Origin of the sequence: Paenibacillus sp. JCM 10914 (assembly GCF_001315105.1) — a bacterium.
Lineage (GTDB): Bacteria > Bacillota > Bacilli > Paenibacillales > Paenibacillaceae > Paenibacillus_AQ.
Window position 1 is genome coordinate 1 of the sequence record NZ_BAZR01000039.1, and the last position, 43,008, is coordinate 43,008.

Sequence of the window (43,008 nt, forward strand, 5' to 3'; positions counted from 1 at the left end):
AACTGTGTCGATGACATCGTCGTTGCTGGGCACGATGGAGGCCGAAACACTTCCGGATCTGCGGACGGTAATCGTCGGCGGGGACGTCTGTACGGCGGAACTGGTGGAGCAGTGGGGAGAGGGACGAGGATTCTTCAATTGTTACGGACCGACGGAAGCGACGGTGTGCACGACGATGAAGCAGTGTGAATCAGACGGGAAAATGCCTAGTATCGGTCGCCCGATCGCTAATACGCAGGTGTACGTGCTAGATGGTGAGATGCAGCTGGTGACCCCGGGTGTATCAGGCGAATTATACATCGGCGGCGCCGGTTTGGCGCGTGGGTATTGGAATCGTTCGGAGTTGACGGCGGAGAAGTTCATCGTTCATCCGCAGTGGAACGAGCGCCTTTACCGGACGGGAGACTTGGTGCGCTGGCAGCAAGATGGGAACTTGGAATACTTGGGACGAATCGATGAGCAAGTGAAAGTCCGGGGCTACCGGATCGAGCTTGGGGAGATCGAGGCGGCGCTGCTTCGTCATCTGCCCGTACGGGAGTCGGCCGTGATCGTCCGTGACGATATGGCGTCGGACAAGACCATCGTGGCGTACGTTGTCACAAGTGGGGTCGTGGAGCAAGGTGAGCTGCGTGAACACCTGAAGGCGACACTTCCGGATTATATGGTGCCGTCGTACTTTATGACGTTGGGCTCGCTACCGCTGACGCCAAATGGGAAGCTGGACCGCAAGGCGTTGCCGGCACCAGAGGTAGTTGGCAGGGGAGAATACGTAGCTCCCCGGACGGAAGCGGAGCAAAAACTGGCGGAAATCTGGCGCCAAGTGCTGCGGGCAGAACAGGTCGGCATCTATGACAACTTCTTCGAGCTGGGTGGCGACTCGATCTTGAGCATACAGATCGTCTCGCGGGCGAATCAGGCGGGGCTGAAGCTGACACCGCGCCAAATGTTCGCGTTTCAGACGATCGCGGAGCTGGCCGAAGCGGCGGGCACGCAAGTGGTAGTAGAAGCCGAGCAGGGACAAGTGATGGGGGAAGTACCGTTGACGCCGATCCAGCAGTGGTTCTTCGAGCAACCGCTGGAGAACCGTAACCATTGGAACCAGTCACTGCTGTTGTCGGTGCGAGAACCGCTGAAGGAAGAAGCGCTGAAGGCAGCGCTGCATCACTTAGTAAATCATCATGACGCGTTACGTTTGCGTTTCCGGCAGGAAAAGGATGGTGTGTGGAAGCAGGATCATACTGAAATCAGAGATATACCTCTGTGGTGGGAGGACTTCTCATCCTTGCCGAGAGAGCATCAGCGGGCTGCGGTCGAAAGACAAGCGGAAAAGGCCCAGAGTAGCCTTAACGTGAACCATGGTTTGCTCTTGCGTGTGGTGTACTTTGATTTAGGGCGAGGCGAAGCAAGGTTGCTCCTTGTGATCCATCATCTAGCGGTAGATGGGGTATCTTGGCAAATTCTGCTGGAGGATCTCCAGACGGCATATGTGCAATGTTTGAACGAAATGGAGGTAAGGCTGCCCGTCAAGACCACATCATATAAGCAATGGGCCGAGCGTTTGGAACAATTTGCAGGGTCCGAAAAATCGTTGGAAGCCGAAATCAAATACTGGACTTCGTCTGATTATCAGGGTTCCTTCCCTGCTTTGCCACTAGATTATCAGGGGGGAGTAAACACCGAGGCCTCGACGGAACGGTTCACGGTTTCTATGAGTATGGAGGAATCCCATTCGTTATTGAACGAGGTGCCGCTTGTTTATCATACGCAGCCTTCCATTATATTAATGACAGCATTACTGTTAGCTTTTAATCGTTGGACGGGAGATAAGAGATTGGCATTCAGTTTGGAGGGACACGGGCGGGAGGACATCATTGAAGGTGTGGATATGTCTAGAACGGTGGGTTGGTTTACGAGCATGTACCCACTAATTCTAGTTAAGGAAGAAAACCAATCGTTGGATGGGATTATCAAACAAGTCAAAGAACAGGTGAATCGAGTACCTCGAAAAGGGATTGGTTACGGAATATTGCGATATCTAAACGGTATTGGAGATCAGTTACCATCGGGGCCCGACTCCAGACCGTCCGTCGGATTTAACTACATGGGCCATGTCGACCGAATGGTGGATGAAAACTCAATGTTTGCCGGAGCATCGGAATTTGGTGGGAATAATTTTGGTGAATCCAATCAAAGGTACCATTTGATTGATGTAAATCTCGTGGTTTTAGCAAAACAACTACACATCAATTGGAGCTATAGTAAAAACTGCCACAGAAGAGAAACAATTGAAGGGGTATCCCGGTATTACGCCGAGAGTCTACGTGATTTGATTGCCCAAATCCATTCGCCGGATGCAGGGGGATATACTCCTTCAGACTTCGAGGATTTCGGTTGGGATCAAGACGATTTGGATGAGTTCTTGGAAGCGTTCAGAACAACTGATGATTGATGGATTCAAGCGAACATAGGATTGGACTGATTCAATCCTATGTTCCTTGAATGATTTGAAGGATATCCGAAAAAACGAATCGTCTTATTAATAAGTATTGACGACCTGGAGGGAATCTCAAGTGGACCAGAGAACAATTGAAACTTTTTATCCTGTGTCTCCTTTGCAGCAAGGATTGATTTATCACAGCTTGTTGGAACCGGAATCGGGGGCTTATGTGCAGCAATTCGGTTGTACCATTGAAGGAACGCTTAACCCCGCTCTTTTTGAAGAGGCGTGGAATAGGATCATCGCAAGACATTCCGTGTTGAGGACAGCCTTCGTTGTAGACGGTGTAAAAGAATTTATTCAAGTCGTCAACAAGAAAGTTGTCATGCTGTTGGACTTCACGGATTTATCTACATACTCGGAATCCGAACAGGTCAAGTTGGTTAACAATTATTTAGAAAACGACCGTGTTCAAGGGTTTCAATTAACCAAAGCCCCTCTGATGCGCATGAAGCTGTTTCTTCTATCTCCAAACCTGTACAAGGTGATTTGGACCTGCCATCATGTTCTGCTTGACGGCTGGAGTATGCCAATCGTGTTCAGGGAATTTTCCCTATTCTATGAATCACTCTCCACAGGGAAGGAGCTCTTCCTTGCTAAAGCCCTTCCCTATAAAGACTACATCGTATGGATGAAGAAACAGGATTATAATGCTGCTGCTGTCTATTGGAAGGGAGTTCTAGGTTCATTTCAAGCTCCTACACCACTCGTTATTGATGTTACGGCAAAGTCTCAGGAAAGACGACTTCAGTATGATGAGGAGATACTCGTCTTAACAGAAACTTTATCGGAATCAGTTCAACAGTTTTCTAGGCAGAACCAAGTTACCGTTAATACGATGATACAAGGTGCATGGGCCTTCCTGTTGGGCGGATATAGTGGTGAAAAAGACGTGTTGTTCGGTGTTACCGTTTCAGGACGACCGACCGATTTGGACGGAGCCGAAGAGATGGTCGGAATGTTTATCAACACATTACCATTACGCGTCACGATGGAACCGCAATGTAAGGTCGTTGATTGGCTTCATGAAATTCAAAAGGCCAATTTGAGCATGCGGCAGTATGAATACTGTCCATTGGTTGATATTCAGGGATACAGCGGCGTTCCGCGTGGAATTTCGTTGTTCGAGAGTATTTTCGTATATGAAAATTTCCCATTAAACCACACATCAAATGAAAATCATCAGGAAGTTGAGGAAGGGTCATTAAGGATTGGAAGTGTATTTACGAAAGAGCAAACAAATTATCCTTTAACATTGGTTGCAGCTTCTGGTAGCCGCATGACATTGAGCCTGATGTATGATGCGAGTCGATTTGGAAAATGGATTATAGTAAATATGCTGAAACAACTCGAGATGTTGTTGGAAACCATGGTGAAAGCAAGGGAGTGCAAGTTATTCGATCTTCCTCTATGTACGGAGTCGGATGCTGAATTAGTATTGAAAATGTGGAATAATACCGGAGTATTATATCCGCCGGAAGATACTTTTGTATCGGTGTTTCAAAAACAAGCAGAAAGTCATCATGATGCGCTGGCCGTAGTCGACAGTAAAAGGTCGTTAACTTACCGCGAGTTAGATGTCAAAGCCAATCAACTGTCCAATCAATTGAACGAGAGCGGAGTGACATCGGGAGATATCATAGGAGTAATGATGAATCGTTCTTGTGAGGCCATAATTAGCATAATGGCCATTATGAAAGCTGGAGCGGCATACCTGCCGATTGATCCCCAATATCCTCCGAACCGAGTTAGCTATATGATCGAAAATAGTCGTGCTAAGTATGTCATTATTTCACCAGAAATCGAATACTCCGCACTACAACAGGCTTCCATATTGATATACAACGAGGAATCCCTACAGGAGTACGACATAACAAACAGTAGACTTAAATCAAGTCCCGAAGATGTGGCTTACCTGATATATACCTCAGGGACTACTGGTGAGCCAAAGGGTGTAATGGTAGAGCATCGGAACTTATTAAATATTGGTTTTGCATGGAAGCAGGAATACAAACTTGAAGAAATGCCTGTTAAAGTATTGCAATTAGCGAGCTTGTCTTTTGATGTATTTACGGGTGACCTTATCAGAGCATTAATGAACGGAGGACAATTAGTCATTTGTCCAGATGATGTGAGAATCGACATACCGGCGTTGTATGAGTGGATAAGTAATCATCAAATCACGCATATGGAATACACTCCATCGGTGTTGCTCCCACTTATGGAATATGTGTACACTCACGATTTGAATATAGCGCATTTGAAACTGCTAATTTTGGGCTCAGACAACTTGCAAATGAGTGATTATCGATTACTCTGGGAAAGGTTTTCAGAGAAAATGAGAATTATCAACAGTTACGGAGTTACCGAAGCTTGCATCGACTCCAGTTATTACGAACCGACGGAAGCTTGGGAAATGCCCGAGTCTGGAAAGACACCGATTGGTAAGCCTCTACCTAACGTAAAAATGTATATTCTGGACTCTGCACGTAAACTTCTTCCGCCGGGAATGAAGGGAGAACTGTTTATCGGCGGTTCCGGTGTCAGTCGAGGATATATCTATGACGAAGCTTTGACTAGTGCCAAGTTTGTCGACAATCCATTTGTTACTGGAGAAAAAATGTATCGAACTGGGGATTTGGCAAAATGGCTACCAGACGGTCAAATTGAGTTTCACGGACGTTCAGACTATCAGATCAAATTGCGTGGATTCCGTATCGAGTTGGGGGAAATTGAAGCGCAGTTTTTAGCTCACAAGGGGATCCGGCAAGTACTTGTAGATGCAAGACCGGATAATGATGGGAAAGCCGTGCTTGTTGCTTATGTTGTCCTTGAATCGGAGGTTAAACTTGGGGCACAGGAGATCAAACGTGTCCTCAAAAATAAATTACCTGACTACATGATACCGCAGTACATCATGTTTCTCGATAATTTCCCACTAACTCCAAACGGTAAAGTGGATCGTAAAGGGTTGGCTCCGCCTAATATCGCGCAAGAGCAGGACCTTGAGTTTTACATCGCGCCTAGAACACCGGAAGAAGAAATTGCTGCAAACATATGGGCTCAAGTTTTAGGATTGGACAAAGTCGGAGTTAGGGATCACTTTTTTGAGCTTGGGGGACATTCTCTGCTCGTATCACAAGCTGTCTCCCGTATGAATGACACTTTTAAGAAACAAATTCCATTACGTGCACTTTTCGAGAACCCTTTGTTGGAGGAATGGGTAAGTCAATACACTTCCGATGATGATGATGTTGTCATAGAAATCATACCTAAGATGAGGCCGGATCGAATTCCTTTGTCGATCGCTCAGCGGAGGCTGTGGTTCTTAGAAAAATACTCGCCGGGTAGCGGTGTGTATAATGTACCCGATGTTTATAGTCTCGAAGGCAATTGGCAAATCGATCGCTTGGAAAATAGTTTGCGTGAAATCGTGAAGAGGCATGAGATATTGCGAACAAGTTTCGATGAAGATCAATATGAACCAGCGCAACTGATTAGGAGCCTTGAGCCGGTACTCATTACCCATGACTTGAGGGAACTCCCTCAGGAAGATAAGCATAATCAATTGCTGCTCCTGATGCTGCAAGAAATCGAAAAACCGATAGAATTAATGGAGGCACCTCTTTTCCGCATGCACCTTTATCAAACGGAAGAGAATAATTATGTGCTCCTTCTATTATTTCACCACATTATCTACGATGGTTGGTCATCCGGGGTTTTGCTTCGGGAATTGCTGCATTTATATCAGTCGTACGATCAAACTGAAGTCATTGCGCTTCCATCACTCGCTTTACAATATGCCGACTACGCGATTTGGCAGCAAGAGTGGCTGTCAGAAGAGCGCATTCAAGAACAATTGGCTTATTGGAAGCAGCATTTAGAGGGGGCTGCTCCCTTGTTGCAACTACCTACGGATCGCCCCCGTCCTTCAGTGCAAACTTACAACGGATCTTTTCTGACGTTCTCATTGCCCTCTGGAATTCAGGAAGAGTTGGCTCGTTTAAGTCGGCAGGAAGGAACTACATTGTTTATGACTTTGTTAGCGGCATATTATTTATTGTTATACCGCTATACCCAGCAAGAGGACATAGTAGTTGGGACCCCTATTTCAGGAAGAAATCATCAAAAATTTGAGCAAATGATCGGATTTTTCGTAAACACGATCGTCTTTCGCGTTGATTTATCCAAGAATCCAACATATAAACAACTTTTGAAGCAAGTCAAGGAAGTCGCACTTGGGGCTTATTCCAATCAGGATGTTCCTTTCGAGAGAGTTGTGGAAGAGCTCCAACCTGAACGAAGTGTAAGTTACTCTCCTGTTTTTCAGACTATGTTCATCCTACAGAACAACGTTAAGGAAACGATTGAACTGGATGGTTCGCGTTTGTATCCTTATCCCCTCAGCAATATAGAAGGACGGTTTGCCAAATTTGATTTAACTTTGACGGTTGTCGAAGGGGAAAACGGCCTGGGAGCCACCTTCGAGTATAATACTGATTTATTTGATAAGCTTTCGATTCAACGAATGGCAGAACACTTTAAGTTCATCCTGTCATCCATTAGTCATAATCCTAAATGTACAGCGACAGATCTTCCGCTTATAAAAGAAGAAATCGAATGGATGGAGCGGTGGAATGAAACTGCAGTTGAATATCCCAGAAACAAAGCTATCCATGATCTTTTTGAAATGCAGGTTGTGCGAATGGGTGAGAAGACTGCGATCGTTCATGGAGCACAAACGGTTACGTATGCCGAATTGAATCGCAAAGCCAATCGAATCGCGAATTATTTGTGTAAGAATGGTATCAAGCAGCAAGAACTGGTCGGAATCTACATGGAAAAATCGATAGATACCATTGCAGCTATATTAGGAGTGTGGAAAGCGGGAGCGGCGTATGTGCCTTTGGATCCCGAGTACCCAATGGAGAGGCTTACATATATCCTCCAAGATACGGATGTGCGAGTTGTTCTCACCATGAAGCACTTGGCCTGGCAGATGCCATTGGAAGGAAAAGCGTTTTGTTTGGATCAAGTCGTGGAACTGATCCTTGATGAAGATGAGCGGAATCCGTCAGTTGCAGTCGCTGCAGATCATTTGGCCTATGTCATGTATACTTCCGGATCCACAGGATCTCCCAAGGGGGTTATGGTGGAACATACGGGCGTGGTTAATCTAGCAATCGCTCAATCACGTCAATTTGGAGTAGACACGAGCAGTAAGGTTCTGCAATTTGCCTCCCTCAATTTCGATGCTTCCGTATCTGAAATCGTAATGACGTTACTTTCGGGTGCTCAACTATGTTTGCCGCCCCGTGAGCGTTCGCTTTCCGGAAGTTTGCTTATTAACTATATGAACGAGCAGGAAATCACCACAGTCACATTGCCTTCCGTTCTTCTCAATACGATGGATGGTGAGTCACTGCCATATTTGAAATCATTAATTGTGGCAGGTGATGTTTGTACTGCCTCGATCGTTAACCGCTGGACTGAGGGGAGGGTTATCCACAATGCTTATGGACCAACGGAGGCAACTGTTTGTGCAACGATCCATCTTTGTGAAAGCAATGGAATAAATCCTCCCATTGGAAAACCTATGGCCAATACTCAAATCTATATTTTAGATCGAACTCTCAAGCGGGTTCCTGTTGGAGCTATTGGTGAAATTTTTATCGGGGGTGTGGGGGTTTGCAAGGGGTTATTTAAATCAGGATGAATTAACTAGTGAACGTTTCATTGCCAATCCTTACGGAAAAAAACCGAGTGGACGACTCTATAGAACTGGCGACTTAGGGCGATTTCTTAAGGATGGAACCATCCAGTTTGTCGGTCGAAGCGATTATCAGGTCAAAATCAGAGGATACCGTATCGAGCTCGGAGAAATTGAAGCTGTTCTGCAGAATGAACCAAGTGTCAAAGATGCAGCAGTCATCGTAAGAGATGACATTACGGGCGAGAAGCAAATCGTCGGATATTACGTTTCTGTGCCTGATGGAACCATGTCACAAGAGCAAATGAAAACGATTTTGAAACGACAACTTCCTAATCATATGATCCCTTCTCATCTTATTAACTTGGATGTAATGCCCCTAACTTCCAATGGGAAATTAGATCGTAAAGCATTGGCGGAAATCCCTGTGAGGCGGATGGAGACAGAGCGTGGGTATGAACAACCACGAACAACAAATGAAATTCTGTTGAAACAAATATGGGAGCAAGTATTGGGAGTTGAAGATATAGGCACCCACGACAATTTTTTTGAACTTGGCGGGGACTCGATATTGAGCATCCAGATTGTTTCCAGAGCGAACCAAGCTGGTGTGCTTATTACCCCCAAACAATTGTTTGAAAATCAAACGATTGCTGAGTTGTCGTCAGTTGCTGGTCAAAAAGAAACCATTGCAGAACAGGGCTTGGTTGCAGGAGTAATGCCGCTGATCCCTATTCAGAAATGGTTTTTCGAACAAAAGCTTAACAGACCCCATCACTGGAACCAATCCGTTTTATTGAATTTTATAGATCGTCCCGATCCGTCACAGGTCCACGCGGCTGTATGTGAGCTGCTCCGTCACCATGACAACTTAAGGGTTATTTTCAACTTAATCGGAGAAGAACGTCAAGCTGTAATTCGAAATGAGGTGGCTGATCAATCGTTTGAATATGAGGATTGGAGCGGGATTTCTGATTCTTTGATTGATGAGCGACTGAAGGAGGCAACCAATCAGGCCCAACAAAGGCTTGATTATGAGAATGGTCCTGTTATGAAACTCTACTATTTTGACTTGGGAGAACGGCGCGACTCTAAACTTTATTGGGTTATTCACCATTTGGCGGTCGATGGTGTTTCTTGGCGGATCCTGATGGAAGATTTCCAAACTCTGCTTTCCCAATCCCAGAAAGGTCAAACCCTTCAACTTCCAAAGAAGACCACCTCTTACTTAGAGTGGGCCAAACAGGTATCGGATTATGCCGGACGGATGACGCTTTCCGAGGAGCAGGCTTATTGGCTTCGGGAAGATTGGAAAGAGGTCCCCAACCTGCCTGTGGACTTCCCAGGGGGAGATAATACGGAGAGATCCGTATGTCACGTTACCTTATCTTTATCCTCCGACGAAACCCGGCAGTTGATCAAGAAGACACCAGCGGTATATCGGACACACACGAACGATTTGTTGTTAGCTGCGCTGGCCAGGACTATTCGCGAGTGGACAGGATTTAATCGAGTAGCCGTACAAATGGAAGGCCACGGCCGTGAATTCATACATGATCAGTTGGATGTGTCTCGAACTGTCGGTTGGTTTACAACCTTGTACCCTGTCTTATTGAATAGTGATCCAAGTTTAACAGATGGTGAACTTATCAAATCTATAAAAGAAGATTTGCGGTCAATTCCCTTAAATGGTTTCGGGTATGGACTTTTGAGATATATGCGGACCGAAGGTGAAAGTCTACGACAACTTCCATCCCCTGGCATTATTTTTAACCATTTGGGACAGATTGATGGCGCCATCGAACAAAATCCTATGTATCAGACTGCTAAGGAACAAACTGCTTCTAACACTAATGCAGATGAAGTTAGACCGTATCCACTTGAAATTAGTATGCTGGTGGCAGGTGGACAACTCCATGTGACATGGTCATACAGTGGTGGTATTTACAAACGTTCAACGATAGATCGATTAGCATTGGAGTATATGGATCATCTTCACGGACTTATCGCTCACTGTCTTTCCGAAGAAGCGGGGGGGTATACTCCATCCGATTTCCCTCTGGCAACTGTAAACCAGTTTCAGTTAGATCGTATCCATGCTCAAGATCGCTACGTCGACGAATTGTATCCTCTGACTCCCATGCAGCAAGGAATGGTCTACCATTCCTTGTACGATAAATATAAAGGAGATTACGTGGTTCAATTCGATTGGGCTTTCAAAGGCGGATTAAACATCCAGGCTTTTGAAGAAGCTTGGAGAATGGTGGTTGAGAGATTTGACACCTTTAGGTCATATGTTCTCGCTGATGGTTTGGTTCAAATCCATCAGGCAATTCGTAAGCAGGTTGAAGTTCATATCCGTTTAAAAGACTTGAGAGGGAAAACTTCAGAGGAACGGGAGGCCGCAATCGAATCTTACAGGAGAGATGACCGTGCAGAAGGATTCGATCTATCCGAGCCTCCATTAATGCGCTGGGCGCTGTTTCAAACCAACGAGGAAGACTTCCATTTTGTGTGGAGCCATCATCATATTTTATTGGATGGATGGAGTTTGCCGATTGTCATGAAGGATTTGTTTACATTTTATGAATCGGCAATTCGGAATCAAGAAATCGCAATAGCGACAAGCCCTCCCTTTTCGAATTATATTCGTTGGTTGAAGAATCAGGATCGGAGGGCGGCTGAAATTTTTTGGCGCGCTGAACTTGAGGGTTTCCGATATCCTACCCCGATCCGGATAAAAAGTGGCATTCCTTCAAGCGAACGTGGACATCTGTATGAGGAGCGCAGATTATTCATCACGAAAGATATGACCGAGCGTCTGAATGAATTTGTGCGCAACAACCAACTGACGATGAATACGTTGCTGCAAGGTGCATGGGCATTGTTGCTCAGCCGGTATTCCGACGAGGACGATGTGTTGTTCGGTGCTACGGTATCCGGTCGGCCAGCTGATCTCGCGGATGTCGAACAAATGGTAGGTCCTTTTATCAATACTTTGCCAGTTAGGGTCTGCTTAACTAACCAATTCACTGTTTTGGACTGGTTAAAGCAACTTCAAACGAAACAAAACAATCTACGGCAATTTGAGTACTGTTCTATTCTCGATATTCAAGGGTGGAGCGAAGTCCCGAGGGGTGTCCCTTTGTTCGAAAGCTTGTTCGTGTTCGAGAACTATCCGGTTGATCCGACGGCAATTGAAAAGATGGAGAATAACAAAGAGATGATCATTGAATCTTTTCAGGGAAAGGAACAAACCGGATATCCACTGTCATTCGTCGCCGCACCGGGTTCCCAATTATCGTTAGGGCTTATGTACGACGCTGGCATTTACGATTCGAAAATGGCTGAAGGCATATTGCAGCATTATGTGAAAGGGTTGGAAGAGGTGTTAGACAGACCTCAGGGTTTGTTATCAGAAATAGATATCTTACCAGAGGCTGAAAGAGAAAAGCTTGATCAATGGAATGGAACTGAAATACCAATTCCAGATCTATCGATATACGAAATGTTCGAAAGACAAGCCGAATTCTATCCGAACTCTATCGCTCTAGTTCATGGTGAAGAGGAAATGTCTTACGGAGAATTAAAGCGTAGATCCACAATTCTAGCAGGCATGCTGTTGGCGGAAGGCGCGCGCATGGAAGATTTGATTGGCATAAGTATGAATCGTTCGATTGACGCTATCGTCTCTATACTAGGGGTACTGAAAGCAGGATGTGCTTATGTGCCAATAGATCCAACATACCCTAAGCATCGAATTGGATATATCCTTCAAGACACAAAGTTAGGGATTATTCTGACACAGAAGCACTTAAGCGAAAGTTTCACTGACCAAGGGTTATGCGTGATTTGTACCGACGAGATTGAATATGAACTGGACGATAGTTGCTATGCAATATCATGGAAAAAAGCTAACCCAGATCAATTGGCGTACGTCATTTACACATCAGGTTCTACTGGACTTCCCAAGGGAGTTAAGATCGAGCATCGTGGTGTAGTGAACATGGCTTTAGCCCAAATCGAGCGATTTGGAGTTACAGCGGAAAGCCGCGTGTTGCAGTTCGCATCCATGAACTTTGATGCATCCGTATCGGAAATGGTTATGGCATTGTTCTCGGGTGCCAGGTTGTATTTAGCCGATCAGGAAACACTGTCTTCACCGAAGATGCTCCTTGATTTGTTACGGCAACAAGCTATTACGACGATAACGTTACCTTCGGCATATCTCTTTCACCTAGAACCTTCAGATCTACCGTCTTTGCAAACGTTAATCGTTGCGGGAGATGTATGTCAGGCGGAGTTAGTAACTCTTTGGGGTCAAGACAGGGCATTCTTTAATGCTTATGGCCCGACGGAAGCAAGCGTATGTGCAACGATTTACCGTTGCTCGGATGCCCGAGATCCGTTACCGATCGGGATACCTATTTGGAACACCAAGTTATTTGTTCTGGATAAGTGGGGACGACGGACTCCGATTGGAGTACCCGGAGAATTGTTCATATCTGGCCCGGGTTTGGCAAGAGGTTATCTAAATCTCGAGGAAGCTACAGACGATAAGTTTTTACCCTCTCCGTTCAAGGATGGTGGAAGACTTTACCGGACCGGGGATCAGGTGTGTTATCTAGATGACGGCAACATGGTGTTTCTTGGGAGAATGGACAGTCAAGTTAAAATCAGAGGCTTCCGCGTGGAACTTAACGAAGTGGAAGACATGATTAGGTTGATACCGGGCATAGAAGAGGCCACCGTTATAGTAACGGACTATGGCAACGCTGATAAACGTATTATCGCTTTTTATACTTCTCAAGCGAAAGTAAATTTAAGTCCTGACGAACTAAGGATCCAACTGCAAAACCGACTTCCTCATTATATGATCCCTTCGTTGTATCTGAGGCTTGATCAAATGCCTTTAAACGAAAGTGGTAAGATAGACAAGAAAAGTCTGGCCCAAACGGAGATGGAAGAATGGAATGACACTGTACCTTATCAGGAACCCCAAACGCCGTTGGAGAAAGATATGGCCGAAATTTGGTCGGAGATTTTAAAGGTGGGGCCTATCGGATTAAGGAGCCAATTTTTTGATCTGGGGGGGCATTCATTGCATGCCTTGTCTGTTATTTCCCAGGTAAGGGAAAAATATTCTTTGGACGTACCGATTAAGTCTTTGTTTGATTACCCTGTTTTGGAAGAATGGGCCAATTATCTGGAAAGTGTTCTGGAGAATGGGTTATCGCAAAGATTGCCGTCCATTATGAAAGCCGAGGGACATGAGGAAGCACCGTTGTCATTTTCTCAGCAACGGATGTGGTTTATCGATCAGCTACTACCGGCAAGTTCTCTCTACAACGCACCTCTGGGTCTCGTTTTGGAAGGTGAATTGGATATCGGAGCACTACAAAGATCAATCGACGGGTTGATTAAGAGACATGAATCGCTCAGAACCGTCTTTGTAAACAAAAGCGGACATCCCCTACAAAGGGTCACGGAGCCGTTTTCGCTACCTATTCGAAGCGTCAATCTAAACATAGCGGGGAATGGGGAAACAGACCAAGAATGGGAACGGACTTGTGTAGAACTATGTTCTACACCGTTCAACCTAAGTGAAGGACCGCTTATTCGCGCGGGTCTTTGCCGGATTACCGAAGATCGGCATGTTCTGCTATTGATTATGCACCATATTGTATCTGACGGATGGTCTGTAGGTGTATTGATAAGAGATCTGTTGGTCATGTATAGGGCTAATAGCAGCAGGGGAAATCTGGAACTTCCAGAACTTCCGATTCAATATGCGGATTATGCGATTTGGCAACGGAAGTGGTTGGAGAAGGACTTGTTGAAGAATCAGTTGAAGTATTGGCTGGAGCAGTTGCATGACGCTGCACCAATGCTTCAGTTGCCTACCGACCGGCCTAGACCGGTTGTTCAATCCAATCGAGGAGATATCGTGACGTCCCTTGTTCCCGAACGGGTAACACAGAAGTTGAAAGAGCTTTGTCATACCGAGGGTACAACCTTATATATGACCTTACTCACGGTATTTAATGTTTTGTTGTACCGATATACAGGTCAAGAAGACATTCTAATCGGCAGTCCGGTAGCGGGGAGAAAGGATAGTAAGCTGGAAAATCTAATCGGGCTGTTTGTGAACACGTTGGTATTGAGAACGAATGTGTCAGGGGACAGTACTTTCAGGGAATTGTTATCTCGTGTCAAGAAAGTGACGTTGGATGCGTTCACCCATCAGGATTTACCTTTTGAGAAAATAGTAGATGACTTGCAATTAGAACGAAGTCTACAGTACTCCCCGCTGTTTCAAGTTATGTTTGTTCTCCAAAATACCGAATTAAGCATGAATGAAGAAGTACCGGGATTGCAGGTTTATCCAATGGATGTGGATTTGCCGGATTCTAAGGGAGCGAAATATGACTTGACGCTCACAATGACGGAAAGTTCGCAAGGTATTCATGCTTCTTTGGAATTCAATATCGATTTATTTGACCGCTCAACTGCCGAGAGGATGTTGGAACATCTGTTGATGATTGCCCACTCTGCCGTAGAAGATCCAGAAAAGAGAATAGCGGATATGAATTTGTTATCGGATCACGAAAGAGAGCTTATAGAGCAATGGAACGAAACAAACTGGCGGGATTTCGAAGAAGCGGAGTGCGTGCATCGGTTGTTCGAACGTCAAGCATATATTCAGCCCGATTCAATCGCCTTGTTATTCGGGGAAGAACACTTGACCTACTCCCAATTAAACGATAAGGCGAATCGAATTGCTCAGCTTCTGAGCAGCCTAGGAGCAGGGCCAGAATCATTAGTTGGATTGTGTATGGACCGTTCACCGGACATGGTCGCTGGGTTGCTTGGAATTATGAAATCAGGTGCGGCATACGTCCCGTTAGATCCCAAGTATCCGACAGAGCGTTTGCGTTATATGATGGAGGATTCAAACATTTCCTTGATACTCACGGACAGGAATGCGGAGCTTAAGTTGAACCTTGATGGTTTGACAATTCTTCCGATGGATGATGTGAATTCGCACGATGCAAATCAATGCGGCAATTTATCCGTTCCGGTTACACCCTCCAATTTGGCCTATATCATATATACTTCCGGATCAACGGGAAAACCCAAAGGGGTAGCTATTGAACACAAGAGTGTGTTCGGACTTATCCAATGGGCCAAAGAGACTTACCAACAGGACATTTTCAAAGGCTCCTTATTCTCGACTTCCATTTGTTTTGATTTGTCTGTTTTTGAATTGTTCGTTCCACTGTGTGTAGGAGGTCGTGTCATTCTAGAGGAGAATATCCTCTCGCTCTTAGAGTCTCCGGTTGCAGGTGAAGTGACAATCATAAACACCGTACCTTCGGCTACCATAGAACTGTTGAGAGTGAACGCGATACCTCCCTCAGTAAATGTGGTGAATTTAGCAGGAGAAGCGTTGCCTGTCACATTGGTTGAACAGTTGTATGCTACAGGTACGGTTCAAAAGGTGTTTAATTTATACGGACCAACTGAAGATACGACATATTCTACGTATGAACTTGTGGAGAGGGGATGTGTACCGACGATCGGCAAGTCGCTTCCTAATTCGACGACCTATATTCTGGACTCGAATCTCCACCGTGTTCCAATCGGAGTTCCCGGTGAGTTGTACTTGGGAGGCGATGGGTTAGCCCGTTGTTATTGGAATAAGGAGGAACTAACGGCAGAAAGATTTATACGTAATCGTTTCTCTAATGGTAGGGATGACAGGCTGTATCGTACAGGGGATATAGCTAGATACTTACAGGACGGCTCCATCCAATATCTTGGACGGTTGGACAACCAAGTCAAAGTTCGAGGTTTTAGAGTGGAATTGGGAGAGGTCGAAGAAGTGTTGCGAGCCTATCCTTCTGTACGTAATGCGGCAGCTATCGTTAGGGAAGGCGAACAAGGTAATAAACAAATCGTAGCATACTTAGAAACGGAACCCGATTTGGATACAGATACCCTCTTGATCAGGTCTTACTCACAGGAAAAGTTGCCTAATTACATGATTCCGGCTGTTTTCATTGTTATGGATCGCCTCCCTTTGACTCCTAACGGCAAAATCAATCGAAAAATGCTACCGTTATCGATTGGGGTGACAGAGGGGAACACGGTCGCGTATGTGCCTCCGAGAAGTGAAAGAGAGAAGAGTTTGGCAGATGTATGGAGCCGAGTGCTTCGGATTCAGCTCATAGGAATGAACGATAATTTCTTTGGATTGGGTGGAGACTCCTTACTTGTTATTCAAGTCGTTGCTAAGGCTTTTGAGTCGGGTATCCAAATAACACCGAAGCAAATGTTTGAACACCAAACTATTTCAGAATTGGCAAAGGTCAGCGTCTTATTGTCGGAGTCGAACGAGACTGAGGTGATTCTCACCGGAGAAATGCCTTTAACGCCAATACAACATTGGTTCTTCGAACAGCAGCATGAGGATTTCCATCATTGGAACCAGTCCATAATGCTAGAAATCAAAACTTCAGTAAATCAGAAACTCCTCGAGAAATGCATCCAGCATTTATTGCTTCAGCATGATATCTTGCGGGTGAGATTTGAGCAAAGGGATGGTGAGTGGATCCAGTATTATGCAGAAGAACATCCTCAGGCGGTATTAGAAGTAATAGATGTATCGGCATTGGCATCCGAAGAACAACAACAGGCCATTGAGAAAAGATCAGACAAAGTGCAACGGAGTCTTGACATCACGGCGGGGCCTATCATGAGGTTCGTGTATTTTGATTTAGGTGAGAAGAATGGACGACTGCTGATCATTGCCCATCATTTGGTGGTTGATGTCGTTTCTTGGCGCTTGATTATTGAGGATATAATGAGGACGTATGCGAAACTGAGCAATCATGAAGAAATAAGGATCTTGCCGAAGTCGACATCTTATCAAGAATGGACCACCCTTCTCAGTAGATTGGCACGAGAAGATCAAACCTTGCGGGAGATGGAATTTTGGATGAATCAATTGAGGGGAGGTTTCAGTTTACCAAAGCAATTTGACAATGGATCTAATACCCAAGCAGATGTTGCTCATGTATCGGCTACGCTGTCAGAAGAAGATACGTCGAAACTGTTTAAACTACCTCAAATGATGGATACGCATATTAACGATTGGTTATTGACTGCGTTGATGCTTACGATTAGGGAATGGACGGGGAACGAGGAGATTACTGTTCATTTCGAAGGACATGGAAGAAATGAAGAATTAGGTCAACGAATTAATTTAACACGCACCGTTGGATGGTTTACAAGTATGTATCCCCTCAAATTGCGCTTGGGGGAGGCAGATAATTACCTGGAAGTTGTGTTACATGTTAGTGGATTATTAAAGAGTGTGCCGAACAGCGGTATTAACTACGGATTGCTGAGATATCTATCGGAAGAGCAAATCAGAGCCCGCTTCGAAATTGAGGCTCATCCTCAAATTTGTTTCAATTATTTTGGGCAAGTCGATCAACTTATAGAGGAAAACTCCTTATTCGGATTTGCAAGGGAGTCGGTAGGACAGACTGTGAGTGAAAAAGCTGTTCGAACTCATTTACTTGACATCAGTTGTCTCGTATCGAATGGTCGGCTTACGATGAATTGGCTGTTCAGCCGAAATCACTACGGTAAAGAGTTTGTCGAAGGGATTGCTTTACGGTATATGCATTATTTGCAATCAGTGCTTCAATATGGTCATTTAAAAACATTAGAAAAAGACCAAATAATACTGTGAGTCTCAGATTAGCTACAGCAAGATCATAAATACGAACATTCGTTTGATAAACTGAGTTCAAACGAATGTTCGGGAGTGACTCGCATGGCCCAGTAAGAATTTATAACACTGAAAAGATTCTAAGAAAACTGATTTCTAGTACTTTTATCTATTGAGCGACCGCCATAAGAGAGGACATTTAATAATGTCCTCTCTTCATAATTTTATTAGATTTGTTACGAGGATCCTTCTTGTGATACCGTCTCCAACGGAGGAAGTACAGTTTTGTGCTTCTTGGATTCGGAGTGGTACAATAATTCGTAAATGATCGGTACAATTATTAAGGTCAGCAAAGTAGAACATATTAATCCACCAATGACGACAACAGCTAATCCCTTTGAGATAACGGAACCTCCTGTACTGCTGAAAGTGAGAGGTAATAAGGCCATAATCGTTGCGCCAGCAGTCATAATAATCGGTCTTAAGCGCGTGGAACTGGCTTCTGTTAGTGCATCTCTTATTGACTTACCTTCTTCTCTCAGTTGTTGAACTCTGTCAATCAGAACAATAGCATTTGTCACGACAATCCCGATAAGCATTAGGAAACCGATTAAGGCAGTAATACTTAACGCATCGCCTGTGATGTACAATCCGAGAATACCGCCAATCAAAGCGAACGGCAATGAGAACAAAATGGAAAATGGAGCTCTTGCATTTCGAAATGCAATCACCATGATCAAATAGACGATAAACACAGAAGCACATATTGCTACAAACATCTCCTGAAATCCTTGGTTGATTTGCGCAGCAGCCCCGGCTGTTTCCCTTTCTATTCCTGCTGGTAATGGAATTTCGTCCAAAGAACTTGCGATTTTGTTACTTATCCCACCTACATCTTCGCCGTTAATTTCAGCAAATATACTGATGGCCAAATTTTGGTTCTCCCGCTTAATATCAAAGGGGGCGTCAATTTCATCAATTTGTGCTAATTCATTCAGTTTAACGGAAGAACTATCTGGTAGATAAAAGGTGATTTCTTTCATGCTGTTGACTGAATTATTCATCCAGGGTGTTACTTCAAGTGTTGTTGGATATAACTGGCCGTCTAGAAACAATTCACCGAGATTTTGAGTCATGATCCAACTTTGAACCGAGTCCATGATGAGAGCAGTATTCATCCCGTATTGGGCAGCTTTGGTTTGATCAACGGTAATCTGGACTTGCTTTTTAGCTTCTGATAAGGTGTCTGTGATGTTTTTGAGTTCGGCATATTCACTCAACTTGTTTCGTATTAAGTTTGCGGCTTCTTTCAATTTTGCGTCGTCGTTGCCTAGCACAGTGTATGAGAACAATGAATTGGCTGAGCCACCTATACCATCATGATAGACATTCGATTCTACTGTCGATCCTATTGGAAGAAGAGCGAGAATTTTGGCTTTATATTGATCCATAACCTCTTGCTTATCTGATGAATTTTTCGTATCTGCAAGAATAATGGATTTATAAGAATATTCGATTTCACTTCCCCCATCAGACCCTACAACCGCCAATACAGAGCTGAACAATTTATCATCTTGATCCTTAGCATGAACCAACAGCTGCTCAACTTCTTTAATTTTCGAATTCATTGTTGACTTGGAAATTTCTCTCGGAAGGGATAAATGGAATGCTAGCTTGTTGGATGATTCTCCCTGAGGTAAAGCTTGTACTGGCAGCTTAGGAGTGATAACGACGATCGTTACCAGAAATATGACAGCTGTAATTATTAGTGTCTTAAACCGATGATTCAAGGCTCCAACGATAATCCGGTTGTAGGTAGTCATGAAACGCTGCTTTTTTTCTTTATGGTCCAATGGTTTTGTTTTGTTTTGAATGATCGTAATCTTTATGAGTGCAGGTACGATTGTTAATGCCACAAGCAATGAGGCCAATAAGGAAGATACAATAGTGAGGGCAAAGGGTTTGAACAAAGTGCCTACCACCCCGCTTACCAGACTAAGAGGTATAAATACTGCAATTGTGGTAAGTGTTGAGGAGGTTATGGCTGATGAAATCTGCTTCGTAGCCTGAAGAATAACAGATTCCTTGCGTTCATATGTCTTTTGCAATTGACTGTAGATGTTTTCGGTAACGACAATGCTGTCATCCACGACCCTGCCAATCGCAATGGTGAGCCCACCGATCGTCATAATATTTAAAGTGATATCGAACCAGGATAAGAATAACAAGCTGACAAGAATGGAAAGAGGAATGGAAACCAACACAATCAGGGTTATTCTTGTATTTCTTAGAAACGCTAGAATCATGAGAGAGGCGAATATTGCACCAAGGGCGCCTTCGCGAAGCATACTGCTAATTGTATGTTTGATTTCTTTTGATCCACTATACACGACTTCGAACTGAGCTTTTGGAATCGTTGTTTTCCATTCATTAATCAATGTATCTACTTTGTCGTTTAACTCTACAATATTTGCAGATTCCGATTTCACAATGTTTATTTGGATTGAAGGTTGCTCATTCAGTCTTGCAATGTATTTGGATTGCTGTGTGTATTTTACTACGCCAAGCTCTGCCAGTCTGACCCTTTTTTGACCAATCAAGAGATTCTCGAGATGCGTCAAAGATTCTGTTTTACTTGTAACAGTAACCATCTCTGTATTTCCACCCACAGTCAGCGTGCCGGCCGGTCCGGAAACTAAGTTGTTTTTAATAGAGGTTGTCACTTCAGAAGGATTAATACCTTTCGCGTTCAATAGATTTGCATCCAATTGAATAGAAAGAGTGGTTTCATTGTTTCCAAGCACTTCGATTCGCTGGACACCTTCTACCGATTTTAAGGCGGGTAGAATATAGGAATTAGCAAGATCATCAAGTTCCTTTTGCGATAATCCATCACCTGATAAAGCCAACTCGTAAACAGGATCGGTCGTCGTCGATACTGTATTGACATCTGGTTTTCCTGCGGTTGATGGCAAATGGACTGTGGATAAAGCCTTCTCTATTTCCGCTTTCATGATATCCGGCCGAACTCCGTCTTTTAAATCGACTTGAATACCAGAAAAGTTGTCGCTGGAAACCGATCGAGTTCGCAAAACTCCTTCAATGTTTGAGAGACTAGTTTCAAGAGGTTTGGTTACCTGATCCAAAACAACATTAGGTGCTGCCGGATAGAAGGTGTTTACCATTAAATACGGGGCATCGAGTTTGGGTAAATAATCGATTTTGAGAGTGGATACGGAATAAAGACCACCACCAACCAACATTAATAAGATAATAATTATGGCGGTGATATTTTTCAAAGAAAAGTTTGTCAATTTATTCAAGGGAATTCCTCCTAATATGTTAGGTTTGGATGTCCTCTTTAGTTGTCGATTTATCTTTTAAATGTATCCAAACAGCTCTTTTATATATCATCTATGATGATTACTATTTCGATTGATTAAATGTGATATCTCCATTCTCACTGGAAATTTGGACCTGGAAGCCCCCTGCACCTAAGGATCGAGTCAGAAATTTGTCGCCTTCACTTGAAAGTTCCAGGCCAGGAATATCGGTACGAAGCTCCCCGGTACTAGTGCGAAGTGTCGTTTGGATATCATTAACGATCTTGTCAACGTACAAAGCTATATCTCCAGTAATGGAATCCACTTGAATGTTCCCGCTAATTCAGCCAGCTTGATGGCAATTTTGCCTGTTGTGGAATAGAGTTTGAGAGACATTAAATTTCCATCGAGATTAATGTCACCTGTGATTGTTCTTATATTATTTATACGACTATAGGTATCACTAGCATGAATATGACCGGTGTTTGAATTTAAAGCAATATCATTCGAGCGGATGTTATTCAAATGAATATCACCTGTGATTGTAGTAACGGTGATGGAATCAAAGATTTTATCCGGCACAGAAAGTGTAAGGGCAACATTATAGCGGGCACTGATTGTGAACCGATGTTTCTTCAATTCCTCGACGGAGATATATAATGTACCGTTATCGACAGACGTAGTTAATTCTAATCTATCTGTGTATTGTACCGATTGGGAACCAAGCCTAGATAATGTAATGGTATTTCCTGAAACTCGCTCGATTCGGATATCATCCATAGCGGTGTTTATTTGAATATTGTTGATATCGTTATTGAATGATTTATTTTCGTTAATTTCCTCTACATTGAATGGGGACGCATTAAGAAAATATAAGATTAAATTGCCGACAAGTCCGATTACGATACAAGTAAGCGCTATACGTAATAAAGAATGTTTCCATAACTTCATTGAAATGATTTCCTCGCTTTCCTTAAAGAATCCAACAGATAGTTTAGAACCCCTTTTGAGTACCAGACCGTAAATCGGAACATCAGTGAAAGTAGTAAAAGGCCGAATCCGAAAAAGCTCAGGAAGACGAAAACATATTTTAGGAATTCGACCGAAAGACCGTTATCGATTAAGATCATAATAGGAACGATAAACATACAGATGATACCGAACCCTATTAATGCGAATTGGACTAGATAAAGTACGCTTATAGGGATTAAAACGAATAACACATGTAGAACTCCCAGACGTACGGTTGATAAAATGGCTCGGAAGGTACGATTAATTCCTGGTGTTTTTTGTGCTTGTTCAATTTTCATCTCAGCTATCAGGCTTTCCGCAAGCTTGGCAGGGGGTTCCAAATTGTTCAATACCGTCTGCTCAGCTATTCCGCTAGATACAGCCATATAAATATGGCTATATATCTCTTTAACTGCATCCTCTTTATCGGCCGTTGGTAAAGATTGAAGGCAGCGGTCCAACTCTTTAATGTATTTATCGATGTGAACACTCATGGCATTTCCTCCGTTTGTTCCGATTTATCGATTTGTTGAATGGCATCAACTAAGTTTCCCCATTCCTCCGACATTTCCTCTAGAAGCTCCTTCCCTAATGGACTGAGAATATAATATTTCCTAGGTGGCCCTGACGTTGATTCCTGCCAAAATGATTCAATGTACTTTTCTTTGGAAAGACGTCTTAACAGGGGGTATAGAGTTCCCTCTGTAACGGATAGAATTTCCCATTTGCTTAACAAAGCCGTGAATTCATAACCATATCGCTTTTTCTGTTTGAGAAGAAGTAAGATCGAATACTCCAAAATCCCTCTTCTGACTTGGGATATCCATTCATTTATATTCATAGTCATCACCTTGAGATGAGTGTAGCACAAGGTACTATGCAGCGCAAGGTATAATTGTATAATTTTCCTTTTTTTGAATTTTCAATCCTGCTCACATTATACTTAGAGCCGATGAAGGCGAAGAGGGACCGGCATGGGCAGACGTAGGAATTACAGAAGCTTACAACGTCCATGAAAACAAGACCAGAAACTTGCGAAAACGCCGAAAAAGGCAAGCAAGACGCGCTTGATCTGGAAAAACGGACAGACTACACCTCCAAAATGGATGGGAAAGCAGGGCGAGATTAATAGCCTACGCTTGCATTTAGTCGACGTTCACTATACGGAAGCTAAGTAAAATCGTTATGGTGGCCAACCGTAAACTGGCGTTTTCCCACTCCAGATGTTCGAATCTACATGTTCTTTAATGGTTACAGAGCACTAGTTTATTATCTGTAGTGGTTAATTTTCCTAAAAAAATACAATGCTTGACAATATACGCAATTTTATATTATGCTTATTAAGTTCCAAAATGTAGGAAACTTACCTAAAAGATAGGTCGTTGGTAATTATGGTTATGAATTATAACTGTCGTAATCTTCGTGAATCGAAGTATTTTCTTTCGACAGAACACAAACCGAAGGAAATGGCGAGACTATTTTGTTTCCCTTATGGAGGTGGTAACGCTTCGATATATCGTGAATGGAATAGACTACTTCCCCCTCAGATTGGCGTCTATCCAATACAGCTACCAGGGAGAGGGGCCAGAATTAGCGAGAATCTTCCGACTAACTTGTCTTCTATCATTGATGAATTGGTAGAAGCTATCCTACCATTATCAGATCTTCCCTACTTTTTTTTCGGTCATAGTATGGGAGCGCTCCTAAGTTTTGAACTATGCCGTCGATTAAGAACTCACGAAACTACACCTGTTCATTTGTTTGTATCGGGATACAGAGCCCCTCATTTAGAAGATTCAGAACCTCATTTGCATACACTTCCGGACCATGAATTTCTACAGGAAATTATCAACATGAACGGAACCCCCACAGAAACGATTTCTGATAAATCATTTGTCGAATTTTTCCTGCCTATTTTACGTTCGGATTTTAGGATTTGCGAATTATACCGTTATATTGAAGAAGTACCACTCGATATTCCGATCACAGCTTTTGGTGGCAACAAGGATCCTGACGTTTCTCCCGATGATCTTAAAGAGTGGAAAATACATACGACCAATCGATTCAATTATTTTATGTTGGATGGCGATCACTTTTTTTTACATCAACAACAATCACGTTTGGTTAACATGATTTCGCTTATTGGTATTGAAGAAATGAAAAGGTTTACTATGAAACGATGAGATGGAGAGTGAAGATTTGGAACCGATTTATTTAATTCCTTTGGCAGTTATTTGGCTTATTCTCGTTATTGTTGCTTTGGCAGATATCTCTCGAAGGGATAATTCACAGGTAAGAGGCGATAAAAAGTGGATTTGGGTGCTTGTCATTATATTTGTTAACACACTTGGACCAATCATCTACCTGCTTGCGGGCCGTAAAGATACATAATTTTTAGATGGGTTGCTATTCCTATCTCGAAAGCGGTGATGAAGTGTGTTTGTTACAATGTTACAAAAAGAATTTCTTGAAATGATCAGGTCATACAAAATCGCAATCATTCTGCTCATTTTCATTGTCCTAACCGTAATGCAACCGGTTATGTTTAAGTTACTTCCCCAATTATTAAAGGATCTGTCTGATTTGCCCAATGGTTCTGTTATTCAGATTCCTACGCCTGATGCTACTACTATTATGGCTACATCGCTCGGAAAGTTCGGAGTCATCGGCTCCATTGTTGTTATCATTATGACAATGGGTACGATTGTCAATGAGCGGCTTTCTGGAGTGGCCTCTTTAGTATTAGTCAAACCAATCGGCAAAAGCGGATATTACTGGGCAAAAATAATCTCGAATTCAATATTAGTCGCTATAAGTATGCTGATTGCCATGGCCATCACGGCCATTACTACTGATTTACTGTTTGATAGCGTCGATTATTATCGAATTTTGTTGGCTACTTTGATTTATATTCCCTACCTTATATTAGGTGTTTTTTTGGCGGTTTCTGCATCGGCTATTGCCAAAAGTCCTGCGGTTGCTGGCGGCATCGCAATTCTTATTCATTTCTCATTGTCCTTCGTCCCCACTTTCATGAATCAAGATGATTTCGTTTATCGTATAAGCCCTTCCAAAATAATTGATGATTCCATTAATGTAATAATGGAACAGAGCACTGATTTTTGGCCAGCTATTGGAGGTATTAGTGCTATTGCCTTAGTTGTAGGCTTTATCGGATTGTTTTGTTTTAAACGTGCTGAAAATTAGTTTTTGTAATCTCTAAAAACTTGCTATTCAGGGTGGTGAAAACAGTTAATGATTGTAGTAACGAGTGAAAATATTCCTTCGTACCGAGTGGTGGAATTGAAGGGGACCGTTTTTGGAATCGTTTGTCGATCAAGAGGAGTCGGCAAAGATATTACGGCGGCCTTCCGAGGTTTGGTGGGAGGAGAAATAAAAGAATATACAGAGTTGCTTGAAGATACTCGGTTACAAGCAATTGATAGGATGGTTAAGAATGCCTCTCTTATGGGAGCAAATGCTGTAGTGATGGTTAGATTCGACTCGGCTTCTATCGGGAGTTCCATGACTGAAGTCTTGGCTTATGGCACCGCTGTAATTGCTGAAAAGATCGAATGATGAAATTTATTGTTGCTTACGTCGTGTTTCAAATTATCATATTCACTGTTCTAATCGTGATCAGTTCGAAAAAAGACAAACGTTTCGCAGCAGCGATTCAGAAACCACCACCGAACTTTGAACCTACAAATGAGGTGTTCTACGATCCAATCGAAAATATTATGAAAAGAGTGTATTACAACCAGTTCACTGGCGAAAGAATATATTTAACTGAACTGGATTGAATAGGATATTAATGTTTTTGATGGAGGCCTTGATGTCGGATAATATTCAATTTTTTTTGTCAGTAGCTATTGCATTGTTTCTGATTTTGTTGATATCGAGCTATGTGGATGGCTTGCCACATTAATCGCACAGCCTCGAGTGGTTGGAGAGATGGTTTCAGGGGTGCTGTTAGGCCCTACAGTGTTTGGACTGTTTTTTCCTGATTTAATGACGTATGTTTTTTCTGCTGATGTAAAGAGCTTTCTTTATGTAATAAGTAACTTGGGTTTAACTATTTATATGTTTCTGATCGGCGCAGAGATGGATCTGAATAATGTGAACCGTTCTTCTCTCAGAAAAGCAGGATTATTGGCGTTTTCGGGAATAGTTCCTTCATTTTTTCTCGGAGTTGCAGTGGCTTACTTATTTTATGAATCGATCTCGCTTAAATCAATCTCTCCTTTGAATTTTGCGATATTTCTTGGGATTTCATTGTCAATTACCGCCTTCCCGATGCTTGCTAGAATTTTACAAGATGAAGATGGTCAAAACAAAGCTAGGCTCCTTAACTTTGATAGCTGCTAGTATCGATGACGCTGCTGCATGGTGCTTGTTGGCGGTTTTAACCGCAATTGCCCAAGCTAAAAGCGTGATAAATGGATTATACACTGGAATATTAGGAGTTTTATTCGTTCTAATCATCTTCTATATTGTTAAACCACTTCTGAAAAAACTGGGGAATCGGGTGGAAGCAATTGGACGATTAAATCAAGGTGATTTTGCAGTAATTTTACTCTTGATTTTGACTTGTGCCATTTATACCGATTACATAGGAATTTATTCGGTTTTCGGTGGGTTCATTCTGGGCATTGCATCACCGAGAGGAAAAGTGTTTCTAAAGGAAATTAATGAGAAATTTACTTACATAGTAGTTGTGTTTTTACTTCCTATCTTTTTTACTTTTTCTGGTCTCAATACTGATTTAACCGGAATATTCAATTTGAATCTACTAATTCCAGCGTTTGTTATTATTGTGGTATCTATTATTGGTAAATATATTGGTTGTATGCTATTTATGAAAAAAATGGGCTTTAGTTGGAGGGAATCATCGGCAATTGGTGGATTGATGAACGCTAGGGGTTTAATGTTGCTCATAGTCTTGAATATTGGATTAAGCTATAACATGATCACACATGATCTGTATTCCATTTTAGTATTAATGACTGTTATTACGACCATGCTCGCCATGCCGATTTACAAATACTCGATGGGAAAAAGACAAAAAGCGGGAAGCAAATCATCTCAAAAGTTAGACTACTCAGGACCTTAATGTTTCGAATCCTTTTACAGCACATAGTACGCTGTTTTAAAAATAACTTAAAAGGAGATTTCAAATGACAAAACACTATGATCTCGTAATTATCGGTGCAGGCCCCGGAGGCATTCAACTAGCTATCTCTCTTCAGGAATTAAGTGAGCAATGGGGTCGAACGATAAATTATGTTTTATTAGAAGCAGATATGCAGGTCGCTTCTTTTTTTCGGAAGTACCCTATTCATGGTCAATTGATCAGTAACAACAAACTCTTTACTGGTTACCCGCCTACACATCCGATTTCTGAAAGATATGATTGGAACAGTTTATTAACGAAGGATAAGAAAATCATGATGCGCAATTATAGCACTGACTTTCATCCGCGCAGAGAAGCTTTGGTAGAAATGCTTCAGGATATCGTCAAAGAGTATAACCTACCGATTCAATATAATACGAAATGTGAAATGATCGAGAAGAAAGACGGGAGTTTTGAACTTATAACCAATGAAGGAATCCTAAGTTCAGATTACGTAGTAATTGCATCTGGCTTGACTCCTATAAAACCTGAAATACCTGGGCTGGAGCTAGCAACAATGTACGAGGATATGAAGAGAAAAGAGTATTACCGGGACAAAAGAGTTCTCATTATCGGAAAAGGTAACAGCGCAATGGAATCAGCTCAAGATATTTTGAATGAAGCCAATGTGATTATGCTTGCGAGTCCAAGTTCGACTAGAATGGCATATAAAACTCATTATGTTGGACATGTACGCGCGGTCAATTCTTTTTGATAGAGAACTATCAGCTTAAACATCAAGCAGCGTTATTAGATTGTAATATCGTATCAATTGAAAAAGTGGAAAATGGATTCAATGTAACGTTAGCTTATATTCATGCTGAGGGCGAAGTCGAGACTTTGTTTTTTCACGAAGTAATCGCTGCAACAGGATTTAAACCCAATTTCGAGCAATTTACAAAACATTTAGAACTTAGAAAAATGAATGGAAAATTTCCTTCGATATCAGGAGAGTTTGAGTCGACAGAGGTTCACAATTTATTTTTTGCTGGTGCCCACACACATGGCCTTGATTTCCGTAAAACATCAAGTGGCTTTATTCATGGATTTCGATACAATTCCAGAATACTGGCCAACGTGCTTACTTTACGCATGGGATTCCCAATAGATCAGCGAACGATCGCTGAAAAAGACGTTGTACAAACCCTATTGACTGTGCTCACGGAAAATCCGGATATTTTTCTTCAGCCTGGACTTATAGCATACATATTGGAATATGTGAATGGGCAATGGAATGAAATTGGATATAGAACTCTTCCGGATTTCAACAAACTAAGTGATGGATCAGATTCTTATTTTATTGCGGTCACATTGGAGTATGGTGATATCGATAATTATCCTGACGTTCTCAGCATTCCTAGACGACCAGGAAATGCAGCGGATAGTACTTTCTTGCATCCAATAATTCGAATTAGAAACCAAAACATAGATATTAAACAAGATTTGGAAGAAGTGTTGGAAGTTAATTTCATGTCGGAAAAGTACTTTAATGAACTTACCCGTATTCTTGAGGAACATTGTTATGCGACTAAATCTTGCTAATCAGGTATGAGCAAAGGGGGGATTTTGTGATTTATTTATCAGAAAAACATATACAGCGGCTTGGAATCGATTGGCATAGGTTAATTGATGTCATACGAAGCGCAGTTTATGGTATGAAAGAAGAACAATATTCACAACCCATTAAACCATACTTGAGGTATCGCAACCTAAAAAACCGGATTATCGCAATGCCTGCTTTCATTGGAGCTGATTTTAACCTCGCCGGTATTAAATGGATAGCTAGTTTTCCAGACAATATACATAAGGGTTTGCCGAGGGCACACAGTGTCACGATTCTGAATGATGCGGATACGGGTGTGCCAGTAGCCATTATCAACACTGCAAATATAAGTGTGATTAGAACAGCCTCCGTCAGTGGATTAATTATGGAACATTTTTTTCGAGTTAGAAATATATCTTCCATTAACGTCGGAATCATTGGATTCGGACCTATCGGACAGGGACACCTCGATATGTGTCTAAGTCTGTTTGGAGAACGTATTCAGAATGTTTTCATACATGACCTCAAACCCATTAACTTAGACGAATTATCGATCTCTGAACAAGACAAGGGAAAATTGATTACGGTGGAAGGTTGGCAAGAAGCATATAAAGAAGCTGACGTATTCATTACTTGTACCGTGGCGGCAGAGCCATACATAAATTTGCCGCCCAAAAAAGGCTCATTACAGCTTAATGTATCTCTACGCGACTATACATTAGACATCTATAAGTATGTTAAGAACAGCATATTTGTAGACGATTGGGATGAAGTGTGCCGGGAGAAAACAGATATTGAAATGTTCGCGCTTCATAAAGGTTTAACCCAAGAAGACACCCATTCGTTGGTTGACCTGGTTTGTGATAACGGTATGGAAAGAATTAGCCAAGAAGAAGCAATAATGTGTAACTTGATGGGAATGGCCTCATTCGATATCGCAGTAGCATCCCACTTTATTATATGTGCAAAACAAGACGATATTTACACAGATCTATCTCTTGTTTAGTAACTCCTGATAAATGACGAATTCCAATTTGAAATAGAAACGGGGTTCTTTAATTGCATGATATCAAAACGATGAGCGACCTGTTTCAAAGAGCAGGTGAGAAAAGTAATACAGGCATCACGTTTATCGCTGGAAAGGATAAAATAGAATTCATTTCCTATAAGGATATTTATCAACAATCTTTAGTCCTCCTAAGTCATTTAGAAAATTTTGGTGTTAAACCAGGGGATGAGGTTGTTTTCCAAATTGAGGATAATCACGAATTTTTGCTCTCTTTTTGGGCATGTATACTAGGAGGGTTTGTCCCAGTTCCTGTTAGTATCGGTGAGAATTATGAAAAGAAAGTTAAAGTTATGAAAATCTGGGATGGCCTAAATAACCCCTATCTACTTACTTCAAAAAAGCAAAACTTACAGTTCGAGACGTTTTTCGCTAATTATAATGGGAGGGATGTATTAAGTCTTTCTCTAAAAACAATCCTCTTAGAATCTATTGACATGCATGCCTCTCCCTCATGTTCCGTTTATGACCCTGACCCTCAAGAACTTGCTTTTATCCAATATTCATCCGGATCGACAGGGGACCCCAAAGGGTGATGATGACTCATGAAAATTTATTGACCAACGCAAAGGCTTTAGTCAAAGTAACGGAATCAACCGCTTCAGACACCTTTTTAAGTTGGCTTCCACTGACTCACGATATGGGACTGGTAGGATTTCATTTAGTTCCTGTCCTACTTGGTATCGATCAATTCCATATGCCCACATCATTGTTTGTTTTACGTCCCCAGCTATGGATGCAAAAGATGAGCGATTATCGGGTTTCAATCACCGTTTCTCCTAACTTTGGATATAAACATTTTATTACTCATTATAAAGCACATAAAGAAGCAGATCTTGATTTGAGTGGCATCCGTTTAATTTGGAACGGAGCAGAGCCAATCTCAGCAGATATATGTAATCGATTCTTAGATTTACTAGAGCCAAAAGGATTGTCACGAGAGTCTATGTATCCCGGATACGGCATGGCGGAGGCCGGGTTATGCGTAACTTCCGTGAAACCGAATTCAGGGGTTAACACCATAAGTTTGGAACGTCATTCCCTTAGGATAGGATCTAAAATAAAACAAGTTCATTCAGGTGGAGTTGTTTTTGTTAACGTCGGAGTTCCGCTTGATGATGTGGAAGTAAGAATCTGTAATGAGAATAACATCATTCTTGAAGAAGAAATGGTTGGTTATATCCAGATAAAAGGAAAAAACGTAACGCAGGGATATTATAATAACCATGAAGCGACACATAAAGCTATAACAAACGATGGTTGGTTAGTAACGGGCGATTTGGGTTTTTTCGTAAATAATAATTTATTTGTGACTGGAAGAGCTAAGGATATCATTTTTGTAAACGGGGAGAATTATTACGCTAATGATATTGAAAGAATAATTGAGAAATTAGAAGATGTAGAACTGGGTAAGATCGCCGCGTGTGGTATACCTAATTCCGATAACCAAACAGACGAACTTTTTGTTTTTGTAGTTTCAAGGAATCACTCTCCCGAACAGCTGCATGATTTAGTTGATCGCATCAAAAGGCTGGTTTATAGCGATATAGGTATAGAGGTTACCTATGTTCTACCCGTCAAGAGTATACCAAAAACTACGAGTGGTAAATTTCAACGTTTCAAGCTTCGCGATATGTATTTAGAAGGAGAGTTTGATACTGTAATTGAAGCCATGTCCCATTATCAAAGCTCAAAGAAGGAGATCGTCCTTCCGACGACCACTACGGAAAAGCGATTATGCTCAATTTGGCGGGATGTATTCGTTAGTGACGAGATTGGAGTGGAACATGATTTATTTGAATTGGGTGGTAATTCTCTAAAGGCTGTGCGTATTATTTCAATGATTCAGCAACAGTTTGGAGTTGATGTGCAACTTTCAGATCTACTCCTGCGAACCACGATAAGGGAAATGGCTGAGTTTTTAGAAAAGTCGAATAATTCTATTATACCAAAGCCTTTTTTGCAATCAATTCAAGACTATTCTCGCACTTCCTATACTCAAAAGAGAATGTATATCCTTAACCAAATGGCTCCGGAATCGATGGTATATATCATCTCCGTTGCTTGGGAAATAGATTCTTCTATTACTTGGGAACAGATTGTGAGTACATTCGAACAATTGGTTCAACGACATGAATCGATGCGTACAACCTTTGAGATAGTCGGACAGGAACTGGTACAAAAAGTTCATGAAACTATAAGCTATCAGTCTGTATTATTCCATAGCGGTTCTAATGAGGAGACGGAGTTATTCATTCGTGATTTCAGCAAGCCATTTGAGCTTAATAAGGATGGGTTATTTCGGTATGCTCTTATAAAAGAATCAGGGCAACGGAATATCATTTTGTTTGATATTCACCATATAATTGCAGATGGAATTTCTGTCCAGAGAATTATAGAAGAATTTCACCAGGTAATAGACGGTGGTTTGATTCCACCGTTGGAAGCCCGATACAAAGATTTTATAGATTGGCAATATGAAAAGGGGTTTATTGGCAGATTGAATGCTCAGGAAGCATATTGGTTGAAGGAATATTCAGCTGATATTCCTTTGCTAGATTTGCCAACGGATTTGGTCAGACCCCCCATCCAAAATTTTGAAGGCGACCGCGTCTCTCAACGCATAAATTCAGAGCTTTGTAAGGAACTAAATGAATGTGCCGAGTTCACGGGGTTACGCCCTATATAACACTGCTTACAGCATATTTTATTTTTCTTCATAAGCATTCAAATCAACAAGATATCATAATTGGCACACCTTTCTCTGGGCGAACTAATTACCATTTTGATCGCACAGTTGGGATGTTCGTTAATACACTTGCTATCCGAGCTCAAATTTCCGGCTTAGCGACGTTTAAGCAGTTATTAGAAATGACGAAAAATAAAGTTGTTTCCGCTATGAAAAATCAGGATTATCCAATCGATATGCTGATCAATAAGCTTGATCTTGAAAAGGATTTGAGCCGAAACCCGCTATTTTCTACTATGTTCGTTATGCAGGATATTGAATTGGAACGATTCAAACTAAGTGAAAGATGTAATGGGACGTCGAAGTTTGACCTTATGTTACAGGCAGTTCATTGTAATAACGAATATTCATTAGAGATTGAGTACAATACAAATCTGTTTCAAGCGGATACTGCACAACGAATGTTGCGGCGCATGATCGTTTTGCTGCAGGACATTTTGAAACATCCCAATTCTCCTATCAAAGATTTGAAATGGTATGCGGACGAGGAGAAGGACATTGTACTTCAGTCTTCAAACCAAAAGATGCCAATACCACTTAAAGGAATCGTCAAGAAGATTGAGGAGCATGCGATTAAATCGGGGGAGCGAACGGCAGTTCGCCATGCAGAAGAGTCAGTGAATTACAGGGAGCTTAACAGCCGCGCTAATCAATTAGCACATGCTCTACTTGAGAGAGGCTTACAAAAGGAGAATATTGTTGGCGTTTTAATGAACCGCTCTATCGATATGATAGTTTCCATTCTTGCCTTGTGGAAAATAGGCGCTGTGTATATGCCTCTTGATCCCGAACATCCCGATCAGCGAATCGCTGGAATCTTGAGCGATTCCGAATGCGGAATCGTGTTAGCTGATTCGGGACTCATCAGTACGGATTTAGAAGGTTGTGTGTCGTCCGAGTTCGTCAAGATTGATAAAGATAGGACAATGGTAAAGTGCTCTTCAGAAAATCCTAATGTACAACTCCAAGCTGACGATCTCGCATATATCATCTACACTTCGGGTTCAACTGGACGGCCAAAAGGTGTCATGATTGAACATGCTGGAATGATGAATCATATGCAATCGAAAATTCAAGATTTATATTTGAATGAGAAAAGTATTATTGCTCAGACCGCCTCCCATTGTTTTGATATTTCGATATGGCAGTTTTTTTCCGCTTTGTATACTGGAGGACAAACTGTAATTTATTCGAAATCGGTTGTCTTGGAACCAGATACGTTATATGAATGTCTAGTAAAGGATAACATCACTGTTTTGGAAGTGGTGCCGTCCTTCTTGGGTGTATTTCTCAGTCATTTGCCGTCCGTTGCTGACGCAAATTATGGAATTAAAAATCTTCAATACATGATCGTAACAGGAGAAACACTGAAAAAGCAGCTGATTAATCAGTGGTTTAACTTTTTCCCAGACATTAAGCTTGTTAATGCTTATGGGCCAACCGAAGCATCTGACGATATTACGCATCACATCATGAGTTCACCTGACAAATACGAAGGCAATATTATCGGACTTCCAATTCCAAACTTATCTATTTATATATTGGATGCTTTCGGTAATTTATGTCCTCCTGGAGTTAGGGGTGAAATATATGTTTCGGGGATAGGTGTCGGAAGAGGGTATTTGAACAATCCGGACAAAACCAAATCTTCATTCTTTCCTGATTTGTTCGAGCCTGACAAGAGAATGTACAAGACCGGAGATATCGGCAGGATTTTACCTGACGGAGTTGTCGAATATTTCGGGAGGTTGGATCACCAAGTCAAGGTAAGGGGTTATCGAATTGAGCTTGGAGAAATTGAATCTCGCATAATGAATTTTCCTTTGGTAATTGATTGCGTGGTATCGGTAATCGAAGATCCGAATGAACAGCTCCGGTTGGTATGTCATTATGTTTCAGACAATACGATAACAGATATGATATTCAGGCAAGAATTGTCAGCCCTAGTGCCGGCTTACATGATTCCGGATTATTTTGTACGGTTAACCGCATTGCCCGTTACAAGTAATGGAAAAATAGATAGGAAAATGTTGCCGGATCCAGAGATAGCGTTGGATAAAGGATCGTTCACCCCTCCAACGACTTTTTTGGAAGAGATGTTGATTAAGTTATGGGAAGAGACGCTGGATGTACGTCCCATCGGAATCACTGATCAGTTCTTCGCTCTTGGCGGACATTCTCTGAAAGCGGCGATATTCGCTGCGCGACTTTATAAGGAATATTCCATACGGATACAAGTAAGAGATGTCTTTTTGTATTCGACCATCGAACAGTTGGCTGCGGCTATTTCGACTTCTCGCACAGAACTCACATATGAACCGATTCTGGAGGCGCCTGTACTTGAATTGTATCCTGCGACATCGAATCAGCAAAGACTTTTGATCCTACAGAATATTCACCGCGTAGAGACATTCTACAATATGCCGTTCATCATAACCTTCAATAGAGAATTCGATCTCGCACGAGTGCAGAAGGCATTATTCAAATTGATAGGCAGACATGAAAGTTTGCGGACTTCTTTCATATGGAAAGAAGGAGAGCTTTATCAGAAGGTGCATCCTTTATCATCACTGGATCTCTCTATTAGTAATGAAGAAATTGCTGAAAAGGACTTACAAGAAACATTAACCAATTTCGTCCAACCGTTTGATCTGGAACAAGCACCTCTGTTGAGGGCAATGGCAGGGAAAGTGATCGGTGATTCTCGGCATTTCTTGCTATTAGATATTCATCATAGCATAGCGGACGGTGTATCGATTCACGTGATTCTTAAAGAGTTTTCTCATATATATCAAGGTAATATCCTGGAACCGGCTACGGTGCAATTCAAGGATTATGTCTATTGGAATGAAGTAAAAGGGAAACGTCCCGATAGTTTGATATCAGAACAGTTTTGGATGGACCAGTTGCATGGGGAGTTACCTGTACTGCAACTGCCTACCGATTTTCCCCGGTCTTCCATTCAATCTTTTGATGGCGAATCGATACATTATAGTATAGATACTAATCTGAGCCAAGCTATTAAGAACAGCGCCGCTGCGATTGGTACGACCCTCTATGTGTTCATGTTAGCAGCTTATCAGGTTCTACTAGCGAAATATAGCAATCAGGAAGATATTATTGTAGGATCCCCTGTTGCTGGAAGAATTCATACTGACATAGAGAACACGGTAGGTATGTTTACCAATACGGTTGTCGTTCGCGGTCGTCCAGTTGCGTCGAAGCTCTTTTCAGTTTTTTTGGAAGAGTTGAAAGAAACGGTTCTACAAATATATGAGCACCAGGAATTTCCCTTCGAAGATTTGCTGGACAAGCTTAACCATGTCCGGGATCTTAGCCGGAACCCGATTTTCGATACTATGTTTGTTATGCAAAATTTTGGGGATATCGGCTATGAAATCAATGGAATTCAGGTAACACCCATACCAGTTAGGCACATTAAATTCGATCTTAGTTTTGTTCTAGCTGAAGATAAGGGAGATTTAGTATTAGAAGTTAATTATTGTACAAAGTTGTTTAAAAAAGAAACGATTCAAAGAACAATAGACCATTATATCCGGATACTGACGGATATAGTTGACAACACTATGATAAAAATCGGCGATATTGAGCTTTTGTCTGAACATGAAAAGAACAATTTACTCGTATCATGGAATCAAACTGAAATAGCATATCCAGACTCAATGAATATCCATCAGGTTTTCGAGCATCAGGCTTGGAAATATGGGGACAAAATAGCATTGGTACACAATAGTCAGACTCTAACGTATAGGGAGTTAAACGAAAAATCGGATCGTTTGGCCTCAGCATTGAAACGATCTGGAGTCGGTAACCACAGCTTTGTCGGACTAATGGTTGACCGTTCTTTCGATATGGTTGTAGGTATGCTAGGGATTTGGAAAGCTGGAGGAGCATACTGCCCTCTAGACCCCGAATATCCGACGGAGCGGATCGAATACATGTTGCATGACAGCGAAGCCGCTTTCGTTTTAACGACTACTCTTTACAAGGGAAATATTTCATTTGACGGTAAGGTCGTGCTGTTGGATGAACTCGATTACGAAGCGGAAGATAACCATCGATGCTTACCATCCAGGCTTGACTCATCACCTGACGATCCAGCTTATGTAATTTACACGTCAGGAACGACGGGGCGGCCTAAGGGAGTTGTGGTTCCTCACAGAGGAATTGTTAGCCTTTCTTCCTACTTGTCGCAGCATAACTTGTTTGAAAGCGGGGATCGGGTTATACAGTTCGCAAGTATGTCGTTTGATGCTTCCATTTGGGAAATTTTCGGCACTTTGTTAAACGGAGCAACTCTATATCTAGTTGATCGCCTGATTATTGATAATTACAATTCTTTCACGGCAGCGTTAAACGAATATGGGATTACCCTTGTTACATTACCTCCCACTTATCTAGCATACTTACACCCAGAGGAATGCCTATCTTTAAAAAAGGTGATCACGGCTGGTTCAGTCGTCACAGGGGATATCGTGAATCTATGGAAGGAAAAAGTGCGGTTTATCAATGCGTACGGCCCAACGGAAACATCGATTTGTGCAACAGTATGGGAAGCTGATAGTACACATCAAGTGTCTACTATCGTGCCGATCGGCAAACCGATAGGCAACTCGAAGGCCTACATCCTGGATGCTGAAGGAAAACTTGTTCCTGCAGGAGTTTATGGAGAATTATGTATTGCCGGAGTTGGATTGGCGAAAGGTTATATGAATCTATCTCAAGTTACGGAGTCCAAATTTGTACGTTGTCCGTTTCTTGAAGATGGAAAAATGTACAGAACGGGTGATTTAGCAAGGTGGCTTGATGACGGTTCGATTGAATTCATCGGTCGAATTGACGAGCAAGTCAAAATTAGAGGATACCGCATCGAAATCGAGGAAATCCAAGCGGCGATCCTTTCATACTCAGCAAAGATCCAGGAAGCCGTTATCGTCGAAATCAAGGATCCTCAAGGTCTTTCAGAGTTGTGTGCTTATCTTGTAGGAGAACATATGCTGGATATGGAGAATATAAAGCGATATTTATTCGGCAAATTACCTCGTTATATGGTCCCTACTTATTTCATTCAATTGGAAGCATTGCCTCTTAGCACGAATGGAAAAGTAGATCGCAAAAAACTTCCGCAACCAGTAGAGGGTCAATCGCACGCTCCTTACACAGCTCCTGTAAATGAACTCGAACAACAGCTAGTTACGATCTGGGAAGAAGTTCTAGGTGTTTCTCCAATTGGGACCCAGGATCATTTTTTAAACTTGGGAGGTCACTCTCTGAAAGCGACGCATTTGGTTTCGGTACTTCACAAAAGGTTTCAGGTGGAAATCCCATTAAAAAGCTTGTTTCTTCATCCAACTATACAATTATTAGCAAAAATAATAGAGAGAAGCTTAAAAACCGTATTTCATCCCGTCCTACCAGCAGAACATAGAGAATATTATTCCTTATCTTCGGCTCAGAAACGAATGTTAGTATTTGATCAAATCCAGGAAGGGAATTTAGGATACAACATATTTGGGGCAATGATTCTGGACGGAATCGTAGATGACAAGAAATTTGAGGCTTTATTTAAAACCATTATTGACCGTCACGAAAGTTTGCGTACCTCGTTTCATTGGAGTGATGGAATACCAGTACAAAAAATTCACGATACCGTTCCGTTTTCACTTGAGTTTTATGAAGGGACAGAGTGGCAAGTGCAGGATATCGCACGGAAATTCGTGCGACCATTTGACTTATCCCAAGCACCATTACTCCGAGTGGGTTTGATTCGTATGAATCCTGAAACGTCAGTTATGCTGGTCGATCTACACCATATCATCGCTGACGGCATTTCGATGAACATTCTTATCGAGGAATTTTCTAAATTATATGAAGGGGTCGCTCTTCAACCCGTCTATACCCATTATAAAGATTTTGTCGAGTGGCAATCGCAACACCTTGATCATGAGGTATCGAATAGACATGAAGCCTATTGGTCAGAGGTATTTACGGGTGAAATCCCTGTGTTGAGTCTACCATTGGATTTCCCGCGGCCACCGGTACAAAGCTTTGAAGGAGATATCGTTCATTTCACTATTGATGGTACCCTACTGACAAGGATTAAACTACTGGGAGCAGAAACGGATTCTACATTATTTATGATACTGTTGTCCGCATATCAGATCTTACTCTCTAAATACAGTGGACAAGAGGATATTATAGTTGGCAGTCCAGTTGCAGGCCGTTCCAATGTTGAGGTTCAGCATATGATTGGTATGTTTGTAAACACACTTGCAATGAGAAATTATCCTACAGCACGCAAAACATACTTGGAGTTTTTGCAAGAAGTAAAAACGAATGCCATTACAGGCATACGAACATCAAGACTACCCCTTCGAACGGTTGGTGGAGACTTTAGACTTACACAGAGATGTAAGCCGTAATCCTATCTTCGATACGATGTTTGTTTTGCAAAATATGGAGAGCCTTGTATTCAATTTGAGTGGGGTCACCATGACCAGCCTTCCAGTTGATGTTGTAATCTCCAAGTTTGACCTAACACTAAGCGCTATTGAAACGTCTGATGGGATTCAATTTAGTTTGGATTTCTGCAAGCATCTTTTCGCCAAGGATACCATGCGTCGATTCGCGGTTCATTTTGTGGAGATTCTTCATCAGGTGACGATGTCACCAGGGATTGTTCTAATGGACATCGACCCGATCCCATCCATTGAACACAAGGACATGAAAGTCTTAATGAACGGACCACATGTTCAGATTTCTGATCGATACACACTCTCTGGTCTTTTTGAGGATCAAGTGGCCAAAACTCCATATTATCCAGCTGTCAGTTATGAAAACGAAACGCTGACTTACGACCAGTTGAACAGAAAAGCCAATCAGTTGGCTCGCGTCATCCAGTCGTATGGGAATGGCCGCGAAATGATTGTTGGAATCATGATCGAACGTTCCTTGGAAATGGCCATTGGTCTATTGGCAATTGCAAAAGCGGGTGGGGCATTTTTACCTATTGACCCGGGATATCCACCGGAACGGATTCAACAAATGATTCGCGATAGTAAGATGAACCTTCTGTTGACAGACTTTCCATCCATTTCTCGGACCAACTATGACGGCGCTTGGATAGATTTGAGAGATGTTCCATTGTATGAAGGAGATTCTACGAACCTTGCAGATATGAGTTTTCCGCAAGATATGGCTTACGTTATTTATACTTCTGGAACAACAGGGGTACCCAAAGGTGTAGTAATTGAACAACAAAGTATAGCAGAAACTTTGCAATTTAGAAGACAGGAATACGGTTTTGGCACAGGGGATTCCGTTATTCAACTCATTTCCTTTTCCTTTGATGCTTTTGTTACCAATTTCTTTACGCCGATCATATCCGGTTCGAAGGTAAGATTCGTAACGGAAGCCGAAGCAAAGGATCCGATTGCCATCAAGACCATCATCGCCAATGAGAGAATCACACATTTAGCCTGCCTGCCGTCGTTTTATATGGCCATACTTGAGAATATGACCGCGAGAGATGCCGAATCTTTGAAAGTCGTAACCGTCGGTGCCGAGAAGTCTGCGATCAACATGGTTGAAAAGAGCCGATTGATTAATCAGGATATCGAAATCATTAACGAATATGGGCCCACTGAATGCAGTGTTATCACAACCTTATTAAGGAATATGCAGCATAATCAGACATCTATCATCGGCAAGCCGATCATCAATACCACGGTATTCATATTGAGTCCTGACCAACAGATCCAACCGATAGGTGTTATTGGGGAAATATGCATGTCTTCAAGCCGTTTGGCCAGAGGATATCTCCATAATACGGAATTGACGTCGGAGAAATTCGTGAATAATCCGTTTGATCCTGGAAGAAAAATGTACAAAACGGGAGATTTGGGTAGATGGCTGCCTGACGGAACCATTGAATTCATTGGAAGAATGGACGATCAAGTCAAAATCCGTGGTTATAGGATCGAACTCGGGGAAATCGAAACCAAGCTTCTTTTAATGGAGGAAATAAAGGAAGCAGTCGTCTCCGCGAGACAGGACGCAAATTCTCATTATTATTTGTGCGCGTACTACATCACGATTCCAGGCATTACATTAAGCGTGACTCGAATAAGGGAAGTATTGGCCGAACATCTACCTAGCTTTATGATTCCGAGCTATTTTGTTCCTATGAGCAAGATGCCGATAAGTCCAAACGGAAAAATAAATCGAAATGCTTTGCCTGAGCCGGACAGGACTCAAACAAGTGAGTTAACTTACGTTGCGCCACGTAATGACTTAGATCGCTTGTTAGTAAGACTTTGGGAAGAAGTGCTGAATGTGAGTCCGATCGGAATCCATGATCACTTCTTTGAATTGGGCGGCGATTCTATCAAAGCGATTCAGATTTCAACAAGTCTACAAAAACAAGGTTACAAAATGGGAATTAAGGATATCTTTCAACGAAATAACATAGCCGAACTCAGTAAATACGTCACGAGGACCGAAATTACAGCAAATCAAGACATAGTAAGTGGAAGGGTTGATCTCACTCCAGTACAACGTTGGTTCTTCGAAACTTTTCACGGAAACAAGAAGCATTTTAACCAATCTTTAATGTTGTTCTGTGCTGAAGGATTCCAAGAGCAGGCTGTAGACATTGCATTCCGTCATTTGACCGATCATCATGATGCATTGAGAATTCATTTTGTTAGGGAGAACGATCACTGGATTCAATATAACCGGGATCTATCGGAAAAAGAAGTCTACACGCTTGATGTAATGTGCATGGATGACGATGACTGCGAAAGTCGGATCACTCTGGAGGCAACGCGGGTTCAACAGCTTGTGGAACTATCTGAAAAACCATTGATCCGTTTGAATTTGTTCAAAACGTCTCTGGGGGATTATTTGCTGGTCGTAATCCACCACCTTATTATCGATGGTGTTTCTTGGCGGATTCTTCTACAGGATTTTAACGATGCATACTCTAATGCACTTGAGAGTAAAGAACCTAAATTTCCTCTGAAAACAGATTCGTATCGTGAGTGGGCTAGTAGATTACTAGAATATGCAAATAGCAATGCGTTGATAAGAGAATGGAAGGAATATTGGCTCCCCAATGTTCAAACGAGTATTCCTTCGCTGCCTGTAGATCATTTAACAGATACGAACGCATTCCGGGATATGGCATCCGTTTCTTTTGAACTTAGCGAGACAGAAACTGAACTGCTTTTGAAGGACATTCACCGTGCATACAAGACAGAAATCAACGACATTTTGCTGACTGCTCTTGGGCTCACGATAAAGGAATGGTCAGGTCATAACCGGGTGATCATTATGTTGGAAGGGCACGGACGTGAGGAAATCATAGAAGGATTAGACGTGTCTAGAACAGTAGGGTGGTTTACAGCTATCTATCCTGTCCATTTGGACCTTACCAAATCCGAGGACTTGTCTTATACGTTGAAGCTTACGAAAGAGAAGTTAAGCAGATCCCCAATAAGGGTGTTGGATATGGGATCGCAAGATACATGGCGCCCGAAGGTATGGCGCTAGACTTAGAAGCCCATCAACTTTCGGCAGTTGGTTTTAATTATATGGGACAAATGCATCAGGTAACGGGTAATGAATCAATCGTATTGGCCGATTTATCTCTTGGGGAAGAGATCAATCCCGACTTCGAGAGACCACACAAGTTAGACTTTTTTACGGTCGTTTCCCAGGGTGTTCTAGAAGGCAAGATATACTACAATCTACATCAATACGAGCAAGCGACTATTAAACAATTGGTTAACACTTACAAAACCAAACTTTCAACTATTATTACCCACTGTATGAATAAAGAAACATCAGATTTTACGCCTGCTGATTACGGGAATTCACAATTGACGCTTGAGGAGCTTGATTCCATTACGTCGGCCCTAAACAAAAAGTTCAAGAAGTAATAACAGACGGGGCTCAAGCGCTTAGACATTTTCTCTCAGTAAAATGGAAAAAGAAGAGGTGATTCCGTATGAGTGGAACGGTAGATATTCAACAAATCTATTCCTTAACGCCGATGCAGGAAGGGATGTTGTTCCATCGTCTGCATGATGAAGATCAAGCCTATTTTTTACAAATGAACTTAACGCTGCGGGGTGAGCTTGATCTTCATCTTTTTCGGCAAAGCGTTAATAG

The 43,008-nt window shown here is 42.1% G+C and carries 21 protein-coding genes and 1 pseudogene; 17 read left to right on the forward strand and 5 right to left on the reverse strand.

What is annotated here, in order from left to right; translation table 11 throughout:
• The 3 genes from JCM10914_RS25395 to JCM10914_RS25405 all read left to right on the forward strand — a co-directional run.
• A partial coding sequence (locus tag JCM10914_RS25395; RefSeq protein WP_036720103.1) for a condensation domain-containing protein occupies positions 1–2,449 on the forward strand: 2,449 nt, incomplete at its 5' end.
• Positions 2,450–2,570: 121 nt separating this feature from the next.
• Positions 2,571–8,213 (forward strand): non-ribosomal peptide synthetase, encoded by a 5,643-nt coding sequence (locus JCM10914_RS25400; RefSeq protein ID WP_023966358.1) that lies wholly within the window; start codon positions 2,571–2,573, stop codon positions 8,211–8,213.
• The gene (locus JCM10914_RS25405) at positions 8,146–17,970 is read left to right on the forward strand and encodes a non-ribosomal peptide synthetase (protein WP_052019919.1); all 9,825 of its coding nucleotides are present in this window, start codon (positions 8,146–8,148) and stop codon (positions 17,968–17,970) included. Before JCM10914_RS25400 ends, JCM10914_RS25405 begins: the two co-directional genes overlap by 68 nt.
• Positions 17,971–18,185: 215 nt before the next feature.
• Here JCM10914_RS25405 and JCM10914_RS25410 read toward each other — a convergent pair whose 3' ends face one another.
• The 5 genes from JCM10914_RS25410 to JCM10914_RS25430 form a co-directional block, all read right to left on the reverse strand.
• Positions 18,186–21,272, reverse strand: coding sequence for an efflux RND transporter permease subunit (locus tag JCM10914_RS25410; protein ID WP_023966362.1), 3,087 nt, complete (start codon positions 21,270–21,272; stop codon positions 18,186–18,188).
• Between the two features lie 103 nt (positions 21,273–21,375).
• Positions 21,376–21,570 (reverse strand): hypothetical protein, encoded by a 195-nt coding sequence (locus JCM10914_RS25415; protein WP_023966363.1) that lies wholly within the window; start codon positions 21,568–21,570, stop codon positions 21,376–21,378.
• Between the two features lie 2 nt (positions 21,571–21,572).
• Positions 21,573–22,223 (reverse strand): DUF4097 family beta strand repeat-containing protein, encoded by a 651-nt coding sequence (locus JCM10914_RS25420; protein WP_023966365.1) that lies wholly within the window; start codon positions 22,221–22,223, stop codon positions 21,573–21,575.
• Complete coding sequence (locus JCM10914_RS25425) at positions 22,220–22,777, reverse strand: HAAS domain-containing protein (RefSeq protein WP_036720106.1); 558 nt, start codon at positions 22,775–22,777, stop codon at positions 22,220–22,222. Before JCM10914_RS25425 ends, JCM10914_RS25420 begins: the two co-directional genes overlap by 4 nt.
• Positions 22,774–23,124 carry a PadR family transcriptional regulator gene (locus JCM10914_RS25430; protein WP_023966368.1) on the reverse strand — a complete coding sequence of 117 codons (351 nt, stop codon included), beginning with the start codon at positions 23,122–23,124 and terminating at the stop codon, positions 22,774–22,776. Before JCM10914_RS25430 ends, JCM10914_RS25425 begins: the two co-directional genes overlap by 4 nt.
• Before the next feature lie 550 nt (positions 23,125–23,674).
• On the opposite strand from JCM10914_RS25430, the gene JCM10914_RS28645 reads away from it, so the two are divergent.
• The 14 genes and pseudogenes from JCM10914_RS28645 to JCM10914_RS32050 form a co-directional block, all read left to right on the forward strand.
• On the forward strand, positions 23,675–24,466 hold the full coding sequence (locus JCM10914_RS28645; RefSeq protein WP_023966370.1) for a thioesterase II family protein: 792 nt from the start codon (positions 23,675–23,677) through the stop codon (positions 24,464–24,466).
• Positions 24,467–24,482: 16 nt separating this feature from the next.
• On the forward strand, positions 24,483–24,674 hold the full coding sequence (locus JCM10914_RS25440; protein WP_231638762.1) for a PLD nuclease N-terminal domain-containing protein: 192 nt from the start codon (positions 24,483–24,485) through the stop codon (positions 24,672–24,674).
• 57 nt (positions 24,675–24,731) lie between these two features.
• On the forward strand, positions 24,732–25,490 hold the full coding sequence (locus JCM10914_RS25445; protein ID WP_148300259.1) for an ABC transporter permease: 759 nt from the start codon (positions 24,732–24,734) through the stop codon (positions 25,488–25,490).
• A gap of 48 nt (positions 25,491–25,538) precedes the next feature.
• Entirely contained in the window at positions 25,539–25,862 is a 324-nt protein-coding gene (locus tag JCM10914_RS25450) for a heavy metal-binding domain-containing protein (RefSeq protein ID WP_023966376.1), read from the forward strand.
• A 375-nt stretch (positions 25,863–26,237) separates the two neighbouring features.
• Positions 26,238–27,396 (forward strand): annotated as a pseudogene (locus tag JCM10914_RS25465) (cation:proton antiporter).
• Between the two features lie 64 nt (positions 27,397–27,460).
• On the forward strand, positions 27,461–28,171 hold the full coding sequence (locus tag JCM10914_RS25470) for an NAD(P)-binding domain-containing protein (protein WP_023966383.1): 711 nt from the start codon (positions 27,461–27,463) through the stop codon (positions 28,169–28,171).
• Positions 28,168–28,998: a hypothetical protein gene (locus JCM10914_RS25475; protein WP_023966385.1), complete on the forward strand. Its 831-nt coding sequence runs from the start codon at positions 28,168–28,170 to the stop codon at positions 28,996–28,998. Before JCM10914_RS25470 ends, JCM10914_RS25475 begins: the two co-directional genes overlap by 4 nt.
• A 26-nt stretch (positions 28,999–29,024) precedes the next feature.
• A complete protein-coding gene (locus tag JCM10914_RS25480) occupies positions 29,025–30,005 on the forward strand; it encodes an ornithine cyclodeaminase (protein WP_023966386.1) in 981 nt (326 codons plus the stop codon).
• A 53-nt stretch (positions 30,006–30,058) separates the two neighbouring features.
• A complete protein-coding gene (locus JCM10914_RS32040) occupies positions 30,059–30,601 on the forward strand; it encodes an AMP-binding protein (RefSeq protein WP_023966388.1) in 543 nt (180 codons plus the stop codon).
• A complete protein-coding gene (locus JCM10914_RS32045) occupies positions 30,598–32,754 on the forward strand; it encodes a condensation domain-containing protein (protein WP_148300260.1) in 2,157 nt (718 codons plus the stop codon). The genes JCM10914_RS32040 and JCM10914_RS32045 overlap by 4 nt, the downstream gene beginning before the upstream one ends.
• Positions 32,721–39,257 carry a non-ribosomal peptide synthetase gene (locus JCM10914_RS25495; protein ID WP_023966392.1) on the forward strand — a complete coding sequence of 2,179 codons (6,537 nt, stop codon included), beginning with the start codon at positions 32,721–32,723 and terminating at the stop codon, positions 39,255–39,257. Before JCM10914_RS32045 ends, JCM10914_RS25495 begins: the two co-directional genes overlap by 34 nt.
• Complete coding sequence (locus JCM10914_RS25500) at positions 39,172–42,387, forward strand: non-ribosomal peptide synthetase (protein WP_081739897.1); 3,216 nt, start codon at positions 39,172–39,174, stop codon at positions 42,385–42,387. The genes JCM10914_RS25495 and JCM10914_RS25500 overlap by 86 nt, the downstream gene beginning before the upstream one ends.
• Positions 42,363–42,776, forward strand: coding sequence for a hypothetical protein (locus tag JCM10914_RS25505; protein ID WP_052019924.1), 414 nt, complete (start codon positions 42,363–42,365; stop codon positions 42,774–42,776). The genes JCM10914_RS25500 and JCM10914_RS25505 overlap by 25 nt, the downstream gene beginning before the upstream one ends.
• Before the next feature lie 68 nt (positions 42,777–42,844).
• Positions 42,845–43,008: condensation domain-containing protein (locus JCM10914_RS32050; protein WP_148300261.1), on the forward strand; the 164-nt coding region annotated here is incomplete at its 3' end.

Coding starts and splice junctions, on each gene's coding strand:
- JCM10914_RS25420 (WP_023966365.1), bottom strand. CDS start 22,223: ATGAAGTTATGGAAACATTCTTTATTACGTATAGCGCTTACTTGTATC.
- JCM10914_RS25425 (WP_036720106.1), bottom strand. CDS start 22,777: ATGAGTGTTCACATCGATAAATACATTAAAGAGTTGGACCGCTGCCTT.
- JCM10914_RS25430 (WP_023966368.1), bottom strand. CDS start 23,124: ATGAATATAAATGAATGGATATCCCAAGTCAGAAGAGGGATTTTGGAG.
- JCM10914_RS28645 (WP_023966370.1), top strand. CDS start 23,675: ATGGTTATGAATTATAACTGTCGTAATCTTCGTGAATCGAAGTATTTT.
- JCM10914_RS25445 (WP_148300259.1), top strand. CDS start 24,732: ATGTTACAAAAAGAATTTCTTGAAATGATCAGGTCATACAAAATCGCA.
- JCM10914_RS25450 (WP_023966376.1), top strand. CDS start 25,539: ATGATTGTAGTAACGAGTGAAAATATTCCTTCGTACCGAGTGGTGGAA.
- JCM10914_RS25470 (WP_023966383.1), top strand. CDS start 27,461: ATGACAAAACACTATGATCTCGTAATTATCGGTGCAGGCCCCGGAGGC.
- JCM10914_RS25495 (WP_023966392.1), top strand. CDS start 32,721: ATGTGCCGAGTTCACGGGGTTACGCCCTATATAACACTGCTTACAGCA.
- JCM10914_RS25500 (WP_081739897.1), top strand. CDS start 39,172: ATGCCATTACAGGCATACGAACATCAAGACTACCCCTTCGAACGGTTG.
- JCM10914_RS25505 (WP_052019924.1), top strand. CDS start 42,363: ATGGCGCCCGAAGGTATGGCGCTAGACTTAGAAGCCCATCAACTTTCG.